At 60.5% G+C, this 42,201-nt stretch carries 36 protein-coding genes; 29 read left to right on the top strand and 7 right to left on the bottom strand.

The window, feature by feature from the left end; all coding sequences use genetic code 11:
- Positions 1-128 precede the first annotated feature (128 nt).
- Together ACTNBK_RS11740 and ACTNBK_RS11735 are read right to left on the bottom strand one after the other, a co-directional pair.
- Positions 129-986, bottom strand: coding sequence for a PrsW family glutamic-type intramembrane protease (locus tag ACTNBK_RS11740; RefSeq protein ID WP_154557411.1), 858 nt, complete (start codon positions 984-986; stop codon positions 129-131).
- Between the two features lie 112 nt (positions 987-1,098).
- A complete protein-coding gene (locus tag ACTNBK_RS11735) occupies positions 1,099-2,208 on the bottom strand; it encodes a GGDEF domain-containing protein (RefSeq protein ID WP_441146284.1) in 1,110 nt (369 codons plus the stop codon).
- 141 nt (positions 2,209-2,349) lie between these two features.
- Between ACTNBK_RS11735 and ACTNBK_RS11730 the strand changes: the two genes are divergently transcribed.
- Positions 2,350-3,219 carry an IS1595 family transposase gene (locus ACTNBK_RS11730; protein ID WP_441146282.1) on the top strand — a complete coding sequence of 290 codons (870 nt, stop codon included), beginning with the start codon at positions 2,350-2,352 and terminating at the stop codon, positions 3,217-3,219.
- A 140-nt stretch (positions 3,220-3,359) separates the two neighbouring features.
- On the opposite strand, the gene ACTNBK_RS11725 is transcribed toward ACTNBK_RS11730, so the two are convergent.
- The gene (locus ACTNBK_RS11725) at positions 3,360-4,016 is read right to left on the bottom strand and encodes a recombinase family protein (protein ID WP_441146280.1); all 657 of its coding nucleotides are present in this window, start codon (positions 4,014-4,016) and stop codon (positions 3,360-3,362) included.
- The gene (locus tag ACTNBK_RS11720; RefSeq protein WP_101691721.1) at positions 3,973-4,197 is read right to left on the bottom strand and encodes a phosphoribosylglycinamide formyltransferase; all 225 of its coding nucleotides are present in this window, start codon (positions 4,195-4,197) and stop codon (positions 3,973-3,975) included. Before ACTNBK_RS11720 ends, ACTNBK_RS11725 begins: the two co-directional genes overlap by 44 nt.
- Positions 4,198-4,822: 625 nt before the next feature.
- Between ACTNBK_RS11720 and ACTNBK_RS11715 the strand changes: the two genes are divergently transcribed.
- The 13 genes from ACTNBK_RS11715 to ACTNBK_RS11655 all read left to right on the top strand — a co-directional run bounded on the left by ACTNBK_RS11715 (position 4,823) and on the right by ACTNBK_RS11655 (position 19,787).
- On the top strand, positions 4,823-5,671 hold the full coding sequence (locus ACTNBK_RS11715; protein WP_256945837.1) for a helix-turn-helix domain-containing protein: 849 nt from the start codon (positions 4,823-4,825) through the stop codon (positions 5,669-5,671).
- 162 nt (positions 5,672-5,833) lie between these two features.
- Positions 5,834-7,300, top strand: a complete 1,467-nt coding sequence (gene trpE, locus ACTNBK_RS11710; protein WP_441146278.1) for an anthranilate synthase component I — start codon at positions 5,834-5,836, stop codon at positions 7,298-7,300.
- A complete protein-coding gene (locus tag ACTNBK_RS11705) occupies positions 7,297-7,866 on the top strand; it encodes an anthranilate synthase component II (RefSeq protein ID WP_441146276.1) in 570 nt (189 codons plus the stop codon). The genes trpE and ACTNBK_RS11705 overlap by 4 nt, the downstream gene beginning before the upstream one ends.
- A 3-nt stretch (positions 7,867-7,869) precedes the next feature.
- Positions 7,870-8,901 (top strand): anthranilate phosphoribosyltransferase, encoded by a 1,032-nt coding sequence (gene trpD, locus ACTNBK_RS11700; protein ID WP_441146274.1) that lies wholly within the window; start codon positions 7,870-7,872, stop codon positions 8,899-8,901.
- Positions 8,898-9,680, top strand: coding sequence for an indole-3-glycerol phosphate synthase TrpC (gene trpC, locus ACTNBK_RS11695; RefSeq protein WP_441146272.1), 783 nt, complete (start codon positions 8,898-8,900; stop codon positions 9,678-9,680). The genes trpD and trpC overlap by 4 nt, the downstream gene beginning before the upstream one ends.
- Positions 9,677-10,291 carry a phosphoribosylanthranilate isomerase gene (locus ACTNBK_RS11690; RefSeq protein WP_441146270.1) on the top strand — a complete coding sequence of 205 codons (615 nt, stop codon included), beginning with the start codon at positions 9,677-9,679 and terminating at the stop codon, positions 10,289-10,291. The genes trpC and ACTNBK_RS11690 overlap by 4 nt, the downstream gene beginning before the upstream one ends.
- A complete protein-coding gene (gene trpB / locus ACTNBK_RS11685) occupies positions 10,288-11,478 on the top strand; it encodes a tryptophan synthase subunit beta (protein ID WP_441146268.1) in 1,191 nt (396 codons plus the stop codon). Before ACTNBK_RS11690 ends, trpB begins: the two co-directional genes overlap by 4 nt.
- Positions 11,471-12,241, top strand: a complete 771-nt coding sequence (gene trpA, locus ACTNBK_RS11680) for a tryptophan synthase subunit alpha (RefSeq protein WP_441146266.1) — start codon at positions 11,471-11,473, stop codon at positions 12,239-12,241. The genes trpB and trpA overlap by 8 nt, the downstream gene beginning before the upstream one ends.
- A gap of 119 nt (positions 12,242-12,360) precedes the next feature.
- Positions 12,361-13,680 carry a hypothetical protein gene (locus tag ACTNBK_RS11675; protein WP_441146264.1) on the top strand — a complete coding sequence of 440 codons (1,320 nt, stop codon included), beginning with the start codon at positions 12,361-12,363 and terminating at the stop codon, positions 13,678-13,680.
- 15 nt (positions 13,681-13,695) lie between these two features.
- Positions 13,696-14,118, top strand: coding sequence for a hypothetical protein (locus ACTNBK_RS11670; RefSeq protein ID WP_441146263.1), 423 nt, complete (start codon positions 13,696-13,698; stop codon positions 14,116-14,118).
- 574 nt (positions 14,119-14,692) lie between these two features.
- Positions 14,693-16,603: an acyl-CoA dehydrogenase family protein gene (locus ACTNBK_RS11665; RefSeq protein ID WP_441146261.1), complete on the top strand. Its 1,911-nt coding sequence runs from the start codon at positions 14,693-14,695 to the stop codon at positions 16,601-16,603.
- Between the two features lie 19 nt (positions 16,604-16,622).
- Entirely contained in the window at positions 16,623-17,834 is a 1,212-nt protein-coding gene (locus tag ACTNBK_RS11660) for an FprA family A-type flavoprotein (protein WP_441146259.1), read from the top strand.
- 222 nt (positions 17,835-18,056) lie between these two features.
- Complete coding sequence (locus ACTNBK_RS11655) at positions 18,057-19,787, top strand: C69 family dipeptidase (protein WP_441146257.1); 1,731 nt, start codon at positions 18,057-18,059, stop codon at positions 19,785-19,787.
- Between the two features lie 68 nt (positions 19,788-19,855).
- On the opposite strand, the gene ACTNBK_RS11650 is transcribed toward ACTNBK_RS11655, so the two are convergent.
- Together ACTNBK_RS11650 and ACTNBK_RS11645 are read right to left on the bottom strand one after the other, a co-directional pair.
- Positions 19,856-23,674: an acyl-CoA dehydratase activase-related protein gene (locus ACTNBK_RS11650; RefSeq protein ID WP_441146255.1), complete on the bottom strand. Its 3,819-nt coding sequence runs from the start codon at positions 23,672-23,674 to the stop codon at positions 19,856-19,858.
- The gene (locus tag ACTNBK_RS11645) at positions 23,571-24,266 is read right to left on the bottom strand and encodes a BadF/BadG/BcrA/BcrD ATPase family protein (RefSeq protein ID WP_441146253.1); all 696 of its coding nucleotides are present in this window, start codon (positions 24,264-24,266) and stop codon (positions 23,571-23,573) included. Before ACTNBK_RS11645 ends, ACTNBK_RS11650 begins: the two co-directional genes overlap by 104 nt.
- Positions 24,267-24,444: 178 nt before the next feature.
- Here ACTNBK_RS11645 and ACTNBK_RS11640 point away from each other — a divergent pair, with 178 nt between their 5' ends.
- The 11 genes from ACTNBK_RS11640 (at position 24,445) to ACTNBK_RS11590 (ending at position 35,646) form a co-directional block, all read left to right on the top strand.
- Positions 24,445-25,323: a LysR family transcriptional regulator gene (locus ACTNBK_RS11640; RefSeq protein ID WP_441146251.1), complete on the top strand. Its 879-nt coding sequence runs from the start codon at positions 24,445-24,447 to the stop codon at positions 25,321-25,323.
- Between the two features lie 210 nt (positions 25,324-25,533).
- Entirely contained in the window at positions 25,534-26,946 is a 1,413-nt protein-coding gene (locus tag ACTNBK_RS11635; protein WP_441146249.1) for a serine hydrolase domain-containing protein, read from the top strand.
- Positions 26,947-26,970: 24 nt separating this feature from the next.
- Positions 26,971-27,912, top strand: coding sequence for an ABC transporter permease (locus ACTNBK_RS11630; RefSeq protein WP_441146247.1), 942 nt, complete (start codon positions 26,971-26,973; stop codon positions 27,910-27,912).
- Entirely contained in the window at positions 27,912-28,766 is an 855-nt protein-coding gene (locus tag ACTNBK_RS11625; protein ID WP_441146245.1) for an ABC transporter permease, read from the top strand. The genes ACTNBK_RS11630 and ACTNBK_RS11625 overlap by 1 nt, the downstream gene beginning before the upstream one ends.
- Positions 28,767-28,779: 13 nt before the next feature.
- Positions 28,780-29,763: an ABC transporter ATP-binding protein gene (locus ACTNBK_RS11620; RefSeq protein ID WP_441146243.1), complete on the top strand. Its 984-nt coding sequence runs from the start codon at positions 28,780-28,782 to the stop codon at positions 29,761-29,763.
- Positions 29,754-30,725, top strand: coding sequence for an ABC transporter ATP-binding protein (locus ACTNBK_RS11615; RefSeq protein ID WP_441146241.1), 972 nt, complete (start codon positions 29,754-29,756; stop codon positions 30,723-30,725). The genes ACTNBK_RS11620 and ACTNBK_RS11615 overlap by 10 nt, the downstream gene beginning before the upstream one ends.
- Before the next feature lie 29 nt (positions 30,726-30,754).
- Entirely contained in the window at positions 30,755-32,353 is a 1,599-nt protein-coding gene (locus tag ACTNBK_RS11610; protein WP_441146239.1) for an ABC transporter substrate-binding protein, read from the top strand.
- Between the two features lie 91 nt (positions 32,354-32,444).
- The gene (locus ACTNBK_RS11605; RefSeq protein ID WP_441146237.1) at positions 32,445-33,143 is read left to right on the top strand and encodes an aspartate/glutamate racemase family protein; all 699 of its coding nucleotides are present in this window, start codon (positions 32,445-32,447) and stop codon (positions 33,141-33,143) included.
- 18 nt (positions 33,144-33,161) lie between these two features.
- Positions 33,162-34,196: a P1 family peptidase gene (locus ACTNBK_RS11600; protein WP_441146235.1), complete on the top strand. Its 1,035-nt coding sequence runs from the start codon at positions 33,162-33,164 to the stop codon at positions 34,194-34,196.
- Positions 34,197-34,208: 12 nt separating this feature from the next.
- Positions 34,209-35,021, top strand: coding sequence for a M55 family metallopeptidase (locus tag ACTNBK_RS11595; RefSeq protein ID WP_441146233.1), 813 nt, complete (start codon positions 34,209-34,211; stop codon positions 35,019-35,021).
- Between the two features lie 178 nt (positions 35,022-35,199).
- A complete protein-coding gene (locus tag ACTNBK_RS11590) occupies positions 35,200-35,646 on the top strand; it encodes an Hsp20/alpha crystallin family protein (protein WP_441146231.1) in 447 nt (148 codons plus the stop codon).
- A gap of 73 nt (positions 35,647-35,719) precedes the next feature.
- On the opposite strand, the gene tsaA is transcribed toward ACTNBK_RS11590, so the two are convergent.
- A complete protein-coding gene (tsaA, locus tag ACTNBK_RS11585; protein WP_441146229.1) occupies positions 35,720-36,412 on the bottom strand; it encodes a tRNA (N6-threonylcarbamoyladenosine(37)-N6)-methyltransferase TrmO in 693 nt (230 codons plus the stop codon).
- 196 nt (positions 36,413-36,608) lie between these two features.
- Between tsaA and ACTNBK_RS11580 the strand changes: the two genes are divergently transcribed.
- The 4 genes from ACTNBK_RS11580 (at position 36,609) to ppdK (ending at position 41,858) form a co-directional block, all read left to right on the top strand.
- Positions 36,609-37,553: a YitT family protein gene (locus ACTNBK_RS11580; RefSeq protein WP_441146227.1), complete on the top strand. Its 945-nt coding sequence runs from the start codon at positions 36,609-36,611 to the stop codon at positions 37,551-37,553.
- Between the two features lie 52 nt (positions 37,554-37,605).
- Complete coding sequence (locus ACTNBK_RS11575) at positions 37,606-38,370, top strand: 4Fe-4S binding protein (RefSeq protein ID WP_441146225.1); 765 nt, start codon at positions 37,606-37,608, stop codon at positions 38,368-38,370.
- Positions 38,371-38,373: 3 nt separating this feature from the next.
- On the top strand, positions 38,374-39,126 hold the full coding sequence (locus ACTNBK_RS11570; protein WP_441146223.1) for a nitroreductase family protein: 753 nt from the start codon (positions 38,374-38,376) through the stop codon (positions 39,124-39,126).
- A 101-nt stretch (positions 39,127-39,227) separates the two neighbouring features.
- Positions 39,228-41,858 (top strand): pyruvate, phosphate dikinase, encoded by a 2,631-nt coding sequence (gene ppdK / locus ACTNBK_RS11565; RefSeq protein WP_441146221.1) that lies wholly within the window; start codon positions 39,228-39,230, stop codon positions 41,856-41,858.
- Positions 41,859-42,201: the final 343 nt, after the last annotated feature.

The following is a 42,201-nucleotide window of genomic DNA, read 5'->3' as shown; positions in this document are numbered from 1 at the left end:
TACATGAACATGAAGCACTTGGAGGCGGCTCTGGACGACGCCTCTATTGCCGGTTGACTTCATTCAGCCGGAGCCTGCAAATAATTTTGCGCATAAATCTTGACGGCACCTATTTTTTGAACACAATGTCAATTTAATTTTGCAGCTTTATCAAATTCTCTCGTCGCTAGTATATTGTCATTGTCATCCAAGCGATTCACAATGGTGAATACATAATAAGCAAGATTTAAGTTAATACTTCCAAACAAAGGATTCACCCAATCTCCTTCAAGTGGAGAATTCCATATAAAATGCAGGATAACCGGTGCCAAAATTAAGCAAAGTGCTTTAAGCCTTGGTACTGCAGGCACATTTTTAATAACGGCTATAAGTCCAACACCGAATACTATTCCAAAAGCCATATGACTGCCAAGAGCATTTGACACTCTCTCGAAAGCTATTGAAAATCCACTGTTTGTTTCTCCAAAAGTAGCTTGAGAAATATACGCCCAATCCTCCAAAACCTGAAAACCGAATCCAGAAATCATGCCTGACACAAATGCTTCCTTTAATGAAATTCCTCTGCATAGTAAATATACTAAAAGTACAACTAAACCTTTTGCAATCTCTTCTGTAAATGGTGCTGTTAAAGCAGCTCCCCAACTATCAATCACAGCTCTTGGAACACTTGTCGAAAATAAAACCTGTGAAATTAGAGCGTTCCCCTCACCACCTAGATACAGCGGTATTGTAAATCCTAGTATAAAGCTTAGCAAAACAACCTTACGTGAAACATTTAATCTGTTAACCAAATGGCGTACAAAGAATGCAGTCGGCACAGCATACAATAGTACCAGACTCGAAGCAGTCAAAAACGCTGGAAACAGCGCTACGGATTTATCCTTCTCCGCAAACTGACTAAAAAAGTCACGAAAACCTACAAATACCAACGCTACAGTTATGATAACCAGCAATTTGTATCCATAATTGTCAAAAAATTTCCTCATATAAACCCCTCCAATTTTTTAAGAATATAGATATACGATTATATCAATACTATCCAAATATAATATATCTGATAAATTTACTATATAGTTAACATAATTTCTTTTCTGTAATCTATCTTTCGAACACCGTAATATTTGATCCTTTTACTCCTTTTTTTGTTTTTGCCTTGTACATAGCTGTATCGGCCTTTTTATAAAGCTCCTCAAAAATACCTGTACCGTCCTTCTCTTCAAAGGCTATTCCTACACTGTAGGATACCGTATAGAGAGTGTCATCTTCTCCTTTGATGTATAAAAAATTTTCAGACAGTCTTTCTGCCTTTTGTAATACCTTTTCACGGCAAATGATATTCGGAATAAATATCATAAATTCATCACCGCCGACTCTCGCCACACAATCCGTATGTCTGAATTCCTGGGCTATATTTTCAGCAGTCTCTATAAGAATCTCATCGCCCTTAATATGACCAAAAATATCGTTGATCTTCTTAAAATCATCTATATCGATAAGGATCATTGCACAGGACTCATTCTCGCCATAGTAGCTGTTCACTACATTTTCTATATATTTTCTGTTATAAAGATTAGTAAGTGAATCTCTTTCGCTAAGACTTTTTAATGCTCTTTTCTGTTTGAAATTTCTGTATTGAATGCTTGTAAAATATAAATGCAATGCGCTCATAAGCAAAATAAAAAGCACAATATCTGTTAAATAAAATATTTTCATTTCAGTTGAATAACCTCTATCGGCACTTATTATAAATACAGTAACATCGGCTAAAAATGTAATCGTAACTATCATCAAGTAATGCCAGAATCTTCCCAGAACGATTACAGAGGTACATAAAATTACGGACATTGTAACAGTGTATGAATTCACACTGCTGTATAGAGAATACTGTATGTCCATGATCAAAATCGTTATTATAACATTCAGATGAGCAACAAAAACAATATACTTTTCATGCCTTGGAAAATAATATCTGAATAACAAAAATATTAAAAATGAAATGAAAGCATGAAATAGATGAAGATAAAAGCTCGGGGTTATTATTCCATTGAATAACAGACCTATATATCTAACTACCATCCCATAAATCAGCAAAAATATGGTAAGACAAAACGAAAAAATCTGCTGTGCTTGAAGATTAAATGCTTTTATATCACCATAAAAAATTGTATAGTTGCTCTTTTCATTTTCAAAGCACTGTTTTGTATTCACCATGTTACCTCCCTACTTTGAGCATAATAAGCATAAATGCTTATCGGCTTAACTCAGCAACCCACAACAACTTGATAATGTCCATATTATCGGACAGGTGATATGAGATAATGTTCCCAGAACAAAAAGGGGGGCATCACCATGGCACACGCAGCAGCAATCACCTTCAAGGAATTTCGCCACCGTTACAATAGCGAGGACGCTTGCAGGGCGGAATTGTTTCGGCTACGCTTTCCCAATGGGTTTGTATGCCCTAAGTGTGGCTGTGTGGAATACTATCCTATTCAAGGCCGGAATACCTGCCAGTGTCGTTCCTGCCGGCACCAGACTTCTGTTACCGCCGGAACGGTCATGCACCGCACACACCTGCCCTTGACGATCTGGTTCTGGGCGATCTATCTGTGCGCAACGGATAAAAGAGGCATTTCTGCTGTTCAGTTGAGCCGTACACTGGGGATCTGCTACGATTCCGCATGGCATTTACTGAATCGCATTCGTACCGCTATGGGCCAAAGAGACGAAAAATATCTGCTTTCCGGCATTGTAGAGTTGGATGACGGCTATGTTGGCGGACCATCTCATAACGGAAAGCGTGGCCGTGGTACAGAAAAAGCCAAGATTGTAGTAGCGGTGTCAAAAGCTGAAAATGGCATGCCTCTGTTTGCCAGGATGAAAGTGGTTGAAAACATACAGGGCAAAACATTGCAGGAGATCATTGACCAGTACTTCGCTCCACAAACGAAGGTAGAATGCGATGGGTACCGGAGTTACATGAATCTGGAAGGCGTGGAGCTGAAGGCAAAACGGTACGAGACCAACGATCTGCATTGGCTGCATAAGGCAATCAGCAATCTAAAGGCTTTCCTGCTGGGAACCTACCATGGAAGATGTACCAACCTTCAGGCATATCTGGATGAATACTGCTTCCGTTTCAACCGCCGTATGACTGGCAATCAGATCTTCCTTCGCTTAACCAGAACTGTTGCTACTTCTTGTGGTATGCTGAGTTAAGCCGATAAATACTATTTATTATATCATGGGTCTACAAGATTTTCCATACTGTTTTAGCGAAAAGTCCCACAAATCAGCGAACAAAAAACTGATCATGTTTTCCTTACAGAAAGGTACACATTCCTGTAAAAACACCCCCTTTACAACAACTTGGCTTTTTCGTAAATCTCTGCCCGGTAACGAAAGGTAGCAAGGGGCATCCCACATTCCTTTGCTGCTGCCGTCCCGGTGATTTCTCCCATTTTCCAACGCTGGTAGACAGAATGGAAATTCTCGGGCAGCGGTTTGGGTGGCCGCCCAAACCGAATGCCCTTGGCTTTTGCCGCTGCGATTCCTTCAGCCTGCCGCTGACGGATGTTGGTGCGCTCGTTTTCTGCCACAAAGGACAGCACTTGCAGCACAATGTCGCTGAGGAAGGTTCCCAGCAAATCCTTGCCTCTCCGTGTATCCAAAAGCGGCATATCCAGCACCACAATGTCAATGCCTTTTTCCTTTGTGAGAAAGCGCCATTGCTCCAATATTTCGGCGTAATTGCGTCCCAGACGGTCAATGCTCTTGATATAGAGCAGATCGTCTTTTTTCATTTTTCGCAGCAGTTTCTTGTACTGCGGACGCTTGAAATCCTTGCCGGATTGTTTGTCGATATAAACATTTCTCTCAGGTACGCCCACTTCCCGGAGGGCAATGACCTGACGATCTTCATTTTGCTCTCTGGTGGAAACACGGATGTACCCATAAATTTTCTGCTCGATCTTATTTCCTCCGTTTCTGCCACACAATGTCGTAGCCCAGCACATCCGCCAACTCCACCGCCTCGCCATAGCGTAAAGAACCACGCTTTAATTTCCCGGACAGGTTGGGGACGCTGCTGCTCCATCCGTATTCGTCAGCCAAAACCTCCACTACCTCGCTCATGGTCATGCCAGCCCTGACAATGTAGGCTTTGATCTCGTTCCTGTAATTCTCGTGATTGCTCATAGAAAAGTCCTCCTGTTTTGTTGGCTCTGCGGCGAACAGAATCTATTCCGTGATAAATTCCATTTGCTGCAAAGCGTTGTTTTGGTAAAACTCATTTTCAAACTGGAATCTTTGCTTGTGATGCCCTGTTCACAGCACCCGCTTTCCCGTTTTGCTGGTTTGTGTGAAATCAAGCCAAACAGCGAATATCCACACGGAACGCTGTACTGTGTACGCTGTGCGGTGCAACGCTCGTTGGTGTGGTTAGCAATACTAAAATTGCAGTTTGTTCGCTGATTTCACATTGATTGATTTTTTGCCTGTGTTTTTAAGCGCCGTTTTTCCCGAATGCCGTTCCTGCCCGGGAATCTCACCCCGGCGTATCCCCGGCCTTGGCACGCTCGCAGCTTCGGGACAAATTGTCCCGAGGCTGGTTCTGGCGCTGCTTCGCCAACCGGCATATCCCATTCGGACGGTCATGTATTTTTCAAGCTGCAATGTCTGGTGACAAGTACATTTTAGCGAAAAAACATGGCCATTCCCGTATATCCAAAAGGATGGAAAAGGCTCTGAAAAAGCAGGAATTTCCACGCTTATGGACAAGCTGTGTTATAATAAAAGAAATGGAGCAGCGGGGAGGCTTGGCATGAATACGACCTTAACGATTCAGGAAAAATTGAAGGATTTGCGGGTGGAACACGGACTTACCTTGGAACAGCTGGCCGACCAGACCGGGCTTTCCAAATCTGCGCTCGGCAAATACGAGAATGATGATTATAAAGACATCAGCCCTTTTGCCATCGTCACGCTGGCAAAGTTTTATCATGTGACTACGGACTATCTGTTGGGTGTGTCAGAACAAAAAAATCACTCAGACACAGAGTTGAGTGCTCTGCATCTGAGTGATGATGCGATTGACGTTCTGAAAGCCGGGAAATTCAACCCCCGGCTGCTGTCGGAAATTCTCTGTCACCATGATTTCCAGAAAATGATGCTGGATGCGGAGATTTATGTGGATCGGATCGCAGATATGCGGATTAACGATATGAACGCCGTACTGCAAGCCGTCCGCCAAATGGTACTGATGCAGCAGGGAGAAACGGAAAATGATCTGTACCTGCGGACGCTGGAACTTGCGCAAGTGCAAGAGGACGAATATTTCGGCCATGTTATTTCTGGCGATTTGAAGCTGATCCTTCGAGATATTCGGGAAGCCCATCAAGATGATGTAACTACTGCGGACAGCCATTCTCCGGCGCTGGATGTGCAGCAGAGTTTGCAGGAAGCCATGAACTACAAAGGCAGCGACGGTGAAAAACAGGCCCGCATTTTCCTCGCAACCTTTGGTATTGACTATGATGCGATCACGATGGAGCAGTTTGTCAATATCATCGAGGTCTTGAAGCTGTCCAAACACCTGAAATCCTCTTTTAACCAGCGGGGGAAAACCAACATGACCCATGGAAACGGGAAAAGGAAAAGAAAACGCAAATAGGCAAAAAAATATGCTGGACACGGTTGATTTTAACCATGTCCAGCATATTTCATTTACCCAATCCCTTCTGACAGATGCCGTAAGTGTAATTTTGAGCGAATTACTTTCTTACGAGCACCCGCCAAAAGGCCGGGGGAGTATTTTTATTTGGAGGTGCACACCATGCAGATTCGCCCCACACTGGACCAGGTCAGGGAGATCGCCTCCGGCGGCGCGTACCGCGTGCTGCCGGTGAGCTGCGAGCTCCTGTCCGATTTCACCACGCCCATCGAGGTCCTGCGGACCCTGAAACGCGTATCCACCCACTGTTACCTTCTGGAGTCGGCGGCCGGCCATGAGGGCTGGGGACGCTATACCTTCCTGGGCTTCGACCCCAAGCTGGAGATCACCTGCCTGAACGGGGAGATGAAGGCGGGGAGCCTCCGCTTCCCCACGGGGGACCCCTCCCACTGCCTGCGTCAGATACTGGCCGACTACAAGAGCCCCCGGCTGGACTACCTCCCGCCCTTCACCGGCGGCCTGGTGGGGTACTTCTCCTACGACTACCTGGGGTACAGCGAGCCGTCCGTCCGCTCGGAGGTGGAGGACACCGAGGCCTTCCGGGACCTGGACCTGATGCTCTTCGACAAGGTCATCGCCTTTGACCACCTGCGGCAGAAGATCGTCCTCATGGTCAACACGTCCCTGGAGGACCTGGAGACGGGCTACCACAAGGCGGTGCTGGAGCTCCGGCAGCTGGCGGAGCTGCTGCGGAAGGGTGAGAAGAAGCGGGAGCCCGCCGGGCGGCTGCTGGGGGAGGTGACGCCCCTCTTTGACAAGGAGCAGTTCTGCCGCATGGTGGAGCGGGCCAAGGTCCACATCCGGGAGGGGGATATCTTTCAGATCGTCCTCTCCAACCGCCTGTCCGCCCCCTTTGAGGGGAGTCTCCTGGACACCTACCGGGTGCTGCGGACCCTTAACCCCTCCCCCTACATGTTCTACTTCTCCGGCACCGACGTGGAGGTAGCGGGGGCCTCGCCCGAGACCCTGGTGAAGCTGGAGGACGGGGTGCTGCACACCTTCCCCCTGGCGGGCACCCGGCCCAGGGGGAAGACCCCGGAGGAGGACAAAGCCCTGGAGGCGGAGCTGCTGGCCGACGAGAAGGAGCTGGCCGAGCACAACATGCTGGTGGACCTGGGGCGCAACGACCTGGGCAAGGTCAGCCGCTTTGGGACGGTGCAGGTGGAGAAGTTCCACACCGTGGAGCGGTTCTCCCACGTCATGCACATCGGATCCACGGTGCGGGGGGAGCTGCGGGAGGACAAGGACGCCCTGGACGCCGTGGAGGCGGTGCTGCCCGCCGGGACCCTCTCCGGCGCGCCCAAGATCCGGGCCTGCCAGCTCATCGGGGCGCTGGAGAACAATAAGCGGGGCATCTACGGCGGCGCCATCGGGTACATTGACTTCACCGGCAACATGGACACCTGCATCGCCATCCGCATCGCCTACCAGAAGAACGGCAGGGTGTTCGTCCGCAGCGGGGCGGGCATCGTGGCCGACTCGGTGCCCGAGAAGGAGTACCAGGAGTGCATCAACAAGGCCCAGGCGGTGGTCAGCGCCCTGAAGCTGGCCGGGGAGGTAGACCTATGATCCTGCTCATCGACAACTACGACAGCTTTTCCTACAACCTCTTCCAGCTGGTGGGGGAGATGGACCCGGACATCCGGGTCATCCGCAACGACCAGTGTACGGTGGAGGAGATCCGGGCCATGGGCCCCGACCACATCATCCTCTCCCCCGGGCCGGGCAGGCCGGAGGACGCGGGGGTCACCATGGAGGCGGTCACCGCCCTGGGGCGGGATATCCCCATCCTGGGGGTGTGCCTGGGGCACCAGGCCATCTGCGCCGCCTTCGGCGCGACGATAACCTACGCAACTAAGCTGATGCACGGCAAGCAGTCGGAGGTCCGGTTCGACCGGGACTGCCCCCTCTTCCGGGGCTGCCCCGAGACCGCCCCCGTGGCCCGGTACCACTCCCTGGCCGCCGAAGCGGACACCATCCCGGCGTGCCTGAAGGTGACCGGGCGCACCGCCGACGGCGAGGTGATGGCGGTGCAGCACACTGTCCATCCCATTTACGGCGTGCAGTTCCACCCGGAGTCCATTCTGACGCCCGACGGGAAAACCATGCTGCAAAACTTTATAAAGGGGATGTAAGCCATGATTAAGGAAGCCATCGTCAAGATCGTCAATAAAGAGGACCTCACCTATGAGGAGGCCTACACCGTCATGAACGAGATCATGAGCGGCGAGACCACCCCCACTCAGAACGCCGCCTTCCTGGCCGCCCTCTCCACCAAGAGCGCCCGGGCGGAGACCACCGACGAGATCGCCGGCTGTGCCGCCGCCATGCGCGCCCACGCCACAAAGGTGGAGACCGGCATGGAGGTCTTTGAGATTGTGGGCACCGGTGGGGACAACGCCGGCAGCTTTAACATCTCCACCACCGCCGCCCTGGTGGCGGCGGCGGGGGGCATGAAGGTGGCCAAGCACGGCAACCGGGCGGCCTCCTCCCAGTGCGGTACCGCCGACTGCCTGGAGGCCCTGGGGGTCAACATCCACCAGAGTCCCGCCAAATGCGTGGAGCTGCTTCAGAAGGTGGGCATGTGCTTCTTCTTCGCCCAGGACTACCACACCTCCATGAAATATGTGGGGGCCATCCGGAAAGAGCTGGGCTTCCGCACCGTATTCAACATCCTGGGCCCCCTCACCAACCCCGGCACCCCATCCCTCCAGCTCCTGGGGGTCTATGACGAGTATCTGGTGGAGCCCCTGGCCCAGGTGCTTATCAACCTGGGCATCAAGCGGGGCATGGTGGTGTACGGCCAGGACAAGCTGGACGAGATCTCCCTCAGCGCCCCCACCACCGTCTGCGAGATCCGGGACGGCTGGTTCAAATCCTCGGTCATCACGCCGGAGGACTTTGGGTTCTCGCGCTGCGCCAAGGAGGATCTGAAAGGCGGCACCCCGGAGGAGAACGCCGCCATCACCCGGGCCATTTTGAGCGGTGAGCGGGGGCATAAGCGCAACGCCGTCCTGCTCAACGCCGGAGCGGCCCTGTACATCGGCGGCAGGGCGGACACCATGAAGGACGGCGTGGCCCTGGCGGGGGAGCTCATCGACTCCGGAAAGGCCGCCGCCGTTCTGGAGCGGCTGGTGGAGGTCAGCAACGGCCCGGAGGTGGGGGCATGACCATTCTGGACCAACTGGCCGACCACGCCTGGGAACGGGTGGCGGCCGCCCAACGGGCCGTCCCTCTGGAGGAGCTGCGGCGGCAGGCCTGTTCTCTCCCCAAAGGGGACTTCGCCTTTGAGCGGGCCATGGGCCAAGAGGGGCTCTCCTTCATCTGTGAGTGCAAACGGGCCTCCCCTTCCAAGGGGCTCATCGCCCCGGAGTTCCCCTACCTGCAAATTGCGCAGGCGTATGAGGCGGCGGGGGCGGACGGCATCTCCGTGCTTACCGAGCCCAAGTGGTTTTTGGGCAGCGACCGGTATCTGGAGGAGATTGCGCGGGCCGTGTCCGTCCCCTGCCTGCGGAAGGACTTCACGGTGGACGAATATATGATCTGCCAGGCCAAGGTGCTGGGGGCGTCGGCGGTGCTGCTCATCTGTGCCATCCTGACCCAGGGGCAGCTCACAGACTATCTGCATCTCTGCGACGAACTGGGCCTGTCCGCTCTGGTGGAGATCCACGACGGGGAAGAGGGGGAGATGGCCCTTCGGGCGGGTGCCCGGATGGTGGGGGTCAACAACCGCAACCTGAAGGATTTTTCGGTGGATACGGACAACAGCCGCCGCCTCCGGGCCATGATCCCCCACGACGTGATCTTCATCTCCGAAAGCGGCGTCCGGGACAGCGGCGACGTGGCCCGGCTGCGGGACCTGGGGGCCGACGGCGTGCTGGTGGGGGAGACCCTGATGCGCGCGGCGGACAAAAAAGCGGCGCTGGCGGAATTGCGAGGTGGCGTATGACCGAGACAAAAATCAAGCTCTGCGGGCTCTCCCGGCTTCGGGACATCCGGGCGGCCAACGCCCTGCGCCCCGATTTTGTGGGCTTCGTGTTCGCGCTGAACAGCAGGCGGTATGTCTCCCCCCAACAGGCGAAATCCCTGAAGAGCCGTCTCGCTCCCGGCATCCAGGCGGTGGGGGTCTTTGTGGACGAGGAGGTGGAGCGGGTGGCCGAGCTGCTGGGCAGCGGGGTTATCGACCTGGCCCAGCTCCACGGTACCGAGGACAACGGGTACATCCGGCGGCTGAGGGCCCTCACCGATCAGCCGCTTATCCAGGCCTTCCGTGTCCGGTCGGAGGAGGACGTCCGGCGGGCGGCGGACAGCGGCGCCGACCACATTCTGCTGGACGCCGGCGCCGGCACGGGTACGGTCTTTGACTGGAGGCTGCTCCGGCAGATCCGGCGGCCCTATTTCCTGGCCGGGGGGCTGGGATTGCACAATGTGGAGAAGGCGGTGGAGGAGCTGCACCCGTACGGGGTGGATGTGAGCTCCGGCATCGAGACGGACGGGGTCAAGGACCCGGATAAAATGGCGGCCTTTGTGGCCGCCGTCAGAAAGGAAGGAAGACCATGACCAATCCCAAGGGCCGCTTCGGGGTCCACGGCGGGCAGTACATCCCCGAGACGCTGATGAACGCGGTCATCGAGCTGGAAGAGGCCTATGACCACTATAAAAACGACCCGGAGTTCAACCGGGAACTCACCGAGCTGCTCAATGAGTACGCGGGCAGGCCCTCCCGGCTGTATTTTGCCAAGAAGATGACGGAGGACCTGGGTGGGGCGAAGATCTACCTCAAGCGGGAGGACCTAAACCACACCGGCGCCCACAAGATCAACAACGTGCTGGGTCAGGCCCTCCTGGCCCAGCGGATGGGCAAGACCCGGCTCATCGCCGAGACGGGGGCGGGCCAGCACGGGGTGGCCACCGCCACCGCCGCCGCCCTCATGGGCATGGAGTGCGTGGTCTTTATGGGCGAGGAGGACACCGTCCGTCAGGCCCTCAACGTCTACCGGATGCGCCTGCTGGGGGCCACCGTGGTGCCCGTCACCACCGGTACCGCCACATTGAAGGACGCCGTGTCCGAGGCCATGCGGGAGTGGACCTCCCGCATTTCCGACACCCACTACTGCCTGGGCTCGGTGATGGGGCCCCACCCGTTTCCCACCATCGTACGGGATTTTCAGGCGGTGATCTCCCGGGAGATCAGGGCCCAGCTCCTGGAGAAGGAGGGGAAACTGCCCAACGCCGTCATCGCCTGCGTGGGGGGCGGCTCCAACGCCATCGGCAGCTTCTACCACTTTATTGAGGACCCCCAGGTGCGGCTCATCGGCTGCGAGGCGGCGGGCCGGGGGGCGGACACCCCGGAGACGGCGGCCACCATCGCCACCGGAAGGCTGGGCATCTTCCACGGCATGAAGTCCTACTTCTGTCAGGACGAATATGGGCAGATCGCCCCGGTGTACTCTATCTCCGCCGGGCTGGACTACCCGGGCATCGGGCCTGAGCATGCCCACCTTCACGACATGGGCCGGGCGGAGTACGTCCCCGTCACCGACGAGGAGGCGGTCAATGCCTTCGAGTACCTGGCCCGCACCGAGGGCATCATCCCCGCCATCGAGTCGGCCCACGCCGTGGCCCACGCCATAAAGCTGGCCCCCACCATGGGGAGGGAGCAGATCATCGTCATCACCATCTCGGGCCGGGGCGACAAGGACTGCGCCGCCATCGCCCGTTACAGAGGGGAGGATCTCCATGAGTAAGATTGCAGACGCCTTCGCGGGCGGAAAGGCCTTTATCCCGTTTCTCACCTGCGGGGACCCGGACCTGGAGACCACCGCCGCCGCCGTCCGGGCCGCCGCGGAAAACGGCGCCGACCTCATCGAGCTGGGCATCCCCTTCTCCGACCCCACCGCCGAGGGGCCGGTGATCCAGGGGGCCAACCTGCGGGCCCTGAAGGGCGGGGTCACCACCGACCGGATTTTCGGGCTGGTCCGGGACCTGCGCCGGGATGTGACGGTGCCCCTGGTCTTTATGACCTACGCCAACGTGGTCTTTTCCTATGGGACGGAGCGCTTTCTCTCCGCCTGCCGGGAGGTGGGGATCGACGGGCTCATCCTGCCCGACGTGCCCTTTGAGGAGCGGGAGGAATTCCTGCCCTTCTGCAAACGGTACGGGGTGGACCTCATCTCCCTGGTGGCGCCTACCTCGGAAAACCGCATCGCCATGATCGCCCGGGAGGCGGAGGGCTTTCTCTACATCGTCTCCTCCCTGGGGGTGACGGGGACCCGGAGCGAGATCACCACAGATCTTTCCGCCATGGTAGAGGTGGTGCGGCAGAACACCGCCATCCCCTGCGCCGTGGGCTTTGGCATCTCCACCCCGGAGCAGGCCAGAAAAATGGCGGACGTCTCCGACGGGGCCATCGTGGGCTCGGCCATCGTCAAGCTGCTGGAGCAGTACGGCAAGGACGCCCCCCGGCAGGTCGGCGCGTATGTAAAAAAGATGAAAGCGGCCCTCAGATAGGGGGAAAACACAGTCCCGGCGGGGACGAGGCATACGGTGCGCTCCGGATTCTGTTGCGAAGCGCCGATCCAGGGTGTATACTTCATGGATAGAAATATTTGGAGGAGAACGGAGCGCCTATGTCTGTTCAGTCGAATGCTTCCTATTTTTTTATTCCCTTTCAGCTTCAGGAGCCGCTGGACTTCCCGGAGACGGTCCGGCGGCTTGACCGGTCCGACTGCTGGACGCCGGCAGGGGAGCGGATTCTCTATTTCATGAAATATGTGTCCGACAAGCTGGATACCGGCGATCCGGAGCACGGCCAGTGTTTCCGGTTCTGCCTCGACCCGGAGACGCGGGGCAGATTCGGTCTCTCAGAGCCGGACAGCGTGTACCACATCGAGCCGCTGCGGCATGTGGCGGAGCAGGAGACCTATCCCTTTTACCTGGGGGATGTGGAGCTGTTCTGCTTCCGCACGTCGGTGTGTATCCTGGCCATTCAGGTCAGCTTTCTGAAAAACGACCCCATTCACATCTCCAGCGGGCAGTTTTATCTGAAAAAGGTGGCCAAGGAGAAGGTCTATCCCCAGAGCGGGACGGGCGGCTTCACCTTTCTGGAGCTGGCCCGCAGGCTGATGGACACCCTGGGAGAGAAAGTCCCGCCCGTGCCCTTCTTTTTCGCCAATCCGGGCAGCGAGCGGGCCAATGTCTTCAGCCGCCTGGAGGTGCCGCCCCAGGAGGACTATGACCGGGAGCTGTTCTACCTGCGCCGCTGTTACAGTGAGGGCTATCTCTACCAGCCCGACCCGGAGCTGGACGCCAGGGAGATCTACCGCCCGACGCAGGATACGGTGTGGGGCATGTCCGCCGAGGCGGCGGTATGCCTGGTCTGCCCGGAGCGGGGGAAGGAGCAGTTTCTTCGGGGGGCCTTTTACCGCAACTTCAAAAGTCAGTATCTGCTGATGTACGTGCTGCTGCTCCACCAGAAGTATGTGCTCTACCTCTTCCTCACCGAGGTGGGCACCGGAATCAGGGACGATCTGGCGCTGCTGGAGTCCTACCGGGAGCGGCTTTATGACTTCATGACGGACTTCGTGTTCTCCCGGATCAGTGAGGTGCCCCAGTATCAGAATCTGTACGACCGCTTGCAGCATGTCTTTGCCCTGGAGGAGCTCTTTGACGATGTGCGGGAGCCCCTGGCCGCGCTGCGGAACCTGCAGCTGGAGCAGGACGCCAAAAAGCAGCAGGGACAGGATGCGCGGATCAACCGCATGCTCTTTGTGCTCTCGCTGCTGACGGGATTTTCCGTGCTGTCCGACGGACACGCCGCCATCGAGAGCTATGCGTCGCCCTATCTGCCGCCCCTGCTGGTGGAGGGACTTCAATACGGGTTCGCGGCTTTGGTCATCGGGGCGCTGGCCTGGGGGATCATCACCCTCATTCGCTCGGACAGGAAATAGGGATGGGGGGAAGCCATGAGACCGGACTATATTTATATCGGATGCTTTTTTGACTTTGACGAGCTACAGGCGGCGGTGGCGCCCATCGCGCCCCGGCGGCTGGAGCGGCCTGTGCGGGCCCCCCACGTCACCTTCGTCTACCGCCCGGAGTGGGTGGATACCCGGCTCTTTGGGCAGGAGGTGACGGTGCGCGTCACCGGCTACGGAAATGACGGCCGCAACGAGGGCCTGCGGGTGGAGGTGCTGATCCAGGACCCCATACTGCGGGAGATGGCCCTCCGCATCCCGGCCCCCCACATCACGCTGTCGGTCTCCCCAAAGGGGCGGCCGGTAGACACCGGGGGACTGGCCTTTTCACCCGTGGAGCCGTTTTTGCTGACCGGCCGCTTTGGCGGCTATCTGCCGGACGGAACGGTGGTGCTTGCCCCGGCGGAATAAAAAGGGAAAACCTGAAACTGAGCATCCGGCGCCTTATGGCGCCGGATGCTCAGTTTGTCGAAAAAGTAGAAACGCCTCGGGTTTTGTGAAAGAGCCTCGCAGAGTTCCGTCGTCCGCAGACGACGGAATCAAGTCCAATCTGTTTTTTCCGGGGACATGTGCCTCGGGGAAAACACTTCTCAGACTGCAAGCGTGCGAGTCGGGGCCCCAAAAAAGCCCAGCAAAGTGGGCTTATTTGGGGCTTCGACGAAGTGCGACGCAGCAGGCTGCATCTCTTCGAAAAAATGCTTGCATTTTTGAGAGAGCCTGTCGACTTTGTCGACAGGCTCAAGCATCCGGCGCCTTATGGCGCCGGATGCTTTTTGGTATCCGGGGTAAAGCTGCCGCCCGGGGCAGTTTGGTCCAAATACCGCGTTTTTTACTATTGATACCATCGATACCTTGATCTGGAAGGCAAAAAGAAGAAATTTGTTAAACTACTCAAATCCTATTGACAAACAATGTTTTTGGGATTAGAATCGCATTATAAAAGTAATGGTTATTATTACTAATTAAAACATAAGGAGGAGTCACCATGCTGTTCAAGACCACGGAACAACACGAGGCCCTGCGGGCCCAGATCCGGGCCTTTGCCGAGGCGGAGGTCAAGCCCCAGGCCTTCCTGATGGACAAGGAGAACCAGTTCCCCGATGAAGCCATCAAGAAGCTGGGGAAGATGGGCCTCATGGGCATCCCTTATCCCAAGGAGTACGGCGGCGCCGGACTGGACGCCATCAGCTACGCCATCGCGGTGGAGGAGCTCTCCCGGGTGGACGGCGGCACCGGCGTCATCCTGTCGGCCCACGTGTCCCTGGGCTCCTGGCCCATCTTCGCCTACGGCACCGAGGAGCAGAAGCAGAAGTACCTGGTGCCCCTGGCCAAGGGCGAGAAGATCGGCGCCTTCGGCCTCACCGAGCCCAACGCCGGCTCTGACGCCGGCGGCACCGAGACCACCGCTGTGGACAAGGGCGACCACTGGCTCCTCAACGGCGGCAAGATCTTCATCACCAACGCCCCCAAGGCCGACACCTACGTGGTCTTTGCGGTGACCACTCCCGACATCGGCACCAAGGGCATCTCCGCCTTCATTGTGGAAAAGGGCTGGGAGGGCTTCACCTTCGGCGACCACTACGACAAGATGGGCATCCGCTCCTCCTCCACCGCCGAGCTCATCTTCAACGACGTGAAGGTGCCCAAGGAGAACCTGCTGGGCAAGGAGGGCCAGGGCTTCAAGATCGCCATGTCCACCCTGGACGGCGGCCGTATCGGCATCGCGGCCCAGGCCCTGGGCATCGCCCAGGGGGCCTATGAGGCCGCTGTGGACTACGCCAAGGAGCGTGTCCAGTTCGGCAAGCCCATCGGCTTCAACCAGGCCATCGGCTTCAAGCTGGCCGACATGGCTACCAAGCTGCGCTGCGCCCGGCTGCTGGTCTACTCCGCCGCCGACCTGAAGGAGCACCACGAGCCCTACGGCACCGAGTCCGCCATGGCCAAGATGTACGCCTCTGACATCGCCCTGGAGGTCACCAACGACGCCGTCCAGATCTTCGGCGGCACCGGCTTCCTCAAGGGCATGGACGTGGAGCGGATGTACCGCGACGCCAAGATCACCACCATCTACGAGGGCACCAACGAGATCCAGCGGGTGGTCATCTCCTCCGCCATCATGGGCAAGCCCCCCAAGAGCGAGGGTGGCTCCTCCAGCCGGCCCAAGAAGCCCGCCCCCGTCACCGGCGTGCGCAAGCGCATCCTCCTGAAGGAGGGCAGCCCCGCCGAGCAGGTGGCCGCTCTGGTGGAGCACCTGAAGAAGGACGGCCACGACTTCACCGTGGGCATCCCCATGGACACTCCCATCAGCCAGGCCGAGCGGGTGGTCTCCGCCGGTCAGGGCATCGGCGATAAGAAGAACATGAAGCTCATTGAGAACCTGGCCAAGGCCGCCGGCGCCGCCGTGGGCTCCTCCCGCCCCGTGGCCGAGACCCTGAAGTACGTCCCCCTGGACCGCTACGTGGGCATGTCCGGCCAGAAGTTCAAGGGCAATCTGTACATCGCCTGCGGCATCTCCGGCGCCGTCCAGCACCTCAAGGGCATCAAGGACGCCTCCACCATCGTGGCCATCAACAAAAACGGCAACGCCCCCATCTTCAAGAACTGCGACTACGGCATCGTGGGCGATGTGGCGGAGATCCTGCCCCTGCTGACCGCCGCCCTGGACTGCGGCGAAAAGCAGCCCGCGCCCCCCATGGTCAAGATGAAGCGCCCCGCGCCCCCCAAGCCCGAGCCCATCGGCAAGCGCTATGTCTGCGGCGGCTGCGGCTATGAGTACATCCCCGAGGTAGGCGACGAGGACGGCGAGATCGCCCCCGGCACCCTGTTTGAGAATCTGCCCGAGGAGTGGGTGTGCCCCGAGTGCGCGGAAAAGAAAGATATGTTCATTGAAGCCTGAGTAAGAAGGAGGGACTATCATGTATTGTGTCCGTAATGTGACGGAAGACCTGTACTGGGTGGGGGCCAACGACCACCGGCTCCATCTGTTTGAGAATATCCACCCCATTCCCCGTGGCGTGAGCTACAACGCCTATCTGCTGCTGGACGAGAAGACCGTCCTCTTTGACACCGTGGACTGGTCGGTCTGCCGCCAGCTGTTGGAGAACATCGAGCACCTGCTGGATGGCCGGCCCCTGGACTATCTGGTCATCAACCACATGGAGCCCGATCACGGGGCCTCCATTGAGGAGATCCTTCTGCGCTGGCCGGAGGTGAAGATCATCTCCACCGAGAAGTCCTTCATGTTCATGCGCCAGTTTGGCTTCCAGGTGGACGGCCATGAGCTCATCGAGGTGAAGGAGGGCGACGGCTGCTCCTTCGGCAGGCACAACGTCACCTTCGTGGCCGCCCCCATGGTCCACTGGCCCGAGGCCATGGTCACCTTCGACACCACCGACGGCGTCCTCTTCTCCGCCGACGCCTTCGGCTCCTTCGGCGCTCTGGACGGCAAGCTCTTTGCCGACGAGGTCAACTTTGACCGGGACTGGATCGACGACGCCCGCCGCTACCTCACCAACATCGTGGGCAAGTACGGCCCCCACATCCAGCTCCTGCTGAAAAAGGCGGGGGGCATCCTGGACCAGATCAAGTACATCTGCCCCCTCCACGGTCCCGTGTGGCGGAAGGATCTGGGCTACTTCATCGACAAGTACGACAAGTGGAGCCGCTACGAGCCCGAGGAGAAGGGCGTCATGATCGCCTACGCCTCCATGTACGGCAACACCGAGGCGGCCGCTCAGGCCCTGGCCGCCAAGCTGTGCGAGAAGGGCGTCACCAACGTGTGGGTCTACGACGTGTCCAACACCCATGTCTCCCAGCTGGTCAGCGAGTCCTTCCGCCTGAGCCACATCGTCCTGGCCAGCGTCACCTACAACCTGGGCATCTACCCCGTGATGCACGACTACCTCATGCACCTCAAGGGGCTCAACCTCCAGCACCGCACCTTCGCCATCATCGAAAACGGCTCCTGGGCGCCCAAGTCCGGGGACCTCATGCAGAAGTTCGTGGACGAGGAGCTCAAGAACATGACCCTCCTCAACGAGCGGCTCTCCCTGGCCTCCGCCCTCCACCCCGACAAGGCTTCGGAGCTGGAGGCCCTGGCCGACGCCATCGTGGAATCCGTGCAATAATCCAGACCAAAACAGGGGCGTTCCGATGAAATTCATCGGAACGCCCCTGTTTTTCTGGTCCTTGGTTTATTTTACAAAAAATGAGGTTGACAAAGTGGACGATTTGTGCAATTATGGGGTGCTGCCAAAATGACCGGCCCATGAGGGGGCCGGTGAAAGGAAGGAGGGAACCCACCTCAGCGCCCCAGGATCTGAATGAAAAAAGAGGAGATGGATACCATCATGAAAAAGTCCCTTCGCGTTCTCTCGGTTGTGCTGGCCGGCTCTATGCTGCTGAGCAGCAGCGCCTTCGCCTGCACCGGTGTGTATGTCGGCAAGGAGGTCAGCACGGACGGCTCTTATATGATCGCCCGCAGCGAGGACCAGAGCAACGGCGCTTACAACAAGATGTTCTATGTCCAGCCCCGGGTGGAGAACGAGCCCGGCCGCTACATCGAGGATACGGCCACCGGCTTCAAGATCCCCCTGCCCGCCACGACCTATAAGTACAACTATGTGCCCGACTACACCCGCGGCGACGACGGCATGTACCCCGGCTCCTGCACCAACGAGTACGGCGTGAGCATCACCGCCACGGTCTCCACCTCCACCTGCGAGGCGTGGGAGAAGGAGGACCCCTTCGTGGAGCCCGGCCTGCGTGAGGCCATCCTGGCCGCCACCGTGGCCGCCGTGGCCAAGACCGCCCGTGAGGGCGTGGAGGTCCTGCTGGGCTATGTGGACGAGTACGGCTCCGAAGAGGGCAACACCGTCATGATTACCGACCAGAAGGAAGCCTGGATCGTGGAGATTTACAGCGGCCATCACTACTGCGCCATGAAGATGCCCGACGATCAGGTGGCCGTGTTCGGCAACCACAACATGATCGGCCTGGTGGACCCCAAGGCCACCCCCGAGGACGGCTTCTACTACTCCAAGGGCCTCTTTGAGACCATCGACAAGCTGGGCCTGGCGGCCAAGGAGGGCGAGCTCTATCACCTGGCCAAGTCCGTCAGCAACAACATCCGCGAGGACTCCAGCAACATGCGCAACTGGGCCGGTATGACCATCCTGGCCCCCTCCAAGGCCGGCGAGTACAAGAGCGATGAGTTCTATCCCCTGTTCTACACCCCCGACCAGAAGGTGAGCGCCCTGACCGTGATGGACATTTACCGCAACCGCCTGGAGGGCACCCCCCTGGACGTGACCCTGCCCGGCCAGGAGAACAACCGCGTCATCGGCACCGAGCGTTCCTCTCAGATCCATGTGCTCCAGACCTTCCCCGACTGGCCTGCTGAGTGCGCCGCCATCGACTGGCTGTGCCTGGGCAACGCCCAGCACTCCGTCTTCATCCCCCACTTCTCCGGCATCACCGACACCGCTGCCGCCTACAAGGTGGACGGCGAGGTCTACGACCCCAACGGCGCCTTCTGGATGTTCAAGCGCCTGTGCACCCTGGCCGAGCAGGACCGCACCCTTTACAGCAAGGGCGTGATGGACTTCTGGGACCTGCAGGAGCAGATCATGTACGACGAGATGATGGCCGCCGCCGAGACCATGCAGGCCAAGTACGCTGAGAGCCGCGCCGCCGGCGACGCCTATGTCACCGAGCTGGGCATCCAGACAGCCGAGCGGGAGATGGGCCTGACCCACAACCTGTACGCCAACCTGCTGACCACCATGATGTTCAACACTGGCCGGGCCGCCGGGCGTCCCCTGGAGACCTTCATGGCCGATGTGCCCCTGCGCCAGGTGGCCGAGTACAAGGGCTACGACGTGACCTGGACCAGCAACAGCGTCACCATCACCAAGGGCGCGACCAGCTATACCTTCGCCCCCAACGACGACCCCGCCTTCTTCTATCCCCAGGGCTATGCCTGCACGGACGCCGCCGGCAACGCCGTGGAGCTGAGCACCTACGCCTACATCCGCGACGGCGTGACCTACGTCCCCATGGACTTTGCCAACAGCCTGTAAGAAATTTTCCCATCAAAAAGGCGCGCTGCGAAAGCAGCGCGCCTTTTGTATTGGTTTGGCCGCCGGGCTCAGCGGTAGCGTTCGGCGGTCTCGACGAGGGCCTGAGTTACATCAATTTCTCCACCAACATTCATAGAATGGGGGTAGTCCCAATTCGCTTCGTGAGCACTAAAAGAGAAAATGGTTTGCTTCCCGACATCCGTCGATACACCGTCCAAAATGACCCACTCGCCATCTACAAAGGCATGATTCCATGCGTGTGCGCCATTGCGGACATCACCAGTGATTAGATAGCAGGGAATCCCCGCTGCACCGACGATCTGATTGATGGCAATGGCATAATCTTCACAATCCCCGGTGGTTTTCCCGTTCGTCCAGCTGAATCCGCCGTTTACCTCGTAGTTAAATCGGTCGCACACCGCTTTGACGCAGATCTCCACCTTTTCCCGGTCAGACATGCCGTCGGTGAACTGGGCGAAAATGGGGGCGAAGATTTGAGAGAGTTCCTCAGATGTTGGGCATGCTGTGTAATAAATAAGACTTTTTTCAATTCTAATTCCAAACTTTGCATCATAAGCGTAAAGACTGGGCATTGCGGAATTTACCTTAGCAACACCGCTATTAAAGCTATCCTTAGCAATCACTGCATAGTTGTAATTTTGGTTTACAGTCCCCTTAAATGTGCCCTGGCTGGTAATCAAATCACTGTGTACCAGCGTATCCACCGCCGCATTAAATGCGTCCTTATCAGTCAACCCTTTAATCTCGTCGCTCTGCTCGCTCCAATAGTCCACGACGGGCTTATGGGTGTCCAGACTGAGGGTGACGGGGGTGGAGCTGATGGTGCCCACCACGTTGCTGGGGGCGGCGGGCAATTCCGGTGTCTCCGGCTGTTCTGACTCCACCGGCTGCTCCGGCCCGGCGGGGGTCTGTCCGCCGCCGCTGAGCACCCCTTTCAGGCGTCCGTAGAGGACGGCGGCCTGGGCCCGGTCCACGGAGCGGTCCCCGGCGAAGGTGCCCTGCTCATCGGTGCCGGTAATGAGGTCCAGGGAGAAGACGGTGGTCACGGCGTCCTTGTAGCCGGCGGGGATGGTGGCAAAGTCGCCGATCTCCCCCTGAGTCTCGGCCTTTTCCCCCTCGGTGGGCAGGGCGGAGCCCTTGTCCCGGAGGATGTTGGTCATGACTGCGGCCATGTCATAGCGGGAGACCGGCTCCTCCATGCCGGCCTTCGTGCCGGCGAAGAGGCCGTGGGCCGTTCCGACGGCCTGGGCGGGGGCGTACCAGGGAGAAGCGTTCCCGCGGTCCAGCTCGGCCTTCTCGAACTTTACCGGGTAGGGGTCGGAGAGGGGCTGAGGGACCCGGACCTCCTCCAGCTCCCGGCGCATGGACACCGTCTCCAGGAAGGAGCGCACCCGGATGTGGAGGGGACCCTGGACGTCGCTCTCGTCCACCTTGAGCACCAGGGGCACCTTGCCCGAGATCTCCTTCATGAGGCGGATGATCTCGTCGGAGAGGTAGGCGTCGTGGCCGCAGCCGAAGCTGACCAGCTGGACATACTCCAGCCGGGGGCTCTTGGCCGCCAGAATGGCGGAGGAGATCATCCGGGCGTGGAAGTTGTTGACGATGTCCAGCCGGCTCAGGCTCAGGTCCTCCTCCTCGGTGCCGGGGAGGGAGTCCGCCGTCAGCACGGGGATGCCCATGCCGGTGAACATCTCGGGCAGCTCGTGGTTGACCAGGGCGTCGTTGTGGTAGGGCCGGGCGGCCAGCACCACGGCGAATTTGTCCTCCCGCTCCACCTGGTCCAGCACCTGCTGCCCCAGGGCCTTGAGCTGGTCCCGGAAGGCGTCCTGGGCGCGGTTGCCGGCCTGGAGGGCCCGGAGAGTCTCGGCCTCCGGGATCTGGAACTTCTCCTTCATGTACTTCTTGAGCTGCTTCTCCTGGTCCTCCATGGTGTACCAGTGGAACATGGGGTCGTCGTAGGGGATGCCCCACAGCTTTTCCGGGTCGTCGGAGTTGCCGATGACCAGGGGGTAGCCCTTGACCACGGCGCACATGGACTGGCTGGTCTTTTCCGTGTTCTCCGAGGGCACGGTGGTGACCACCGGCATGAAGATGCGGTCCACGCCCTTTTCGGCCAGGTTGCGCAGGTGGCCGTGGACCAGCTTGGCGGGGAAGCACACCGTGTCCGAGGTGACGGCGGAGATGCCCCCCTCGTAGATCTTCCGGGTGCTGGGGTCGGAGAGCCGGACGGTGAAGCCCAGGGCCCGGAGGAAGGTGCTCCAGAAGGGCATGGCTTCCCAGAAGGAGAGGACCCGGGGGATGCCGATGGTGACGCCCCGGTCCTGGGTGGGCTCCGGACAGGGGTAGTCCTGGAAGAGGAGCTTCTCCCGCTCCCGGAAGAGGTTGGGCACGGCAGTGGCCCGGGCGGTGGTCTCCTTGAGCTGTTTGCGCACCGACTCGTCCTTGGGATCGCCTAAAATCTCGCCCCGCTCACAGCGGTTGTTGGTGATCCACGCGCTGCCGTTGGAGAAGCGGAGGATGGTCCGCTTGCAGTGGTTGGCGCAGAAGGGGCAGGGGGCGTTCTCCTCCTGGCGGTAGGAGAAGCCGTCCAGCTCCTCCAGGTCCAAAAACGTCCGGTTGGCGGGGTTCTTCTTGTACCGCTCCCGGGTGATGAGGGCCATGCCGATGGCCCCCATGAGGCCGGGGTAGGGGGCCCGGAGGACGTTTCGACCGGTGTACTCCTCCATGGCCCGGAGGACGGCGTCGTTTTCAAAGGTGCCCCCCTGGACCACGATCTTGTCCCCCAGGGAGTCCAGGTTGGAAAGGCGGATGACCTTGGTAAAGACGTTTTCGATGATGGAGCGGCACAGGCCGGCCATGATGTCCTCGGCGCTGCGGCCGTTGCGCTGCTCGGTGATGATGCTGCTGTTCATGAAGACGGTGCAGCGGCTGCCCAGCACCGCCGGGTGCCGGGAGGCAAAGGCGGCCTCCTCGATGCCCTTGGTGGGGATGCCCAGGGAGGAGGCGAAGTTCTCCAAAAAGGAGCCGCAGCCGGAGGAGCAGGCCTCGTTGACCAGGATGTTGGTGATGATGCCCTTGTCCAGCCACATGGCCTTCATGTCCTGGCCGCCGATGTCCAGGATGAAGGTGGCGTCGGTCACGTACTTCTTGGCCGCCCGGGCGTGGGCCACCGTCTCCACCGTGTGGTACTCCGCCTGAAAAGCCTTGGCGAAGAGCATTTCGCCGTAGCCGGTGGTGCCCGCCGCCAGGATATGTAAGGTGGCGCCCGCCTTGCGGTAGCGGTCCCGGATCTCGATCAAGGCCCGCTTGGCCACCTTCAGAGGCTCCCCGGCGTTGGGGGCGTAGAAGGAGCCCAGCAGCTCCTCGTTGTCGTCCATGAGGACGAACTTGGTGGTGGTGCTCCCCGAGTCGATGCCCAGGTAGGCCCACACCTCCTCCCCGGCCTGGGGCTCCTTCCAGACCAGGGGGCGCTTCCGGTTGCGCTCCTCGAAGGCCTGCCGCTCCTCCGCCGTGGCGAAGAAGGGCCTGGCCTCCCGGGGCTGGTCCTCCGGGGCCCGGAACTCTCCGCTCCTGAGCTGCTCCAGCAGCCGGGCGGGCTCCGCCGCCGCGGCCCGGTCCCGGAACATGGTGTCCACGCACACCGCCGCCCCGCAGGCCACCATGAGCTCGGGGTGGGGCGGGATGAGGACCTCCTCTTTGGACAGGCCCAGCCGTTGGGCAAAGACCCGTACCAGAGCGGGGTTGAAGGTGAGGGGACCGCCCTCAAAGACCACGGGCCGGGTGATCTCCAGGCCCTGGGCCAGGCCGCCAATGGTCTGCTTGGCGATGGCGTGGAAGGCGGAGAGGGCCAGGTCGGACTTGGCCACCCCCCTGGTTGAGGAGGGGCTGGATGTCGGTCTTGGCGTAGACGCCGCACCGGCCGGAGATGTCGTAGACGCACGTGCCCTGCTCGGCCAGGGCGTTGAAGTCCTGGACGGGCACCTTCAGCAGGGAGGCGATCTCGTCGATGAAGGCGCCGGTGCCGCCGGCGCAGCTGCCGTTCATGCGCATGTCGGCCACGGTGAGGGCGCCGGTGGCGGGATCGGTCTGGAAGAAGATCATCTTGGCGTCCTGGCCGCCCAGCTCGATGGCGCAGCCCACCTTCTCGTACCGGCGCTTCAGGGCGGCGGCGTTGGCCGCCACCTCCTGGGCGAAGGGAATGTCCAGGCCCTCGGCGATGGGCTTGGCCCCCGACCCCGTCAGGCAGAAGCGGAAGGTCTCGCCGGGGAACCGCCGCTCCAGCTCCTCCATCACCCGGATGACGCTCTGAACCTGGTCGGCGTGGTGTCGCTGGTAGTCGGAGTACAGGATCTCTCCCGTCTCCGGGTCCAGGACCGCGATCTTGGTGGTGGTGGAGCCGATGTCGATCCCCGCGGCCAGGCCTCGCCCGGAGATCTTGTTCTGCATGGTAGCTGTCATGGTTTTCCTACGTTCTTTCTCTAAAATTCACGGCGCGGACGGCGTCCGGCGCCTGCTGCCTCCCTTGTTTGCCGGGAGTAACTTTCTATCTTAGTATTAAAGCATGTTTTATATTGAAATAGAAGTGAAAAAATGGTATTATTAATGAGAAAAACGCATAAATAAGGGGTGACTGTGTTTGAATATACAACAGTTGGAGAGCTTCATCCAGGTGGCGGAGCATCTGAACTTTGCCCGGGCGTCGGAGGCTTTGAACATCACCCAGTCCGCCGTCTCCCGGCAGATCCGCGCCCTGGAGGAGGAGCTGGACACCAAGCTTTTCCGCCGGACCACCCGGACGGTCTCCCTCACCTCCGACGGGGCCATCTTTCTGGAGCACGCCAAGCAGATTCTGGGGCAGCTGAAGATTGCCACCGCCAAGATCCGGCACCACACCAACGCCCGGGTCCAGCCTCTGACCATCGGCTGTGAGAGCGAGACCGACCTGGACTTCCTCTGCGGCATTCTAGACCTGTGCCGGGAGCAGATTCCCGCCTTCCACCCCTTCCTCAAGGTCATTCCACACCGCTCCCTCCTCAACCTCTTCTTCCAGCACGAGATCCAGGTCCTGCTGGGCTTCCGGGAGAACCTGCCCGTCAAGGAGGAGCTGATGTTTCGGGAGCTGGAAAAAATCCCCCTGTGCTGCGTTCTACCCCGGAGCCATCCCTATGCGGGCCGGGCGGAGATCAGCGAGGAGGCGCTCTACGGCCAGAACCTCATCCTCTGCAATTCCTACACCGTTCCCTCCAAGGTGGTGGAGGTCCAGAACCGGGTGATCCAGCACATCTCCCCCGAGCGGATCCACGCCAGCGACAATCCGCAGGCGGTCCTCACCCTGGTCCGGGCGGGGTATGGCTGCTCCATCCTGCCCATATCGTCCTCCTATGACGGCGCTGCCGCCTGCGTCCCCATCAAAAACGTGCCGCCCCTCTCCTACGGCATGATTTTCCAAAGGGATTCCTCTGACCCCGTTCTGAAGCGTTTTCTGGACATTGCGCTGCATGCCGCCCAAGCCTGAGGGAGAAAAAACGGAAAAATCCGGAATGTGCGCACTTGACAGTCATCCTCTACTGATGTAAACTATGAAAGCGAAGGCGCCGCGATCGAGGAGGTTGCGACGCCTTCTTTGTATACAACATATCAAAGCCCAAAGCCGGCCGGCGGCCGCAAAAAGAGAGCGCCGGCCGTGCAGAATCAAAGGCCAGAGGTGATTGAAGTGGAGCGAAATGTGAAAGAACTGGAAGCCTGCCTGGAGAAGCGGTTCCGAAAGCGGGGCTACCCCGGCATGTCGGTGTGCATCCGGGGGCCGGAGGGCATTCTCTATGAGAAGGGCTTCGGGTATCGGAGCATTGAGCACCAGAAGCCGGTGGACGCCGACACGGTGTTCGGTATCGCCTCCATGAGTAAGTCCATGACGGCCTTGGCCTGCTGCATCCTGGATGTGGAGGGGAAGATGAGCCTGGAGGACCCAGTGGTCAAATACTTCCCCGACTTCCACATCCCCGGCGCGCCGGACGAGTGTATCACCGTGCGGACCTTGGCCATGCACCGGTCGGGCCTGCCTCCCATGGAGCCTCTGGAGTGGTCCATCGCCATGAACAGCAAGGAGCGGGACACCCACTGGTACCGGGAGATGGTGCGCACCGCCCCCAACAAGATGGACCGCATCGAGCAGATCGTGGACTACATCACGGCGGGCAACTATGAGCCGGTGGGGGCGCCGGGGGAGTACATGAGCTACTCCAACGAGGGCTACGCCATCCTCTCCTACATCGTGGACCAGGCGGCCGGCATCACCTTGGAGGAATTCCTGAAAAAGCGGATCTTTGAGCCCCTGGGCATGACCCGGACGGTACTGGACGTGGACTGCTCGGAGGCCCGGGACCTGGCCGGAGACAATATTACCAGCCTGTTCGAGCGGGACGACGACGGCAAGCTGGTGTGGGACGACAACTGGTCCGTCCTGCCCCCCTTCCGGGGCTGCGCCTGCGTGAAGTCCACCGCCAAGGACATCACCAAATACTACCAGATGCTCTCCAACGGCGGCGTGTGGGAGGGGAAACAGGTCATCCCCGCCGAGGCGGTGGAGCTGATGATCGGCAAGGCCTTCCCCCTCCGGGAGAAGTACTACTACTGCATGGGGCTCCAAAAGCGGCTGCTGGGAGGCAAAATGGTGTGTCAGCACGCCGGCGGCCTCCACGGCGTGTCCACCGAGGGCGGCCTTATGGAGGGGGGCTACGGCGTGGCCGTCCTGTGCAATGAGGGCGATTTGGATGTGGAGGAGTTCCAGTGGATCTGCTACAACTACATCCTGGGCCTCCCCCTGGAGACGGAGCACTACTGGGACATCCCCAACGGCGGCACTTTCAGCCGGCCGGAGATGCTCTGCGGCGACTACCTGTGCCACGAGGGCCTGCCCGTCCACTGCATCGTGGAGGACAAGGACGGGGTCCTGTGCGGTAGCTACCAGGATAAGCCGGTGGTGCTGCGCTGGTGTGGACAGAACATCTTCACCGCCGTAGACGCCAAGGACCCGGCCAAGCGGGTGACCACCCTGCGATTCTACACCCGGAACGGCTCCGCCTGGGGCGTGAAGTGCGGCTCCCGGATCTATCAGCGGGTCCGGGCCGAGCGGCCATAGACCGGGGAGGGGGAAGAAACAACAATGAAAAGCTACATTATCAAGCAGCTTCTCCAGGGTCTGCTGCTGGTGGTGTGTGTGTCCATCCTGGTGTTCAGTCTGCTCTATATGATGCCGGGCAATCCGGTGGATATGGTGGTGGACCGGAAGGTGTCGGCTGAGAAAAAGGCCGAGATCGCCCACGAGATGGGCTACGACCGTCCCCTGGTGGAGCAGTATGTGGACTGGGCCAAGGGGATCATCTTTGAGCGGGACTTCGGCACCTCCACCCGGTACAAGGTACCGGTGTGGGACCTGATGATGGCCCGTATCCCCAAGAGCCTCACCCTGTGCGGCTGGTCCCTGGTCATCGAGCTGATCATCTCTCTGCCCATTGGTCTACTGTGTGCCATCAAAAAAGACTCCCTATTTGACCGGATTACGGTGAACTTCACCCTGCTACTCACCGCCCTGCCCAGCTTCTGGCTGGGGGCCCTCCTCATACTGGTCTTCGCCGTGGGACTGGACGTCCTGCCCATCAGCGGCGACAAGAGCGCGGCCTACTTCATCCTGCCGGTATTCTCTCTGGTGGCCTCCAGCGTGGCCGGCATGATCCGCCTGACCAAGGCGGAGGTGCTGGAGGTCCTCAACGAAAAATATGTCACCACTGCCTTTGCCAAGGGCCTGCCCCGACGGACCGTCATGGTCAAGCATGTGCTGCGCAACGCCCTCATCATCGTCACCGTCCAGGTCTTTATGTCCATCCCCTGGCTCATCTCCGGCGCGGTGGTCACAGAGAAGATCTTCAACATCGCCGGCATGGGCAACCTGCTCCTTAACTCCATCGTGGTGCAGGACTTCCCGGTGGTCCAGGCGGTGCTCCTCATCATCGCCATCCTGACGGTGATCTGCAATATCATCAGCGATCTGGTGGTGGGCCTTCTGGACCCCCGCATCCGGATCTCCATGGGGGGAGGCGACAAGTGATGGGCGGAAGAAACAGCAAGGCAAAGGAGGCCCTCCTGTCCTGCGTCAAGAACTGGAACTTCATGGTGGGCTTTGTGATCCTGCTCAGCGTGATCCTGGTGGCCATCTTCGCCGAGGAGATCGCCCCCTACGACTACACCGCCCAGCTGGTGGGCGACAAGTATACCGCCCCCTGCGCGGAGTTCTGGTTCGGCACCGACGAGCTGGGCCGGGACATGTTCTCCCGCACGATCTATGGCACCCGCATCACCCTGTGGGTGGCCTTCCTGGGCGCCACCCTCCAGCTGGTCATCGGCGTCACCGTGGGCCTCATCTGCGGCTACTTTGGTAAGTGGGTGGACCGGGTGTTCTCTTTCCTCACCGACCTCACCTGGTGCATCCCGGGCACCATCCTGGCCCTGGCGGTGGTCACCCTCATCGGCAAGGGCCTCACCAACTCGGTCATCGCCATCTCCCTGGTCTCCTGGGCCAGCTATGCCAGGCCGATCCGGGCCAAGACCATGTCCCTGAAGACCATGTCTTTCGTGGAGACCGGCGCCGCCTTCGGTGAGTCCGCCTTCTCCCTCATGTTCCGGTACATCCTGCCCAACGTGGTGCCCTCCCTCATCGTCATGGTGTCCATGAGCCTGCCGGGCACCATATTGTCCACCACCACCCTCTCCTTCCTGGGCCTGGGCTCCCAGGCCCCCTCCCCCGACTGGGGCCTGGCCCTCTCCAACGGCATCGACTACATCAGCCGGGCCCCCTGGCTGAGCGTCTTTCCCGGCATCGCCCTGGTCTACACTGTGGTGGGCTTCAACCTGCTGGGCGAGGGCCTGAGAGACGTGCTGGATCCCCATATGAAGGCGCAATAAGGAGGGGTACGGTATGAGTGAAGAACTGTTAAGACTGGAACACCTGTGCATAGACTATAAGGTCAAGGGCGGCTATCTCTCCGCCGTCCACGATGTGAGCTTTACCATCGGGCGGGGCGAGATCTTTGCCGTGGTAGGGGAGTCGGGCTGCGGCAAGTCCACCGTGGCCCACAGCATCATGGATCTGCTCTCCGGCGGCAATGCCCGGATCAGCGGCAAGATCTTCTTTAAGGGAGAGGATCTGCGCACCTATACGGAAAAGCAGATGGAGGCCGTCCGGGGCAAGGAGATCGGCATGATCTTCCAAAACCCCCTGGACTCCCTCAACCCGGTCTACAAGACGGGCAATCAGGTCCAGGAGGCCATATTGCTGGACCACGTGGAGAAACAGGAGGCCTGGAACCGGGTGGTCAAGCTCTACCAGGACGTGAAGATGCCCGACGCCCAGGAGCGGGCGGGGAGCTATCCCCACGAGCTCTCCGGCGGCATGCGGCAGCGGGTGATGATCGCCATGATGCTCTCCCGGAATCCGGAGCTGCTCATCGCCGACGAGCCCACCACCGCCCTGGACGTGACCATTGAGGCCCAGATCCTGGAGATCATCAAAGAGCTCAAGGAGAAGTACCACACTGCCATCATGCTCATCACCCACAACTTTGGTCTGGTGGCCGAGGTGGCGGACAAGATCGCCGTGATGTACGCCGGCGAGGTGGTGGAGTGGGGGGACGTGTTCGAGATCTTCGAGCAGCCCATGCACCCCTACACCCGCCTGCTCATGCAGGCCCTGCCCCGGCGGACCAAGAAGGAGGGCCGGCTCCAGACCATCGACGGGTCGGTGCCCCGCATCCTGGACCAGAAGCCGGGCTGCCGGTTCGCCAATCGCTGTCCCATGGCGTCGGAGAAATGCTTTGCCCAGACGCCGGAGGTGGTATCGGTGAGCCCCACCCATGGCTGCCGGTGCTTCGCCATAGGAGAGGAGGCGGGAACATGTCAGTAATGATCCAGCTGGACCACCTGCAGAAGCACTTCAAGCTCTCCAAGGGCCTGATCGGCACCGACAAGCGGGTGGTCAAGGCGGTGGACGACGTCTCCTTCTCGGTGGAGAAGGGGGAGATCGTGGGCCTGGTAGGCGAGTCGGGCAGCGGCAAGACCACCCTGGCCCGGGTGGTACTCAGCCTCTCCAAGATGACCGGCGGCGACGTGCTCATCGACGGGGTGGACCTGGCCAAGGCCACCCACAAGGACATGGATAAGCTCCACCGGGACATCGCTGTGGTATTCCAGGACCCGGCCTCCAACCTCAACCCCCGGCAGACGGTGGAGAGCTCCATCATGCGCCCCATGGTCATCCACGGGGTCTCCCACGCCGAGGCCCGGAAAAAGGCCGGAGAGGTCCTGGACATGGTCAAGATGGACCGGCGCTACCTGGACAGCTACCCCCACCAGCTCTCCGGCGGGCAGCTCCAGCGCATCGCCATTGCCCGGGCCCTGGCCCTCTCGCCCAAGATCATGATCCTGGATGAGCCCACCAGCGCCCTGGACGTCTCCGTCCAGGCCCAGATCCTCAACCTGCTGCTGGACCTCCAGGAGGAGATGGGGCTCACCTACCTCATCATCACCCACGACCTCAACGTCATCAAATACATCAGCGACAAGATCGCCGTCATGTATCTGGGCAAGCTGGTGGAGTTTGGCCCCACTGAGGAGGTGGCCAATCATCCCAAGCACCCCTACACCAAGGGCCTCATGGACGCCGCTCCTATTCTGGACCCCCGACTCCGGGGCCGGAAGAAGGAGATCATGGAGGGGGACGCCGGAAGCCTCATCGACGTGGGCAGCGGCTGCCGGTTCGCTCCGCGGTGCCGGTACGCCGGACCGGAGTGCAGGGAGCATGACCCTCAGCCGGTCATGGTGGATGGAGATCATCAAGTGGCCTGTTTTCACCCACTTGAGATATAATTTGAGATTCAGAAAAGGAGGAACAAGTAATGAAGAGAAGAAGATGGATTGCGATGGCCCTTTGCGGCACTATGCTGGCCGGCGTGCTGGCCGGCTGCGGCGGCGGAGGCGCCCAGGAGAGCAGCAGCGCTGAGGGCGGTGACGCCGCCGTCAAGGACACCATCGTGTTCTCCGATGACGAGTGGTACGGCACCGACCCCTATCAGCAGGACACCTGGAGCAGCATCCAGTCCCTGATCTCCGACCCCCTCTTCACCCTCGATCCCGCCACCGGCGATCTGCTGGACGGCATCTGCACCGACCTCACCGTCAGTGAGGACGGCCACACCATGACTGCCACCGTGCCCGAGGGCAAGTACTATGCCACCGGCGAGCAGGTGGAGCCCGAAGACGTGGTGGCCTCCATTGAGTGGGGCAAGGAAGTGAGCCCCTACGCCGACGGCTACGCCAACATCGAGTCCATGGAGGTGGACGGCCGGAACGTGATCTTCCACCTGTCCACCTTCCGCTCCGACCTGCTCTACTACCTGGGCGAGTGTTTCATGGGCGTCATCGACAAGGACCAGCTGGACACCATGAGCAAGGACGAGCTCATGTGGGGCGCCGTGCCCTACGGCCTCTACTATGTGGAGAGCTATGAGCCCGGCACCGGCGTGACCCTGGCCGTCAATGAGGGCTACAAGGCCGATAACCCCCTGGTCACCAACAAGGGCCCCGCTCAGATTCCCCACGTGGAGGTCAAGTTCAACTCCAACCAGGAGGAGTTCACCATCCTGGAGGAGCTGAAGGCCGGCGACATCGACTACGTCAACCGCATCTCCGCCGACGGCCGGGCCCAGCTGGAGGGAATGGAGGGCTTCCAGGTGGTCAACAAGACCTACCCCATCATCCAGTACTTCGAGCTCAACACCGACGAGGGCAGCATCTTTGCCGACCCCAACGTCCGTCTGGCCATGATCCTGTCCATCGACCGCGACGCCCTGTGTGAGCTGGTGGACGGCGCTGCTGTTCCCGGCTACTCCATCATCTTTGACTCCATGAAGAACTTCTCCCAGGCCGCTAAGGACGACTTTATGGAGAATTACGCCAACGATCCCAAGCGGGCCCAGCAGCTCCTGGCCGATGCCGGCTGGACCGACTCCGACGGTGATGGCTACCTGGACAAGGACGGCCAGCCCCTGGAGTTCACCTTCTATGTGGACAGCACCGGAACCAGCCAGACCATCGTCCAGGGCCTTCAGGAGCAGATGAAGAACGCCGGCTTCCTGATGAACATTGAAACCGTGGACTGGAACTACATCCACGAGTACATCCACAACGACGAGTACGACGCCGGCCTCCAGAGCCTGGAGTGGGCCGAGCCCATCCTGATCCTCAACGCCTGCTACTATGACCAGGACGCCCCCGGCAACGACGAGGCCTACTACGCCGCCGTGGAGGACGCTGCCGAGACCGTTGACGGCAACGAGCGCACCGAAAAGATCGGCCAGATCCAGATGGATATGTTCAAGAATTGCAACATCATCCCCTTCTTCAGCAACCTGTCCTACATCGCCTACGGCGATCAGGTGAAGGGCATCGTGGTCCAGTCCGACAGCTCCCTGTACTGGAACGACCTGAGCTTCTAAGCCCCAATTTAAACCAAAAGCACTGGCGCCGGTACCTGCCGTACCGGCGCCATCGTGCGCGTACAGACAAATCCAGAAAGAGGGTAACAAAATGGAGCACCCCATCGGTATCATCGGCGGCATGGGCCCCATGGCCTCCCAGCTCTTTTATAAAATGGTGACGGAGCACACGGCGGCGGAGCGGGACCAGGACCACATCAACCTCATCCTGCTCAGCGACGCTTCCATGCCCGACCGGACGGCGGCCATCCTGTCGGGGCAGTACCAGGGCCCGGAGGAGCAGCTCCTCTCCGACGCCCGGCTGCTGGAGCAGTGCGGCTGCACCGCCATCGCCATCACCTGCAACACCGCCCACTTCTTCGCCGACCGCATCGCGGACAAGATCGGCATCCCCATCCTCCACATGATCCGGGAGACGGCGGCCGCCCTGGCAAGCCGGTGCCCCGGGGGCAGGGTGGGCATCCTGGCCACCGACGGCACCATCCAGACGGGGCTCTACCAGAAGGCCCTGGAGGCCCTGGGCCTCACCCCCTGGACCCCTCCGGCGGAGATCCAGAGGGAGGTCATGCACCAGATCTACGACCGGGTGAAAAAGGGCCTGCCCTGCGACCGGGAGAGCTGGGGGCGCATTGAGGAGGCCTGCCGTCAGGCGGGCTGCGCCGCGGTGGTGCTGGCCTGTACGGAGCTCTCCGTCATCAAGGCCGACGAGGGCCTGGAGGACTGGTATGTGGACCCCATGGAGACCCTGGCCCGGAAGGTCATCGAGACCGCCGGAAAGACCTATCGCTGAAGAGAGGAGAACGAGACTATGGGACTGCCTGAAAACAGCGGCTTTGACCTCCACGCCAAGTGGCCCCGGGGGGAGCGGGACCTCATCACCGACGTGCCCGGGGTGAAGGTAGGCCATGTGACATTAAAGGAAGGGGACATCCACACCGGCGTCACCGCCGTGCTGCCCCACGGGGGCAACTGCTTCCAGGACAAGGTGATGGCCGGGGTGTCGGTCATCAACGGCTTCGGCAAGAGCGTGGGCCTCATCCAGATCCAGGAGCTGGGCACCATCGAGACCCCCATCCTCCTCACCAACACCCTCAGCGTGGGCACCGCCTGCCAGGAGCTCACCCGGTACATGCTGGAGGGGAACCCGGACATCGGGGTCACCACCGGCACGGTGAACTGCGTGGTCACCGAGTGCAACGACGGTCGGCTCAACGACATCCGGGGCCTCCACGTCCGCCCCGAGCACGTCCGTGAGGCCCTGGCCAATGCCAGTGAGGACTTTGAAGAGGGGGCCGTGGGTGGCGGCACCGGTATGGTCTGCCTGGGCCTCAAGGGGGGCATCGGCTCCGCCTCCCGGCGGGTGGACGTGGACGGCCAGCCCTACACCGTGGGCGCCCTGGTCATGTCCAACTTCGGCGCGCCGGGCAACCTCATCATCGGCGGGAAGCACTACGACACCAATTTGGGCCGGGAAGAGCGGAAGGACGAGGGCTCCATCATCATGCTACTGGCCACCGACATCCCCCTCAACGAGCGGCAGCTGAGCCGGCTGGCCAAGCGGTCCATGGTGGCCCTGGGCCGGGTGGGCTCCTACTGCGGCAACGGCAGCGGCGACATCGCCATCGCCTTCACCACCGCCAACCACCTACCCCATTATAGTGAGAAAAATATCCTGGAGACCAAAATGTTCTACGACGAGAACATCGACCGGGTCTTTGTGGCCGGGGTGGAGGCGGTGGAGGAGGCCATCATCAGCTCCCTCTACCACGCCGAGACCACCACGGGGGTCCGGGGCAACTGCTACCTGGGGCTCCGGGACTTCGTAGCCCGGTACGGCGGTTAAGGGGGCGGTCCCATGGCAGTCTACTTCATCAGCGCCGACCTGGAGGGCATTGCCGACGTCACCGCCTGGTGCGAGACCGAGCCGGGGGGACAGGGCTACGAAGAGGCCCGGGTCCAGATGACCCGAGAGGTGGCGGCGGCCTGCGAGGCCATCCTGGACGCCGGCCACCAGGCGGTGGTCCGGGACGGCCACGGCTGCGCCCGGAACCTCCCCCACGACAAGCTGCCCCGAGGCGTCCGGCTTATGCGGGGCTGGGCCTGCCATCCCGGCTCCATGATGGCCGGCCTGGACGGAGGTTATGCCGGCGCCCTCTACATTGGCTACCATGCCCCCGCCGGCACCGACGGCAGCCCCCTGGCCCACACCATCAACAAGGACGTCATCCACTGCCTGAAGGTCAACGGCCGCGTCGCCTCCGAGTTCACCCTCAACTCCCTGTACGCCGCCCAGCTGGGGGTGCCCTCTATTTTTCTCAGCGGCGACGAGACCATCTGCCGCCTGGCGGCGGAGGAGATCCCGGGACTCACCACCGTGGCGGTGAAGGAGTGCCGGGGCAACTCCACCTTCAACCTCCACCCCGACGACGCCTGCGAGGCCATCCGGGCGGGGGTGGCGGCGGCCCTGACCCGGCCTCTGCCGGTGCGGGCGGTGCCGGAGACGCTGACGGTGGAGGCCGTCTTCACCGGCCACCAGGCGGCCCGCCGGGCCCAGGCCCTGACGGCCCTGGCCCGGTCCCCCTTCACCCGCACCGCCGTGGACGCCGTCTCCTACACCGCCCACAGCCCCACGGAGCTCAATGAGGCCGTGGAGGAGATCATCGGCTGAGGCTCCGGGGCACAAAATCGCATATTTTATGAACAAACATCGTTCCTTTTGTAAATGTTAGCACTCACGTGTTGACAGTGCTAATCCGCGGTGCTATAACATAATTGTTCCAAGAAGAGGAGTTCAGAGAGCTCCTCCGCAGGGCAAAAAGTAAGTGCTGTGAATGGAGGAATGACTTATGTTGCCCAGCATTTTTGGTGAGAACCTGTTCGATGATTTCTTTGATGACCGTTTTGGGATGTTTCCCATGTGGAATACCGGCCGTGATCCGCTCTACGGCAAGCACGCCAAGAACCTGATGAAGACCGATGTGCGGGAGACCGAGAACACCTATGAGGTGGATGTGGATCTGCCCGGCTTCAAGAAGGGCGAGATCACCGTGGACCTGAAGGACGGCTACCTGACCATCAGCGCCGCCAAGGGCCTGGACAAGGACGAGAAGGACAAGGAGGGCCGTTACATCCGCCGGGAGCGCTATGCTGGTTCCTGCAGCCGGAGCTTCTATGTGGGCGATGTGAAGCCCGAGGACGTGTCCGCCAAGTACGAGGACGGCATCCTGAAGCTGTCCATGCCCAAGGCGGGCAAGAAGGAGCTGCCTAAGCGCTCCACCATCGCCATCGGCTGATGGGACAAGTTCATACCAAGCTGTAAAAAGGGGGGCGCTCCCAGAGATGGGAGCGCCCCCCTTTTGCGCGTTTTTAGGGCTTTGATGCTTCAATGGACAGGACGGTGAGGGTGTTTCCAGCCACGGAAAAGCGGATGTTGTGGCCGGCGAAGTCCATGCCGTAGACCCGCTCCGGGTCGTGCTGGTAGGAGGGGCGGGGGTCCCGGGCCAGGACGGCCAGCAGGGCCCGGGCCTTGTCCCCGGGCAGCCGCCCCAGCAGCTCCGGCGGACAGTCCACCTCCAGCTCCCCGCCGCCGGTGGGGGCAAAGCCCCCCAGGGCCTCGGGGTGGCAGTCGGCGTAGGGGAGGTAGGGCTTGATGTCCAGGATGGGGGTGCCGTCCATGAGGTCGGCCCCTGAGACGATGAGCTGGGGACCGTCGGGGGTGTGAAGCCGGATCTCCTCCAGCTTCACGGCGGAGAGGCCGATGGGGTTGGGCCGAAAGGGGGAGCGGGTGGCAAAGACCCCCATGCGCTCGTTGCCACCCAGCCGGGGCGGGCGGACAGTGGGGGACCAGCCGGCGCCCACTGAGCGGGAAAAGACCCACACCAGCCACAGGTGGGAAAAGCCCTCCATGCCCCGGAGGGCGTCGGGGTTGCGGTATTCCGGCGCAAAGACCACCGAGGCCCGGAGGGACTCCACCAGACCGCTCTGCCGGGGGATGCCGAACTTGGTGGGGAAGTCGCTGCGGATATGGGCCACAGGGGCCATGGTAAAGGTATCGTCCATAGAGGTCTCCTTCCAGGCGGGGTCGCTGCCCCACGGGGATCATTTTGTCAGGGCTATTGTATCACAGGTGAGGGCAGCAGAACAAGAGGATGACCATTTCCTTCCAGTTTAGCGGGAACCGCGTGACTTTTCCCCGGACGGCATGCTATACTTATTTCATCAGGAACCACACAAGACCAAGATCGGAGCGTGAAATATGCGGAAACTGCCCAAATGGATTCAGGACCTGCGGGGACTCTCACCCGCCAATTTTCTCTTTTTGACGGCCGCGGGGCTCATCAACGCCTTCGGCATCACCATTTTTCTGGCCCCCGTCAAGCTCTATGACAGCGGTATCTCGGGGACCTCCATGCTGCTCTCCCAGCTCACCCCGGAGACGTGGACCCTCTCCATCTTCCTCCTCCTCCTCAACACCCCCCTCTTCCTCTACGGGCTGCGGCGGCAGGGGACGGTCTTTACAGTGTACGCCATGTATACGGTGGCCATCTACTCCCTGGGGGCCTGGCTCATTACCGACGTTCTCCCCGTGGATGTGACCATGGCCTCGCCCCTGGCGGGCTCCGACCTGCTGCTGTGCGCCCTCTTCGGCGGCCTCATCTCCGGCCTGGGCAGCGGCCTGGCCATCCGCTATGGCGGCGCCATGGACGGCATCGAGGTCATGGCGGTCATCTTCGCAAAACGCCTGGGACTGTCGGTGGGTACCTTCGTGATGATCTACAACATCGCCCTCTACATCGTCTGCGGTGTGGTCCTCCAGAGCTGGATTCTCCCCCTCTACTCCATCGTCACCTACATGGCCGCCCTCAAAACGGTGGACTTTATTGTGGAGGGCCTGGACCGGTCCAAGGGGGTCTTTATCGTCACCATCCGACAGGAGGAGGTGTGCCGGGCCCTCTCTGAGACCTTTGAGCACGGCATGACCATCGTAGACGCCAAGGGCTTTTACTCCAACTCCCCCCGGACCCTCATTTACGTGGTGGTCAACCGCTTCCAGATCATCCCTATGAAGGATCTGGTCCACCGGATCGACCCCACCGCCTATATTACCATCCACGAGGTGGCCGACGTCTTTCAGATGAACCAGGACAGCGCCCCGGCGCCCAAATCCGAACCTGCGCCTGAGCCCGAGCCGGAGCCGTAAACCCATACACAGGAACAGGTCTGGTGCGCCAGACCGGAAAGGTGGAACCATCATGCTCTCCATTTTCTTCAGCCCCCGAGGAACCACGAAAAAAACCGCCCGCGCCATTGCCGGCCACGACGGACCGGTGCAGGAGCGGGACCTGCTGGGCCGCCCCCTCACCGAGGACCTGGACGTACCGGCGGAGGAGCCGGTGCTGGTGGCCATGCCGGTCTATGCCGGGCGCATCCCCCAGCACTGCTTCGAACAGCTCTCCGCCCACCTGAAGGGCCACGGCGGCCCCGCCATCGCCGTGGCGGTGTACGGCAACCGGGACTACGACGACGCCCTCACCGAGCTCCAGGACCTGCTGGAGGCCAACGGCTTCCACGTGGTGGCGGCGGGGGCCTTCATCGGCCGGCACTCCATTTTCGACCACGTGGCCGCCGGCCGCCCCGACGAGGCCGACCTGGCCGCCATGGCCGACTTCGGCGGGCGCTGTCGGGAGGTTCTGGCCGCCTATGTCCCCGGCGGGGACCATCCCCCCATCGCCATCAAGGGCAGCCACGACCTGCCCCCCCATAAGAAGGTGTCCTTCCACCCCTCCGCCGGGGACCGGTGCATGAAGTGCAACGCCTGCGCCAACGCCTGCCCCGCCGGAGCCATCCCCAAAGAGACCCCCTGGGTCACCGACGAGACCAAGTGCATCTCCTGCGGCGCCTGCATCTACCTCTGTCCCACCCAGACCCGGCAGTACCGGGGGGAGGCCTACGAGACCGCCGCCAGGGGGTTTGAGGCCAAGTGTGCCCAGCGCCGGGAGCCGGAGGTGTTCTTTTAAGGTATGAATGAGATCATTCAGAGCCTCTACGACCGCAAGTCGGTGCGGGCCTTTGAAGAGCGCCCGGTGCCGGCGGAGCTGAAGGCGGAGATCCTGGCCGCCGCCGCCCAGGCCCCCACCGCCGGCTGCCAGCAGCTCTACACCATCCTGGACATCACCGATCCGGCCCTCAAGGAGGCCCTGGCAGAGACCTGCGACCACCAGCCCTTCATCGCCCAGGCCCCGGTGGTGCTGGTGTTCTGCGCCGACTGCCTCCGCTGGTATGACGCCTACCGGGCGTCGGGGCTCTCTCCACGCCGCCCCGGTCCCGGAGACCTGATGCTGGCCGTCACCGACGCCGCCATCGCCGCCCAGAACGCCGTGGTGGCCGCCCAGAGCCTGGGGCTGGGCTCCTGCTACATCGGGGACATTATGGAGCGGTACGAGGACCAGCGCCGGCTTTTACAGCTGCCCCCCTGGGTCTTTCCCGCCTGCATGCTGGTGCTGGGCTGGCCCACCCGGCAGCAGAAGGAGTGCAAAAAACCCGCGCGGTTCGATCCGGCCTATATCGTCCACGAAAACGGCTACCGCCGCCTGGAAGAGGAGCAGCTCCGGGCCATGTTCCGGGAACGGTGCGGCGGCCAGACCTTCGAGGGCTTCCTCTCCGCCTTCTGCGCTCGGAAGTACGAGTCGGACTTCTCCCGGGAGATGAGCCGGTCCGTGGGGGAATATCTCCAAGACCTGGAACGGGTGGCGGAGCCTGCCACGGAGAAATAGACAAAGTTTGCGAAAGTTTTGTTGCAATTTTCTATCGGAATGGTATAATTGTGGCAAGCGATACCAAATCGACTTTTGAACTTCAGAAGGAGGACGAACCAATGGCAAAATTTGTCTATGACTTCTTCGAGGGCAACGGCTCCATGCGTGAGCTGCTGGGCGGCAAGGGCGCCAACCTGGCGGAGATGTCTAACCTGGGCATGCCTGTGCCTCAGGGCTTCACCGTGACCACCGAGGCCTGCACCCAGTATTACAACGATGGCCGTACCATCGCGCCCGAGATCGAAGCCGAGATCATGGAGCATTTGGCCAAGCTGGAAGAGAAGACCGGCAAGAAGTTTGGTGATACCTCCAATCCTCTCCTGGTGTCCGTCCGCTCCGGCGCCCGGGCCTCCATGCCCGGCATGATGGATACCATCCTCAACCTGGGCCTCAACGACGTGGCCGTGGAGGGCTTTGCCGCCAAGACCGGCAATCCCCGCTTCGCCTACGACTCCTACCGCCGGTTCATCCAGATGTTCTCCGACGTGGTTATGGAGCTCTCCAAGAAGCGCTTTGAGGAGATCATTGATGACCTGAAGGACAAGAAGGGCGTCAAGCAGGACGTGGAGCTGGACGCCGATGACATGAAGGAGCTGGTGGTCCGCTTCAAGGAGTTCTATAAGAACGAGAAGGGCGAGGACTTCCCCCAGGACCCCAAGGTCCAGCTCATGGAGGCCGTGAAGGCCGTGTTCCGCTCCTGGGACAACCCCCGCGCCAATGTCTACCGCCGCATGAACGAGATCCCCTACGACTGGGGCACCGCCGTCAACGTCCAGTCCATGGTGTTCGGCAACTCCGGCAACAGCTCCGGCACCGGCGTGGCCTTCACCCGTAACCCCGCCACCGGCGAGAAGGCCCTCTTTGGTGAGTACCTCATCAACGCCCAGGGCGAGGACGTGGTGGCCGGCGTGCGTACCCCCTCTCCCATCAGCAAGCTGCAGGAGGAGATGCCCGGCGTGTACGAGCAGTTCGCCGACATCGCCAACCGCCTGGAGCAGCACTACAAGGACATGCAGGACATGGAGTTCACCATCGAGGATGGTAAGCTGTACATGCTCCAGACCCGCAACGGCAAGCGTACCGCCGTGGCCGCTCTGAAGGTGGCTGTGGATCTGGTGGACGAGGGCATGATCGACGAGAAGGAGGCTGTGTGCCGCGTGGAGCCCAAGCAGCTCGACGCCCTGCTGCACCCCACCTTTGACGCCGACGCCCTGAAGAAGGCCGCCGTGGTGGGCAAGGGCCTGGCCGCCTCTCCCGGCGCCGCCTGCGGCCGCGTGGTTTTCTCCGCCGAGGAGGCCAAGGAGTGGCACGCCCGCGGTGAGAAGGTGGTCCTGGTCCGCCTGGAGACCTCCCCCGAGGACATCGAGGGCATGCAGGTCTCCGAGGGCATCCTCACCGTCCGCGGCGGCATGACCTCTCACGCCGCCGTGGTGGCCCGCGGCATGGGCACCTGCTGTGTGTCCGGCTGCGGCGAGATCGTGGTGGATTACGCCGCCAAGCAGTTCACCCTGGGCGGCAAGGTCTACAAGGAGGGCGACTGGATCTCCCTGGACGGCTCCACCGGCAACATCTACGGTGAGGCCGTGCCCACCGTGCCCGCCGATCCCGGCTCCGGCTACTTCGGCCGCCTGATGGGCTGGGCCGACAAGTACCGCCAGCTGGGCGTCTACACCAACGCCGACACCCCCCGCGATGCCAAGCAGGCCGTCACCTTCGGCGCCGAGGGCATCGGTCTGGTCCGCACCGAGCACATGTTCTTTGAGGGTGACCGCATCAAGGCCGTCCGTGAGATGATCGTGGCCGAGAACACCGAGGAGCGCAAGAAGGCTCTGGCCAAGATCCTGCCCTATCAGCAGGGCGACTTCGAGGGTATCTACGAGGTCATGGGGGAGCGCCCGGTGGTCATCCGCTACCTGGATCCCCCGCTCCACGAGTTCCTGCCCACCAAGGCTGAGGACATCGCCGAGCTGGCCGCCGACATGGGCATCACCGCCGAACGGCTCACCGAGGTGGTGGCCTCCCTCCACGAGGTCAACCCCATGATGGGCTTCCGCGGCTGCCGTCTGGCCGTGGCCTACCCCGAGATCGCCGAGATGCAGACCACCGCCGTCATCAGCGCCGCCATCAACGTCACCAAGAAGGGCCAGTACACCATCAAGCCCGAGATCATGATCCCCCTGACCACCGACGTCAAGGAGATGAAGTACGTCAAGGAGATCGTGGTGAGCACCGCCGACAAGATTATCGCCGAGTCCGGCATCGATCTGAAGTATGAGGTGGGCACCATGATCGAGGACCCCCGCGCCGCCCTGCTGGCCGGTGAGATCGCCACCGAGGCCGAGTTCTTCTCCTTCGGCACCAACGACCTCACTCAGTTGACCTTCGGCTTCAGCCGCGACGACGCCGGTAAGTTCCTGGGCTACTACTACGACAAGAAGATCTACGAGTCCGATCCCTTCGCCCACCTGGACCAGAACGGCGTGGGCAAGCTGGTGGACATGGCCGTCAAGGCCGGCAAGGCTGTCCGGCCCGAGATGCACATGGGCATCTGCGGCGAGCACGGCGGCGATCCCACCTCCGTGGAGTTCTGCCACAAGGTGGGCCTCACCTACGTTTCCTGCTCCCCCTTCCGTGTGCCCATCGCCCGTCTGGCCGCCGCTCAGGCTGCTATCAAGAACCCCCGCAAGTAAGAGTTCTGTCATTCACCATTGGATTTGATGAGGCGCAAACCTTCTATAAATCCCATGGATACGGCATAAAACCGTCAAAATGGCATGATTTGACCGTGGAGGTTTATATCTAATCGCCAAAACCCCCGTACATTCCCAATTGGGCAATGTGCGGGGGTTTTTATTGTTATTTTGGGCTGTTTGTACAAATCTAAACAGGAACGCAAAAATGTATTCTGATTTCAAAAATACATTTTCGCAAATTGCAAGTGCAAGCTGGACACCTGCACGGTAGAACTTAGTTAATCAGAGCGTCGGTCAGGATGGAAGCCGCTGGCTTCCATCCTGGGCGATGCTGCCGCAG

Source organism: Intestinimonas sp. HCP28S3_D6, assembly GCF_052065695.1.
GTDB lineage: Bacteria > Bacillota > Clostridia > Oscillospirales > Oscillospiraceae > Intestinimonas.
This window is presented reverse-complemented; position numbering and strand designations above follow the sequence as displayed.

Bases quoted from the DNA above. Each gene is read 5' to 3' on its own strand.
- ACTNBK_RS11620 (WP_441146243.1), top strand. From the start codon at position 28,780: ATGAGTGAAGAACTGTTAAGACTGGAACACCTGTGCATAGACTATAAG.
- ACTNBK_RS11575 (WP_441146225.1), top strand. From the start codon at position 37,606: ATGCTCTCCATTTTCTTCAGCCCCCGAGGAACCACGAAAAAAACCGCC.
- ACTNBK_RS11655 (WP_441146257.1), top strand. From the start codon at position 18,057: ATGAAAAAGTCCCTTCGCGTTCTCTCGGTTGTGCTGGCCGGCTCTATG.
- ACTNBK_RS11645 (WP_441146253.1), bottom strand. From the start codon at position 24,266: ATGACAGCTACCATGCAGAACAAGATCTCCGGGCGAGGCCTGGCCGCG.
- ACTNBK_RS11740 (WP_154557411.1), bottom strand. From the start codon at position 986: ATGAGGAAATTTTTTGACAATTATGGATACAAATTGCTGGTTATCATA.
- trpE (WP_441146278.1), top strand. From the start codon at position 5,834: ATGCAGATTCGCCCCACACTGGACCAGGTCAGGGAGATCGCCTCCGGC.
- ACTNBK_RS11590 (WP_441146231.1), top strand. From the start codon at position 35,200: ATGTTGCCCAGCATTTTTGGTGAGAACCTGTTCGATGATTTCTTTGAT.
- ACTNBK_RS11595 (WP_441146233.1), top strand. From the start codon at position 34,209: ATGGCAGTCTACTTCATCAGCGCCGACCTGGAGGGCATTGCCGACGTC.
- ACTNBK_RS11705 (WP_441146276.1), top strand. From the start codon at position 7,297: ATGATCCTGCTCATCGACAACTACGACAGCTTTTCCTACAACCTCTTC.
- ACTNBK_RS11725 (WP_441146280.1), bottom strand. From the start codon at position 4,016: ATGTGCTGGGCTACGACATTGTGTGGCAGAAACGGAGGAAATAAGATC.
- trpD (WP_441146274.1), top strand. From the start codon at position 7,870: ATGATTAAGGAAGCCATCGTCAAGATCGTCAATAAAGAGGACCTCACC.
- ACTNBK_RS11615 (WP_441146241.1), top strand. From the start codon at position 29,754: ATGTCAGTAATGATCCAGCTGGACCACCTGCAGAAGCACTTCAAGCTC.
- ppdK (WP_441146221.1), top strand. From the start codon at position 39,228: ATGGCAAAATTTGTCTATGACTTCTTCGAGGGCAACGGCTCCATGCGT.
- ACTNBK_RS11605 (WP_441146237.1), top strand. From the start codon at position 32,445: ATGGAGCACCCCATCGGTATCATCGGCGGCATGGGCCCCATGGCCTCC.
- tsaA (WP_441146229.1), bottom strand. From the start codon at position 36,412: ATGGACGATACCTTTACCATGGCCCCTGTGGCCCATATCCGCAGCGAC.
- ACTNBK_RS11625 (WP_441146245.1), top strand. From the start codon at position 27,912: ATGGGCGGAAGAAACAGCAAGGCAAAGGAGGCCCTCCTGTCCTGCGTC.
- ACTNBK_RS11660 (WP_441146259.1), top strand. From the start codon at position 16,623: ATGTATTGTGTCCGTAATGTGACGGAAGACCTGTACTGGGTGGGGGCC.
- ACTNBK_RS11730 (WP_441146282.1), top strand. From the start codon at position 2,350: ATGGCACACGCAGCAGCAATCACCTTCAAGGAATTTCGCCACCGTTAC.
- ACTNBK_RS11665 (WP_441146261.1), top strand. From the start codon at position 14,693: ATGCTGTTCAAGACCACGGAACAACACGAGGCCCTGCGGGCCCAGATC.
- ACTNBK_RS11715 (WP_256945837.1), top strand. From the start codon at position 4,823: ATGAATACGACCTTAACGATTCAGGAAAAATTGAAGGATTTGCGGGTG.
- ACTNBK_RS11580 (WP_441146227.1), top strand. From the start codon at position 36,609: ATGCGGAAACTGCCCAAATGGATTCAGGACCTGCGGGGACTCTCACCC.
- ACTNBK_RS11570 (WP_441146223.1), top strand. From the start codon at position 38,374: ATGAATGAGATCATTCAGAGCCTCTACGACCGCAAGTCGGTGCGGGCC.
- ACTNBK_RS11690 (WP_441146270.1), top strand. From the start codon at position 9,677: ATGACCGAGACAAAAATCAAGCTCTGCGGGCTCTCCCGGCTTCGGGAC.
- ACTNBK_RS11670 (WP_441146263.1), top strand. From the start codon at position 13,696: ATGAGACCGGACTATATTTATATCGGATGCTTTTTTGACTTTGACGAG.
- trpA (WP_441146266.1), top strand. From the start codon at position 11,471: ATGAGTAAGATTGCAGACGCCTTCGCGGGCGGAAAGGCCTTTATCCCG.
- ACTNBK_RS11610 (WP_441146239.1), top strand. From the start codon at position 30,755: ATGAAGAGAAGAAGATGGATTGCGATGGCCCTTTGCGGCACTATGCTG.
- ACTNBK_RS11675 (WP_441146264.1), top strand. From the start codon at position 12,361: ATGTCTGTTCAGTCGAATGCTTCCTATTTTTTTATTCCCTTTCAGCTT.
- ACTNBK_RS11720 (WP_101691721.1), bottom strand. From the start codon at position 4,197: ATGAGCAATCACGAGAATTACAGGAACGAGATCAAAGCCTACATTGTC.
- trpB (WP_441146268.1), top strand. From the start codon at position 10,288: ATGACCAATCCCAAGGGCCGCTTCGGGGTCCACGGCGGGCAGTACATC.
- trpC (WP_441146272.1), top strand. From the start codon at position 8,898: ATGACCATTCTGGACCAACTGGCCGACCACGCCTGGGAACGGGTGGCG.
- ACTNBK_RS11600 (WP_441146235.1), top strand. From the start codon at position 33,162: ATGGGACTGCCTGAAAACAGCGGCTTTGACCTCCACGCCAAGTGGCCC.
- ACTNBK_RS11630 (WP_441146247.1), top strand. From the start codon at position 26,971: ATGAAAAGCTACATTATCAAGCAGCTTCTCCAGGGTCTGCTGCTGGTG.